Raw genomic sequence first — 57,671 nt, forward strand, 5'->3', positions numbered from 1 at the left:
GATAAGCGCGGCAAGAAGAAGTGACGTAACGGACACAGCGACGTGCGAGAGGGGCGGCCCGAGGCGGGCCGCCCCTCTCGCACGTCGCTCACAGCCCTCTGCGCGGTGCCGGCGGCAGCGCCGGGACGGGATGCATCCCTCCGGCCTGCCGTGCCACCTGCTGCCAGATGGTGGTGGCCGTGGCCGACTGGCCGTGCTGGGACGCCAGATGACCGGTGGCGTGCTGGGGGGTGCCATGGCGGGTGCCGTAGGTCCCCGTGCCGTACGTCCCGGTTCCGTACGAGCCCGTGTCGTGCGAGGAGAGGGCGAAGGCGACGAAGCCCAGCTCCTCCTCGCCGCTGCGGTCGCCCGGGCAGGCCCGGAAGGACCGGACGTACTCGGCGTACAGCTCGTCGTAGATCGGCGTGGTCGATGCGCCGGCCGAAGGGTCCTGGGCCGCTCGCCCGGAGGGGATCGGTTGATAGGACTGGCGGCGGGGGACGTCGTATGCGTGCACGTAGGTGCCAACGACCCCGCTGCCCAAGGGATGCGGTCGATTGGTCCGGTTCGTCAGGGTCTATCTCCCGAGAGAGCGGTGCGGCGCCTTCGGGCGCGGGGCGGTGTCGGGGCACGGGAAACGGCACGACCACCACGGCCCCCTATGCCCCGGTGGACGGGCCCGCGCCTCAGGTTCCCGCCAGGGGCAGGGCGGCGGCGACGAGCTTGCCGTTCGCGGCCGCCTTGTCGAGCGCGTCCCGCAGCAGGTCCTCCCGCGGCTGGCGGCCGATCGAGCCCACCGGCGCCGCGAACATCAGCACCTGCTGGTGCTTGTTGGCGGCCGCCCGCCAGCCCTCGGTGACCTGGAGCGGCTGATGCGCCTGCCACCAGGCGACCGGCTGCCCACCGACCCCGCCGGGCTGGAGCACCGCGTGCAACTGGCCCATGGCGAGCAGCACCGACCAGCCGTGCAGCACGGGCGGCACCGCGGCGATCTCGGTGAGCGGCATGAAGCCCTGCTCGACGAGCAGGGGCAGGAAGTCGTCGCCGACTCCCGTGCCGCCGGGGCGCATGATGGGCGCGGTCGGCTCCACCACGAGCGCCGGGTGCAGCTCCCCGGCGATCAGGACGAGTCCGCTGGTGACGCCCAGCACGGCCTGCTCGGGCGCGTTCCGGACGCCTCCCGTGTCGGCGGTGATGGAGCGGACGGCACCCTGCAGCTGCTCCTCCGTGACCTGGACGACCTGGGAGGGCAGGCAGGTGGCATGGGCGAAGGCGAGGACGGCGGTCTCCTCGCCGATGAACAGGACGGTGCTGGTGCGCTCCTGCTCGGAGTCGCCCGGCGTGCGGCAGGAGGTGCAGTCGTAACTGCCCGGTGCGTTCTCTCCGGCGAGCAGCCGGTCGGCTTCTTCGTCGCCGATCTCGGCGCGTACGGCGTCGCTGACGTCGAGCATGCGCGGCACGGGTGGCTCCCTCGGGATGCGGTGCGTGACGGTGCCGGGTGGCTCCCGGCCCATGAGTCCGGCGGTCCCCGGCTCATGAAGAAGACAACGGGTGATCTGTGGCCGGAGTCACGCCCGGGGGCGAACGGAATCGAACCATCCGACGCGCAGCGTGAAGGGCCGGGCGGAATGGGTTACTCAGTGTCAACTCCCGGGCTGGGCGGATCAGTTGATTGCGTGAGGTGAGTCACAGGCGGCGAGTTCGAGTGGTCGAAAAATCCTGAAATCAGCGAATGAAAGGGTTGGCCGGAAATCGTCGATACCCTCGGTAACGTCGAACTGGCCTGGAATGACAAGGAGTTGGTTGATACCGGGCGGCCACCCTCCTTAGATTCCTCCGCCGTGTGCAACGAGCACCGCCCGGGTACGTCCACCGGCCGCGCCGCACAGCCGGCGCGCAGCACCATCTCCGGCGGGCGGGGCGGTGCGCGACGACCGCGTTCCATGCGCGGGCCGACGCGCTCCGCCTTGGGGGATCCCGGGTATGTGGAGAGGGAATTACATGTCTGAATGTGCCGATAACACCCGTAAGACCCGTATGACCCGTACGACGGCGGTCCTCGCCGGAGCGGCCCTGCTCGCCCCGCTCGGACTGCTCGCCGCGACCGGCGACGCCGCCGCGGCCGACGGCGGCGTGTGGGACCGCATCGCCCAGTGCGAGAGCGGCGGGAACTGGCACATCAACACCGGCAACGGCTACTACGGAGGACTCCAGTTCTCCGCCGGCACCTGGCGGGCGTACGGCGGCACGGCCTACGCCCCGACCGCCGACCAGGCCTCCAGGCAGACACAGATCGCCGTTGCCACCAAGGTCCAGCACTCACAGGGCTGGGGCGCATGGCCGGTCTGCTCCGGGCGGGCCGGAGCGAGCGGGACCGCGCCCGCCGCCTCGGGCGCCACGACGGCCAGGCACTCGTCGCAGTCGTCCTCGTCGGCCTCGGCGTCCGCCACCACCAAGTCCGCGCCCTCGAAACGGCCTTCGAAGGCGCCGGAGCACTCGACGGGACACACCGGTCGCGGGGCGTCCCGCGGCGACTACACCGTCCGCAGCGGCGACACCCTCAGCGGCATCGCCGAGCGGCACGGAACCAGCTGGCAACGGCTCTACGCGCGCAACAGGGCGGTCATCGGCGCTGACCCCGACCTGATCGTGCCCGGGCAGCGGCTCGCCCTCTGACCGGTCCGGCTCCCGGGCCCCGGCGTCCCCGAGACGACGCCGGGGCCCGCGCCGTCCAGGCCACCGCCGGGCGCGGCCCGCGAACCCTGATGCGTTCGACGGCCGGAAGGTTCCCCGCAACGGCTACCGATGGGACAACCGTTGCGGCACAACATGGCCATGCGGCTCCCTCCTCCACCGCATCTCCGGGTCTAATCGAGCGGCAGGGGACGGACGACGAATCCAGGGACGCATGCACATCTCTTTCCTGATACACAACGCCTACGGGATCGGAGGCACCAACCGCACGACGTACAACCTCGCGAGCGCGCTGGCCGAGCACCACGACGTGGAGATCGTCTCGGTCTTCCGGCACCGCGAGGAGCCCGTCTTCGCTCCCGACCCGCGCGTCCGGCTGCGCCACCTCGTCGACCTGCGCCCGGACGGCCCCGACCACGGCCACCCCGAACTGGAGCGGCCCGCGCGGATCCTCCCGCGCGCAGAGGGCCGCTACCGGCAGTACAGCCTTCTGACCGACCGCCGCATCGGTGAGCACCTCGCGTCCACCGAGGCCGACGTGGTCGTCGCCACGCGGCCCGGCCTCAACGTGCACCTCGCCCGCCAGACCCGGCGCGGCCCGCTCCGCGTCGGCCAGGAACACCTCACCCTCGACAGCCACTCCAAGGCCCTGCGTGTGGTCCTGCGCGGCGCCTATCCGAGTCTGGACGTCCTCACCACGACCACCGAGGCCGACGCCGGTGCCTACCGCGCCCGGATGCGGCTGCCGGGCGTGCGGATCGAGGCCCTGCCCAACCCCGTGCCCGCCCCGCCCGTCGCCCCCGCCGACGGCACCGGAAAGTGGGTGGTGGCGGCCGGGCGGCTCGCGCCCGTCAAGCGCTACGACCTCCTCGTCACCGCCTTCGACCGGGTACGCGCCGAGCGGCCCGACTGGCGGCTGCGCATCTACGGCGGCGGCGAGCAGAAGGAGGAGCTGCGCGCCCTCGTCGACCGCCTCGGTCTGTACAACCACGTCTACCTCATGGGGCCCGCCCACCCCATCGAGCCCGAGTGGGCCAAGGGCTCCCTCGCCGCCGTCACCTCCCGCACGGAGTCGTTCGGCATGACCATCGTCGAGGCCATGCGCTGCGGACTGCCCGTCGTCTCCACCGACTGCCCGCACGGACCCCGCGAGATCATCCACGACGGCGTCGACGGACGCCTCGTCGCGCCCGGCAGCGCCGACGCCGTCGCCACCGGCCTGCTGGAACTGATCGACGACGATGCGCTGCGGCAGCGGATGGCCGCCGCGGCCCTGCACAACGCCGCGCGTTTCGACCCGTCCCGCATCGCCGAGCGCTATGAATCCCTGTTCACCGCCACCGCCCCGCACGGCAGCCGGCTGCGGGGCTCGCTGCACCGCACCCGGGCGGCCCTGATCGGCGGTGCCCAGGCCGTCCGCGACGCCGGTCGCGGCGCACTGCGAAGGGGGCGCCCCGCATGATGACCGAGGCCCCACGCGACCGGCACACGGGCTCCGCCGCGCCCCAGCGCGCCGACTGTGTCGCCGACGCCGCCGGCGGGCTGACCTTCGACCTTGCTCCCGGCACCGGGCAGGCGGGCCCCGCCCACCTGGTGCTGCGCCGCCGCGACGGCGAGGAGACCGCGCTGCCGCTGGCACCGGCCGAGGACGGCCGGCTGCGTGCTGCCCTGCCGAGCGGCGTCGACCTGCCCGAGGGCCGCTGGGACGCCTACGCCCGGTTCGCCGACGGCGAGCCGCGCCCCCTGGCACCCGGCATCCACGACCTGCGCTCCCTGGTGGACCGCGCGCCCGGCGGCACGGCGGCCCGGATCGCCGTCCGCATCCCCTACACGGCCAAGAACGGCACCCTCGCCGTCCGCAGCTGGCTGCGCGCCCCGCATGCCGAGGCGGGCGACCTGCGGGTCGACGAGGACGAGCTGCGGGTGACCGGCCGGGTGTACGGCACCGGGCTCGCGCCGGACGCCCACGCCGAGATCCGCGAGCGGGGCGGCGCGCGGTCCGTGCTGCGCGCCGATGTCACCGGGCGTGAGGCGGAGTTCGGCTTCACGGTGCCCTACGCGCCGCTCGGCCCCGGCCTCTGGGACCTGTGGCTGCACCCTGGCGGGGCTGGGGGGCCACAGGTGCGGATCGCGCGGCTGCTCGACGACATCGCGGACAAGAAGCCCGTCTTCCGCTATCCGAGGGCCGCCGTGCGGGCTGAGCACGGCCCGGTCGAGGCCTGGCCGTACTACACGGTCGACAACGACCTGTCGGTGACCGTGAGCGCAAGGGACTGAGCCCCCTCGCGGACAGTAGTTGTCCGCAAGGGCTGGCAGACTCGGGCCATGCTGGAGACTTCGGCACGACTGCTGCGCCTGCTGTCCCTGCTCCAGACCCACCGCGAGTGGTCCGGAGCGGACCTCGCCGAACGCCTCGGCGTCAGCTCCCGCACCGTGCGCCGCGACGTGGACCGGCTGCGCGGGCTGGGCTACCCCGTCGACGCCGGCCCAGGCACCGGCGGCGGCTACCGGCTCGGCGCGGGGGCCCAGCTGCCGCCGCTGCTCCTGGACGACGACGAGGCGGTGGCCGTGGCGGTGGGGCTGCGCACGGCCGCCGGGCAGGGTATCGAGGGCATCGGCGAGACCTCCGTGCGCGCGCTCGCCAAACTCGAACAGGTGCTGCCGGACCGGCTGCGCCGCCGGGTGGCCGCCCTCAACGCGTTCACCGTGCCGATGCTGCGGCCCCCCTGGCCCTCCGCCGTCGACCCGGCCGTCCTCACGGAACTCGCCCACCTGTGCCGGGACGCGGAGCGGCTGCGCTTCGAGTACCGCGATCACAGTGGCGCCCCCACCCGCCGTACGGCCGAACCGCACCGCCTCGTGTGCACCGAGCGGCGCTGGTATCTGGTCGCCTGGGACCTCGACCGGGAGGACTGGCGCACCTTCCGCGTCGACCGCATCACCCCGAAGCCGCCGCACGGCCCCCGCTTCACGCCGCGCACACCACCGGCGGACGACCTGGCCGCCTATGTCTCGCGGGGCGTCTCCACGCGCGCCTACGCCGCACAGGCCGTCGTACGGCTGCTGGTGCCGTTGCACGAGGCCGCCGAGCGGATCTCGCCGTCGGCGGGGGTCCTGGAGGCGGAGACCGGGACCAGCTGTCTGCTGCGCACGGGCGCCGCGAGCCTCGATGTGATGGTCGTTCACATCATGATGACCGGCTTCGCGTTCGAGGTGCTGGAGCCGCAGGGGCTCACGGACGCCATCAGGTCGGCTCGTGACCGGCTTGATGCCGCTTTGGCTCGGGCTGCGGGACCTGAGAGGCGTACCGGGGATGGTGCAGATCGAACGCCGGGGACTCGGAGCGGATCCGGGGCAGCGTGACGAAGTTGTGCCTCGGTGGCGGACAGGAGGTCGCCCACTCCAGGGAGCGGCCGAAGCCCCAGGGGTCGTCGACCTCGACCCTGGTGCCGTACCGGGCGGTCCGCCAGACGTTGTAGAGGAACGGCAGCGTCGACATCCCGAGCAGGAACGCCCCGATCGTGGAGACCGTGTTGAGCGCGGTGAACCCGTCGGCGGCCAGATAGTCCGCATACCGGCGCGGCATGCCCTCGGCGCCCAGCCAGTGCTGCACCAGGAAGGTGATGTGGAAGCCGAGGAACAGCGTCCAGAAGTGGATCTTGCCCAGCCGTTCGTCGAGCATCTTCCCGGTGAACTTGGGCCACCAGAAGTAGAAGCCGCCGAAGGTCGCGAAGACGACGGTGCCGAAGACGACGTAGTGGAAGTGGGCGACCACGAAGTAGGAGTCGGTGACATGGAAGTCCAGCGGCGGAGAGGCCAGGATCACCCCGGTCAGCCCGCCGAACAGGAACGACACCAGGAAGCCGGTCGCCCACAGCATCGGCGTCTCGAAGGACAGCGAGCCCCGCAGCATCGTGCCGCTCCAGTTGAAGAATTTCACGCCCGTGGGCACCGCGATCAGGAACGACAGGAAGGAGAAGAACGGCAGCAGCACGGCGCCCGTCGCGAACATGTGGTGCGCCCACACGACCACCGACAGACCCGTGATCGCCATCGTCGCGCCGACCAGCGTCAGATAGCCGAAGATCGGCTTGCGGCTGAACACCGGGATGATCTCCGTGATGATCCCGAAGAACGGCAGGGCGATGATGTAGACCTCGGGGTGGCCGAAGAACCAGAACAGATGCTGCCACAGCAGCGCCCCGCCGTTCGCCGCCTCGAACACCTGGGCCCCGAACCGCCGGTCCGCCTCCAGCACCAGCAGCGCCGCGGCCAGCACGGGGAACGCCATCAGGATGAGGATCGACGTGAACAGGGTGTTCCAGGTGAAGATCGGCATCCGGAACATCGTCATGCCCGGCGCGCGCATCCCGACGATCGTCGTCAGGAAGTTCACCGCGCCGAGGATCGTCCCGAAGCCCGCGAGCGCCAGACCCAGGATCCACATGTCGGCGCCGATGCCCGGAGTGTGGTTCAGGCTGTTCAGCGGCGCGTAGGCGAACCAGCCGAAGTCGGCGGCGCCGTCCGGCGTCAGCAGGGAGCCCAGCACGATCAGCCCGCCGAACAGGAACAGCCAGTAGGACAGCATGTTCAGCCGGGGGAACGCCACATCGGGGGAGCCGATCTGAAGCGGCATGATCTCATTCGCGAAGCCCGCGAAGGTGGGGGTGGCGAACAGCAGCAGCATGATCGTGCCGTGCATCGTGAACAGCTGGTTGTACTGGCTGGCGCTCATGATCTGGAGACCCGGCCGGGCCAGCTCGGCGCGCATCAGCAGCGCCATGACCCCGCCGGCCAGGAAGAACCCGAAAGACGTGACCAGATAGAGGTGGCCGATCCTCTTGTGGTCGGTGGTGGTCAGCCAGTCGACGACCCGTCGCCCCGGCCGCCTCGCCCGCAGGGCAGCCCCGGCCGCCTGTGCTGTGTCCGTCCCCATCGCCTGCCCCCTCGCTCGTCGCGTACCGGGCCTGCCACGGCCCGCGGCTCGGTACGCGCGCGGACTCACGCCGTGATGCGCGTCCCCATGCACGCTCCGACAGGGGGCGTGCATGGGGATTCTGTGCCGAAGCCGTGCATTTCCTATGCGGTGTCAGGTGGTGCGCGCGCTCCCCGACTCGGAATGGAAAGAGCCGGGAGCGAACTGCGGGCCACGCTTTCCGCGGGGTTATTGCGAACCCCTTCCGAGCGTCCTCCGACCGGCTCCGAATTGCGTTCGAAGAGCGGCGTGGCACATACGGAATCCCTCGCACGTGTGACGCTGCCGGGGCGAAACGGGTGTCGTGATTCTGTGACAGAAGCGTGACCGGAGAGGTACGAGTGGCACGTGGGGCGGCCAACCGGGCTTCCGCGGCGGGAGCCCGCGGCCTAACGTGGCGGCATGGCACCCATTCCCTCACCGGACGCCGAACCCGAGGACTCCCCTCAGGCGTACGTCGGCCTGGAGGCGCACCGGGCGGAGCGGCTCGCCCGCGAGCGCGGCTGGGACCCGGTCCGCTCCCTGCCGCCGGGCACGATCATCACCATGGAGTACCGCGTGGGACGGCTGAACTTCGAGGTCGTCGACGGCAGGGTCAGACGCTGCTGGAAGGGCTGACGACGACCGAAGGCCCCGGCTCGGGGGTGCGAGCCGGGGCCTTCGTCGTGCGGGGAGGCTGTGCGTACCGGTCCCCGCGGGGTGCGCTCAGCCGCCTGCCAGCGGCCGGGCCTGGGCGGTGCCGCGCGGCAGCCGCTCCGCGTGCGGCGGACGGCGGCTGCCCGCCGAGGTGACCGGGGTGCGCTCCGCACGGGTGGTGTGCGGCCCGGGGGCCAGATAGACCGGCGGCCGGGCCGCGCGGGCGGCCACCGGCTCCCTGACCGGCGCCTCTTCGTCCACCTTCGTACGCGGGGTGACGACCCGCGAGGGCGCGGCCACGGGGGCCGGTGCGGGCACCGGGAGGGCACGACCGCTGCGCCGACGGTGCCGCAGGTCGAGGATGGCCGTCTCGGCGCGGGCGATCAGCGGCTCGCACCAGGGCAGGGCCAGCAGGATCAACAACCCCGCGGCCCAGCCGAGGAGTACATCGCTCAGCCAGTGCGTCCCCAGGTAGACCGTGGTCAGGCCGACGCCGAGGGAGGTCACCGCGGAGAGCGCGGACAGCCAGCGCCGGGCCCGCGGCGTCGAGGCCAGATAGGCCAGGATGCCCCAGGTCACCACCGCGTTCGCGGTGTGGCCGGAGGGGAATATATCGCCGCCGCGCCACATCTCGTTCGATCCGATGACGGTCGCGTAGTGCGGCCCGAGGCGGCCCATTCCGTACTTCGCGGAGCCCACCGTGATGTTCAGCAGCAGCAGCGCGGCGCCCAGCGTGAGCAGCGGTCGCAGGGTGTGCTGCCGCCACGAGCGCCACCCCAGCCAGGCCGCCACCATCACGGCGGTGGGGCCGCGCTGGCCCAGTACCACGTAGTAGTCGAGAAACGCGTGGATCTGCGGCCACTGCTGGTACGGCCGGAAGAACATGACCTGCCAGTCGAGCCGGACCAGCCAGGAGGAGACGACGATGGCCCACACGATCGCCGCGTAGAAGGCCAGGGTTGCCGAGAAGAGAACCACTCGGTGCCGGCTCATCCGGGGCACGTCAATGTGGGCCGGTCGTTCAGGCTCACGGTCCAACCGGGCGAAGACCCGGTCCAGACGGCTCAGCTTTCGTTCGGTACGCACTCAATCGACGTTACAGCGAGTGAGCTGCGGGCCCGGCCGAATCACCGGGTTTGTGATGACGATGTGATGTGGGATTCCTCTCAACAGGGGGTCTATTTATAAGGATTCTGTTATCAGCCCGCCGCTGCTCCTTCAATTCCATTGAAGGGCAAGGAGCTTGGTTATATGGCTCTTATCTATTCGTTCATCGAATGCTGGGTTGGAATTATCCGGCCGCTCACCGCGTCCCGGCGGGGTGGATCACGGCGGACCGGAGCCGTTCAGCCAGAACGCCCCGTACACGGCCGACGCCACGGCGACACCGCCTAGCACCGCCGCGGACCTGGACGGACGCACCCGGGCCAGCGCCCGGGCGAGGGGCAGCAGCAGGGGGAAAGCGGGCAGCAGCAAGCGCGGTTTGGAGCCGAAGTAGCTCGACGCGCACAGGGCGAGCGCCGTGACGACACCCGTGTACACCAGCAACGGCAGCGGCTGGCCCTGCCGGACGCACACCACGAACAGCCAGACGACCAAGGCCACGCCGATGATCAGTCCCACGCCGGCCAGGGCCGAGGGGAAGGAGGCGAACTTGCCCGCGACGAAACGGGCGAAGGCGTAGCCGCCGTCGAATCCGTTGTGCCAGCCCGCCTGGACGTCGAGATAGCCGAAAGGGCCCCGGCCCGTGCGACGGCCGACCCACAGTACGTAACCGGCGGCGCCGAGCGGGGCGATCAGCATGCCGAGCGCACGGCGCACCCACGGGATGCCGCCCGCAGGAGGAGTGCGCCGGTCGTGCAGGAAGGAGGTGACCGCCGCCGCCCACACGGCCGCCACGACGGCCGCGCCCACCGGCCGGGTCAGACCCGCCAGGGAGGCGAGCACACCCGCCGTCACCCAGCGGCCGGTGAGGACCGCGTACAGGGACCCGGCGGCGAGCGCCGTGAAGAGGGACTCGCTGTACGCCATCGACTGCACGATCCCGACCGGCAGCACCGCCCACAGCAGGACCAGGCAGACGCCCGTCCGGCGGCCGTACACATGATCCGCGACGGCGAAGATCCCCCAGGCCGCGGCGAGCGAGGCGAGCGTGGCGACGGCGAGCCCCGCGTCGGCGTACGACAGCGGGGTCACCGCGGCGCCGAGCCGTTCCAGCCACGGCAGCAGCGGGAAGAACGCCAGGCTCGAGTGGACATCGCCGTTCGGGAGGCGGACCTCGTAGCCGTAGCCGAGCGCGGCGACCCGGGTGTACCAGAGCGAGTCCCAGCGGGCGGCCAGCAGGGCGTGCGGGCTCGTGCCGCGTGCCGCGCACCACAGGGCGAGCGTGACGAGGACCAGGGCGCGGACGGCCACGTACCCCACGAGGGCGGGGGCGGCCCGGCGCACGGCGCCGGCGGGGGACGGCGTCGTGCGCCGGACAAGGTCGTTCACGCGCCCGATTATCGACGGCGCGGGGAACCGGAACGGCTCGTGTCACGTGGGGCGCCGTGAGGGAGGTGGCGCACGCCACACCCTCTCCGAAGGGAACGTGAGAGGTCCACCACGCGACGTCTCCGGGAACTCGCGTACGCTAGCGGCTCACTCGCTTCGTTGCGTCCCCCGGGATACCGCTCCTCCCGGCACCGGTCGCGGGGGCGTCCCCAACCCCGTGGATCCGCCGGAGCGAGGGACCATCTGGGAGGTGCCTACATGTCCGGGACGACCACGGCCGCCGCTGCGCCGCGCCGTCGGGCGGCCGGGGCGGGTACGAGCCGCTGGGTCGTCCTCGTCGTCCTCTGTGTGAGCCTGCTGCTCGTCGCCGTCGACGCCACCGTGCTGCACGTCGCGATGCCCGCCGTCACCGAGGACCTCAGGCCCGGTGCGATGGAACTGCTCTGGATCGTCGACACCTACCCGCTCGTCTGCGCCTCGCTGCTGATCCTCTTCGGCACGCTGGGCGACCGCGTCGGCCGCAGGCGCGTCCTGCTGTTCGGTTACGGCCTGTTCGGCATCGCCTCCGGTGTGGCGGCTTTCGCCCAGGACGCTCAGGTGCTGATCGCGGCCCGGGCGCTGCTCGGCGTGGGCGGCGCGATGATCATGCCGGCCACCCTGTCGATCCTGCGCCAGGTCTTCCCAGACCGGCGGGAACGGGCGCTGGCGATCGGCATCTGGAGCGCGGTGGCCGCGGTGGGCGCGGCGATCGGGCCGCTGCTGGGCGGATTCCTCCTCGAGCACTTCTGGTGGGGCTCGGTCTTCCTGATCAACATCCCGCTGATGCTGGTCAGTCTGCCGGTCGGGCGGCTGCTGCTGCCGGAGTCGAAGGGCGACCACGACGGTCCCTGGGACGTGCTCGGTGCGCTCATGGCGGCGGGCGGCCTCTTCGGGCTGGTGCTCGCAGTGAAGCGGCTCGGCGCCGGACAGTCGCCGCTGGGCCTGTACACCCTGCTGCCGCTGCTGGCGGGCGCGGGCCTGCTGGTCGCCTTCGTACGGCGGCAGCGGCGCCGCACACACCCGCTGGTGGACCTGCGGATGTTCGCCCGCCCGGCCTTCGGCACCTCGGTGGGATGCATCGTGCTGGCGATGCTGGCGCTGGTCGGCCTCGAACTGATCGCGGCGCAGTATCTGCAACTGGTGCTGCGACTGTCGCCGCTCCAGACGGGACTGCGGCTGCTGCCGCTGACGTTCGCGGCGATGGCGGCCGGCCTGGTCGGCTCGCACATGCTGCAACGCTTCGGCCCCCGCCTGATGGTGTCGTCCGGCTTCTGCCTGACGGCCGTCGCCGTGCTCACCCTCACGATGATGGGCGGTCACGACAACCCCGGACTGCTCCTGACCGGTTTCGTCCTGCTCGGCTTCGGGCTGGAGACGACCCTGTTCGGCGCGTACGAGTCGATGCTGAGCGAGGCGCCGCAGGAGCAGTCCGGCGGGGCCGCGGCGATCGGCGAGACGTCGTACCAGCTGGGCGCCGGCATCGGGATCGCCCTGCTGGGCAGCGTGATGAACGCCGCGTACACGCCCGGCCTGTCGTCGGTGCCCGGGGTGCCGGCGTCGGCGTCCAGGGCCGCCGGCCATTCGCTGGGCGAGGCGTACCAGGTAGCGGACCGCCTCGGCGGAGCACGGGGCGCGGCGCTGCGCCTTGCGGCGCGCGACTCCTTCGTCCACGGCCTGCATGTGACGCTCCTGGTCAGTGCCGGCCTGCTGGTGCTGGGCGCGGTGATGGCGGTACGGCTGCCGCGGGTCATGCACTGCGAGCCGCCCTCCACATCGGGCGAAGCCCTGGTACCGGCACCGCGCAGGACCGAGGACTCCCGCGTCTCGGCGTGACCGGGGCGTGCGCAAGGTGTGGCGCGGGGTGGTACCCCGGTACTGGACGCGCGGCCCGGCACGTCGTACCGTCGGCCCGACCAGTCCTGGCTAGCGCTGCTAGTTTTTCAGTGTCACGGAGGCTGCCCCATGACCGCGTCCCCGACGTTGCCGCCCTTCGATCCCGCCGACCCGCTGGGGATCGACGATCTGCTGGACGCCGAGGACCTCGCCATCCGCGACACGGTGCGGACCTGGGCGGCGGAGCGCGTGCTGCCGTACGTCGCCGAGTGGTACGAGAAGGGCGAACTGCCGGGGATCCGCGAGCTCGCCAGGGAGCTCGGCTCCCTGGGCGCCCTCGGCATGTCGCTCAGCGGCTACGGCTGCGCCGGGGCCAGCGCCGTGCAGTACGGCCTCGCCTGCCTGGAGCTGGAGGCCGCCGACTCCGGGATCCGGTCCCTCGTGTCCGTCCAGGGCTCCCTCGCCATGTACGCCGTGCACCGGTTCGGCAGCGAGGAGCAGAAGCAGCAGTGGCTGCCCGGCATGGCCGCCGGCGAGGTCATCGGATGCTTCGGGCTCACCGAGCCCGACCACGGTTCCGACCCCGCCTCGATGCGCACCCACGCCAAGCGCGACGGCTCCGACTGGGTCCTGAACGGCCGCAAGATGTGGATCACCAACGGCTCCGTCGCCGGTGTCGCCGTCGTGTGGGCGCGCACCGACGAGGGGATCCGCGGGTTCCTCGTCCCCAGCGGAACCCCCGGCTTCACCGCTCCCGAGATCAGGCACAAGTGGTCCTTGCGGGCCTCCGTCACCAGTGAGCTCGTCCTCGACGACGTGCGTCTGCCCGCCGACGCCGTACTGCCCGGTGTCGTCGGCCTCAAGGGGCCGCTCGGCTGTCTCTCCCACGCCCGGTACGGCATCGTGTGGGGGGCGATGGGGGCGGCCCGCTCGTGCTTCGAGACCGCCGTCGAGTACGCGAGGAGCAGGGAACAGTTCGGCCGGCCCATCGGCGGGTTCCAGCTCACCCAGGCCAAGCTCGCCGACATGGCGGTCGAACTGCACAAGGGCATCCTGCTCGCCCACCATCTGGGGCGGCGTATGGACGCGGGACGGCTCCGTCCCGAACAGATCAGCTTCGGCAAGCTCAACAACGTACGCGAGGCCATCGACATCTGCCGTACGGCGCGTACGATCCTCGGTGCCAACGGGATCTCCCTGGAGTACCCCGTGATGCGGCACGCCACCAACCTGGAGTCGGTGCTGACCTATGAGGGCACCGTCGAGATGCACCAGCTCGTGCTGGGCAAGGCGCTCACCGGGCTCGACGCCTTCCGGTGACCCGGGCCCGAAGCGGGCAGGGCCGGTGAACGGCCCTGCCTCAGCTCTGGTTGAAGAAACCGTCGCCGTGACGGTTCGCGGCCTCGCCACTGACGATCTCCGTGTCCGCCGGGGTCAGCAGGAAGACACGGCTGGAGACACGGTCGATCGAGCCACGCAGGCCGAAGATCAGACCGGCCGCGAAGTCCACCACGCGCTTGGCGTCGGAGGGCTCCATGTTCGTGAGGTTCATGATGACCGGGACGCCGTCCCGGAAGAGTTCGCCGATGGCCCGGGCATCCCGGAAGCTGTCCGGGGTGATCGTGCCGATCCGGCGGCCCTTCTCCTCCGCCGTGTCCGACGCGACCTTCACGCGCGGGTCCGTCACCCACGCATCGACCTGGTCCTGGCCCTCGGCGTAGTCGTCGTCGTAGTAACGCTCGTCATCGTTGTCGTCGACGAGGCCCAGCCAGGCACTCGCCTTGCGTACCGATCCCATGGACGCCTCCTCTCACAGCGGTCTTTCCGGCTTTTCGCAACTCCATGGTCGTCCATGATGCGGATGTGGCGCCAAGGGGATAGACGCCGCGCGGGGGTTTCGTGACGGTACTGGTGCACAGCCAATACGTCGAGAGCCCGCGTGTCCCAAGGGCCGTCCGGTAAACCACTGCTGACTGTGAGTGAAATATTATTTGCGGTGGCGTATGGGTGACGAGCGGTGCGTACGGGTGAACGAGGGGGCAGATAAGCTGCCGCAATTCAACGTCGTACCAGACACGGGGGAGTGTCGTGTTCGGAATCGTCCGGCCCTGCCGGCACCGGCTCGGTGAGAGTCTCGGGATCCAGTGGATGGCGCACCTGTGCGGTCTGTGTCTCGCCCTGCGCGGGGACCACGGACAGCTCGCCCGGCTCGTCACCAACTACGACGGGCTGCTCGTCTCTGTCCTGACGGAGGCTCAGGCCGGGCGGACCGACGACCGGCGGCGCACCGCCGGGCCCTGCCCGCTGCGCGGGATGCGCACCGCCTCCGTCGCCCAGGGCGAGGGCGCACGCCTCGCGGCCGCCGTCTCGCTGGTGCTCGCCTCCGCCAAGATGCGCGACCACCTGGCCGACGGGGACGGCCTGTTGGCGCGCCGGCCCGTCGCGTTCGCCGCGCGCCGGGTCGCGCAGGGCTGGGACAGGGCCGGTGCCCGTACCGGCTCCGACATCGGGTTCGACACCGCCGTGCTCGTGGATGCCGTGGACCGGCAGGCCGGCATCGAGGCGCTCGCCGGGCCCGGCACCCCGGTCCTGACCGTCACCGAGCCGACCGAGACCGCCACCGCCGCCGCCTTCGCACACACGGCGGTGCTGGCCGGGCGCCCCGGCAACGCCGGACCACTGGCCGAGGCGGGACGGCTCTTCGGGCGGCTCGCCCATCTGCTGGACGCCGTGGAGGACCGGGAGGCCGACGCGGCCTCAGGCGCCTGGAATCCGCTGACCGCCACCGGCACCTCCCGGGAGGAGGCCCGCCGCCTCGCCGACGACGCGCTGCACGGGATACGGCTGGCGCTGCGCGACGTCGAGTTCACGGACGGCCGGCTCGCGCACGCCCTGCTCGCCCACGAGCTCCGCACCTCTGTCGACCGAGCGTTCGGCACCACCTCCTGCTCGCACACGCCCGGACTGTACGGCCCGCCGCCCTCCGGCCCGTACACACCGAGCGGGCCGGGCCCGTACACGCCCGGCGGCCCGGCCGGCCCGCCGCCCCCGCGGCCGCCCCGGCGACGCGGACCGATAGCGGGCTGCGCCGTGTGGCTGGGGCTCGCCTGCACCTGCCAGTTGTGCTGTGGCAGCTACGAGGATCCGTGGACCCGGGAGCGCAAGAACGCGGCGTGCCAGGACTGCGGTGACTGCTGCGACGGATGCGAGTGCTGCGGCGACTGCTGTAGTGGCTGTGACGGATGCGATTGCTGTTGCGACGGATGCGACTGCGGCTGTAACTGAGGAAATAGTGTTTCCGCCACGTAAAACAAGCACATGATGTGGTGACCGGAGCGCCGCGGGGTCGTTGAACTGTCCGTGCACGTCACCATCCGTGCCAGGCTGCTGAGGATTCTCGTCCTCGCCCTGGCCGTGCTGCTCGCCCTGCTCGGTGCGGCCGCCGCGGAGCAGTTGTCGGCGTACCGCAACGCGGCCGTCACCGCCGCGAACGCCCGGCTCTCCGTCGCGCTCCAGGGGCTTGTCCACGCACTGCAGAAGGAGCGCGGGCTGACCACCGGATACCTGGGCGGCGTACGGCAGTTCCGCGCCGGGCTGCCCGCGCGGCGCAGGGCCACCGACACCGCCCGTGCCCGGCTCGAGGAGGCGCTCAGGGGCCGCGACGACTCCGTCGCCGCCGCCGTGCGCGCGTCCCTCCGGCCGCTCGACGCCCTCGTCGCGATCCGCCGGCACGCCGACGACGGGACCGGCACGGTCCAGGAGGCCTTCGACGGCTTCACCGCCGCCATCACGGTGCTCGACCGGCTCGGGCTCGGCCTCGACGACGTGCACGACGGCCGGCTGCGCGCCGCCTACCAGGCGCTCCGCATCCTCGGCAGCGCCAAGGAGTTCACCGCCGAGGAGCACGCCATCGTCCTCGGCTCGGTGACCGCCGGACGGTTCCGCGCCGACGACTACATCCGCTTTCTCCAGATCCGGGCGGGCAGGCTGGCCGCCCTGGAGAGCTTCCCGCGCTCGGCCACCGGGGCCCAGCGGTGGCGGCTCGACGCGGCGCTCGGCACCCCGGACGCCCGCCGCGCGCTCGCCTACGAGAGCGCCGCGGTGCGGGGCGGCGGACGCCTCGGCGCGCGCACCGTACCGCCCGTGTCCTGCTGGCAGTCCATGACCTCCACCCTCAACGGCCTGCGCACGGTGCAGGTCTCGCTCGGCCGGGATGTCGAGAACCGTGCCGCCGGGCTGAAGGGCGCGGCCCGGCGCGACCTGCTGATGTTCGTCATGTTCGCGCTCGGGGCGGTCGCCGCGCTCGGCCGCCTCGCCCTCGACTGCGTACGCTCCGTCTCCACTCCGCTCGACGTTCTCGCCGAGCAGGCGCGGGAGGTGGCCGGCATACGGCTGGCGCGGACGCTCGACGCCGTGCAGCACGGCACCCCGGGCCGGACGCCACCGCCCGCGCCGCTCGCCGTGCCCGACCGGGCCGCACCCGAAGTGCTCGAGGTCGCCGAGGCGTTCGACCGGGTACAGCGCGTCGCCTACGAACTGGCCGTCGAGCAGGCGGTGCTGCGCCGCGACGCCGAGGGGTCGCCGGCCGGCATCGACCCGTGTGAGGCGGGCTTCGGCGGGGCCGCGTGACGTCACGGCCGTGTCGTCGACGGCTGACACCCGCGCTACGAGGCGGCTCTTTCCCGGCCCGCGGAGTCCGTACGGGCGGCTCGAGACGGACTTGTTCGTCCGGACGGACGCGGCCGATGGGTTCATCCGCGGCCCCTCACGGAATACACGGGAACCACGCTGCGCTCGCATCTCCGGCCGGCGGATCCGCTGTGGAAGGCTTGATCACATGACGACGGACGCATCCGACGAGTGGAAGCAGTGGCACGAGCACCGTACCGAGCAGGTGTCGGCGCCCTACGGGCCGCTCGCGCTGACCGGCACCTACTGGCTGGAGGACTATCCGGACGGTCGAATTCCGGCCATCCCCGGGTACTGGGCGGCCGATGAGGAAGGAGTGGTGCTGACGGCCACCGAGACCGACGGTCTGACCGTCGACGGCCGGCCCTTCAGCGGCGAGATCCGTCTCGGCGCCGATCCCGGCCCCGTCACCGGGGCTCGCGTCGCGGCGGGAGAGCGCCGCCTGGTGGTCCTCGTCCGCGAAGACGTCTGGGGTCTGCGCGACTACGACCCCGACGCCCCCGGGCGCCGGGCCTTCCGGGGCATCGACGCCACTCCCCACGATCCGCGCTGGTCCGTCGAGGGGCACTTCACCCCGTACGGAGAGCACCGCACCGTACGTGTGGAGAACGCCGACGGGCGCCACCGCGGCCTCGGGCTCGGCGGTGTCCTGGCCTTCACGCTCGACGGGCAGGACCTCACCCTTCAGGTCTCGGTCGAGGACGACGGCTCGCTGTGGGCCGTCTTCGCCGACGCCACCAGCGGGGACAGCAGCTACCGCTTCCGGTTCCTGCGGCCGCCGGCGCCCGATGCCGAGGGGCGTACAACGGTGGACTTCAACCGCTCCCTGCTTCCTCCGTGCGCCTTCGCGGACCACTTCATCTGCCCGTTCCCTCCGCCGGGCAACACGCTGGGCATCGCGATCGAGGCGGGGGAGCGCAGCCTGTCGTAGGGAAATTCCGCGGAAATTCCCGCACCCTCCGGTACCGTCGGTAAGTTGAAGGCTGTACGGCCGAAAGGCACCCTTGCGCCGATCGGCCACGCGGCCGAATACTCCCCCCAGCGCTTGTCAGGGGCACGGCATGTCTGGAATCCGGGCAGGTCTTACCCCCGGCTGCGCCTCACGAGCCCCATCCCCACGTGGGCCCCCGACTTCCCTTGGAGGGAACGACAAGTGAGGATCAAGCGCACCAACCCCACAAGCGGTATCGCGAGACGGACCCGGCTGATCGCCGTGGCCACCGGACTCCTGGCCGCTGCCGCGTTCGCCGTCCCCAGCGCGAACGCGAGCGACGCACACACCTTCAGTGCGAATCAGCTCGGCAAGGCGAGCGACTCGGTACTCAGGTCCGACATCGCCGGTACCGCCTGGGCCGTCGACCCCGCGACGAACCGCGTCGTCGTCACCGTCGACAGCACGGTCTCCAAGGCCGAGATCGCGAAGATCAAGAAGGAGGCCGGCGGCAACGCGGGCGCCCTCACCATCAAGCACACCCCGGGCAAGTTCAACAAGCTGATCTCCGGCGGCGACGCCATCTATGCGAGTAGCTGGCGCTGCTCGCTCGGCTTCAACGTCCAGGACTCCAGCGGTAACTACTACTTCCTGACCGCCGGCCACTGCACCGACGGCGCGGGCACCTGGTGGTCGAACTCCTCCCACACCACCACGCTCGGCACCACGGCCGGCTCCAGCTTCCCCGGCAACGACTACGGCATCGTGCGCTACACCAACAGCTCGGTGACCAAGTCGGGCACCGTGGGCAGCCAGGACATCACCCGCGCGGCCACGCCCTCCGTCGGCACGACCGTCTACCGCCGCGGCTCCACGACCGGTACGCACAGCGGCAGTGTCACCGCGCTCAACGCGACGGTCAACTACGGCGGCGGTGACATCGTCTACGGCCTCATCCAGACGACGGTCTGCGCCGAGCCCGGTGACTCCGGCGGCCCGCTGTACGGCGGCTCCACCGCCTACGGTCTGACCTCCGGCGGCAGCGGCGACTGCACCTCCGGCGGTACGACCTTCTTCCAGCCGGTGACCGAGGCCCTCGGCGCCTACGGGGTTCACGTCTACTGATCCCGCCCCAGCGGCACCTCCGCGCGACCCGCAGCCGGCGGCAGGGGAGCCCCCGCACACGAGAAATCTCGTGTGCGGGGGCTCCCTTTTGCATCGGTGCGGGCGCAACCCCCTTCCCCTTCTGTCTCCTGGAGCCCGCGTCCACAGGGGAGGAATCCAGACAGGACTAGACCTCGTGGGCGGCACAGGGATAACCCTCTCTCGGCATTTGCAGTGGGAATCAGGGCGGGAGGCACAAGGGGCGGGTCACGGGCCTGGGGGCGCACGTCCGTTGGCGTGTGCGCGTCCTGAAGTCGACCTTGTGTGCTCCCCGGGGGCCTCGGAATAGTGGGCGCCGCACGGTGGGTGCGGACGTGGCCCGTGTGGTGCGCCGCCTCCGTGCCCGTACGCCTTCCGGTCGCGGCGATCCCCACACTCCCCGCGGCCGACCCCCCACAGGAGGACGTGAGTTGAAGCACCGACGCATACCCGGGCGCCGGGCCGTCCTGGCCGGCGCGGCCGTTGCCGCGCTGATCGCCGCGGGCGTGACCTTCCAGAATGCGAACGCGAGCGAGACCTCGCAGACCGGAGCGCCCCGCACTCTCTCTGCCGTCGCGGCCGGAAAGCTCGCCTCGACGCTCGGCGAGAACCTGGGTTCCGACGCGGCCGGAACGTATTACGACGTGAAGACGCAACAGCTCGTCGTCAATGTGCTCGACGAGTCGGCCGCGAAGTCCGTCCAGGCGGCCGGCGCCCGGGCGAGAGTCGTCCGGAACTCCCTGGCCGAGCTCGCCGGCGCCCGCACCACGCTCCAGAAGGACGCGGCGCTCCCCGGGACGTCCTGGGCGACCGACCCCAGGACCGACAAGGTCGTCGTCACGGCCGACCGGACCGTGTCCGAGGAGGAGTGGGCGCGGCTCACCCACGTCGTCGACGGGCTCGGTGAGAAGGCCGAACTCAGGCGCTCACAAGGTACGTTCGAGCCCTTCGTCGCGGGCGGCGACGCCATCACCGGCTCCGGCGGGCGCTGCTCGCTCGGCTTCAACGTGGTCAAGGACGGCCGGCCGTACTTCCTGACCGCCGGACACTGCACCCACTCGATCTCCAGTTGGTCGGACTCCAGCGGCAAGGCGATCGGCGAGAACGCGCAGTCCAGCTTCCCGGGCAACGACTTCGGCCTGGTCAAGTACACCGCGGACGTCGACCACCCGAGCGCGGTCGACCTCTACGACGGTTCCACGCAGTCGATCACCAAGGCGGCCGACGCGACCGTCGGCGAGAAGGTGACCCGCAGCGGCTCGACGACCCAGGTCCACTCCGGCACGGTCACCGGTCTGGACGCCACCGTGAACTACTCGGAGGGCACGGTCAGCGGTCTGATCCAGACCGATGTCTGCGCCGAGCCCGGTGACAGCGGCGGCGCGCTCTTCGACGGCGACGCCGCGATCGGCCTCACCTCCGGCGGCAGCGGCGACTGCACCTCGGGAGGCCAGACCTTCTTCCAGCCGGTCACCGAGGCGCTCTCGGCGACGGGTGCCAGGATCGGCTGACCGGCTGACCGGCTGACCGGCTGACCGGCCGGCTCCCCGTGACAGTCCCGTCCCGCGTGTGATGGGGGCGGGACTGTTCGATGTGCCGGGGTTGATCATCCGGCGTTTACGCAGGTGAGGCGGGGGCGCGCGGATGTCGCACGCTAGTTCGAAAATTGGTCTATGGTGGGGGTGGGGTAGATGGGAACGGACGTTCGAGAGCCGCTTACGGGGCTCACGGCCACGGGAGGTGCGGATGCCGGGCTTCACGCATCTGCACACCGCCTCCGGGTTCTCCCTGCGCTACGGCGCCTCGCACCCGGAGCGGCTGGCCGAGCGCGCCGGTGAGCAGGGCATGGACGCCCTCGCGCTCACCGACCGGGACACCCTCGCGGGCGCGGTCAGGTTCACCAAGGCCTGCGCGAAGGCCGGTGTCCGTCCCCTGTTCGGCGTGGACCTGGCGGTGCAGGCCGCGGAGCCCGTACGACGGGACCGGCGCCGCACCCCGGTGCGCGGCGGTGCCTTCATCGACGAGTCGACACCGCGCGCGGTCTTCCTGGCCCGGGACGGCGCCCGCGGCTGGGCCGACCTGTGCCGACTGGTCAGCGCCGCCCATACCTCCCCCAAGCTCTCGACTTCTCCCCCACTCTCGACTTCGCTCGAGCGGGGGGACCCCCATGGGCAGGGGCGGCCCCCATCGGGAACCCCCCTGCTGTTCTGGACCGACAACCACGCCGACGGTCTGACCGTCCTGCTCGGCCCCGAGTCCGACGTGGGCCGCGCCCTCGCCGTGGGGCGCCCGGACCGCGCGGCCAGGCTTCTCGCGCCCTGGCGGGAGGTCTACGGCGACGCCCTGCGCCTGGAGGCCGTCTGGCACGGCCGCACCGGTCCCGGCACCGGCCCCGGCTCCCTGCGCCTGGCGGCCCGTACCGTGGGCTTCGCCGCCGAGCAGGGGGTGCGCCCCGTGCTCAGCAACGCCGTCCGGTACGCCGACCCCGGGCTCGGGCCGGTCGCCGACGTCCTGGACGCCGCCCGCCGGCTCGTCCCCATCGACCCCACCAAGGAGCTGGACTCCGGGGAAGCCTGGCTCAAGGACGCGCCGGCCATGCTGACGGCCGCCGAGCGGATCGTCGAGGCCGCCGGCTACCGCCGCGACACCGCCCACCGCCTGCTGGAGCAGACCCGGGCGACGGCCGCCGAGTGCCTGGTGGACCCCGAGGACGACCTCGGCATCGGCACGGTCCACTTCCCCGAGCCGCACCTCGTCGGCGCCGGCCACCGCACCGCCCAGCGCGCGCTCGCCTCCCGGGCGGCGGCGGGCATGGTGCTGCGCGGCTACGACACCCGGCGCGCCTACTGGGAGCGGATGCACGACGAACTGGACATCATCGCCCACCACGGCTTCGCGTCCTACTTCCTCACGGTGGCCCAGGTCGTGGACGACGTCCGGAAGATGGGCATCCGGGTCGCCGCGCGCGGCTCCGGCGCGGGCTCCCTCGTCAACCACCTGCTCGGCATCGCGCACGCCGACCCGGTCGAGCACGGGCTGCTGATGGAGCGCTTCCTGTCCAAGCGCCGGCTGGCCCTGCCCGACATCGACGTCGACGTGGAGTCCGCCCGCCGCCTCGAGGTCTACCGCGCGATCATCGACCGTTTCGGCACCGAGCGGGTCGCGACGGTCGCGATGCCGGAGACGTACCGCGTCCGCCATGCGATCCGCGACGTGGGCGCGGCCCTGTCCATGGACCCCGCCGACATCGACCGCATCGCCAAGTCCTTCCCGCACATCCGTGCCCGCGACGCCCGCGCGGCGCTGGAGGAACTGCCCGAGCTCAGGCGGCTGGCGGGGGAGCTGCGGCAGGAGGGGCAGAAGTACGGCCGGCTGTGGGAGCTGGTCGAGGCCCTGGACGCCCTGCCCCGTGGGGTCGCCATGCACCCGTGCGGGGTCCTGCTCTCCGACGCCTCCCTGCTCGCCCGTACGCCGGTCATGCCGACCAGCGGCGAGGGCTTTCCCATGTCCCAGTTCGACAAGGACGACGTCGAGGAGCTGGGGCTGCTCAAGCTCGATGTGCTCGGGGTGCGGATGCAGTCCGCCATGGCGCACGCGGTCGCGGAGGTGGAGCGGGCCTCGGGGGAGCGGATCGACCTGGACGCCCTGGCGCCGGGCGACCCGGCGACGTACCACCTCATCCGCTCCACCGAGACCCTGGGCTGCTTCCAGATCGAGTCGCCGGGCCAGCGGGACCTGGTCGGGCGACTCCAGCCGGCCGGCTTCCACGACCTGGTCGTGGACATCTCGCTGTTCCGGCCCGGTCCGGTCGCGGCCGACATGGTGCGACCGTTCATCGAGGCGCGCCATGGGCGGGCGCCCACCCGCTATCCGCACCCCGACCTGGAGGAGCCGCTGAAGGAGACGTACGGCGTCGTCGTCTTCCACGAGCAGGTCATCCACATCCTGGACATCATGACCGGCTGTGGGCGCGACGAGGCCGACCGGGTGCGGCGCGGGCTGTCCGACGCGGAGTCGCAGGGGCGGATCCGGGTCTGGTTCGCTCAGCAGGCGGCGGCGAACGGGTACGACGCGGAAACGATTCAGCGCACCTGGGAGATCATCGAGGCGTTCGGCTCCTACGGCTTCTGCAAGGCGCACGCGGTCGCCTTCGCCGTACCGACGTACCAGTCGGCGTGGCTGAAGGCCCATCACCCGGCCGCCTTCTACGCGGGCCTGCTCACGCACGACCCCGGGATGTACCCGAAGCGGCTGCTGCTGGCGGACGCACGGCGGCGCGGGGTGCCGATCCTGCCGCTGGACGTGAACAAGTCGGGAGCCACCCACCGTATCGAACTGGTGTCTGAAAAAGGGGGTTCCGCCGAGCGGTGGGGGCTCCGGCTCGCCCTCCGCGATGTGCACGGCATCAGCGAGGCCGAGGCGAAGCGGATCGAGGCCGGGCAGCCGTACTCCTCCCTGCTCGACTTCTGGGAGCGTTCCCGGCCGAGCCGTCCCGTCGCCCAGCGGCTCGCGCAGGTCGGGGCACTGGACCCGTTCGGCGCCAACCGCCGCGATCTGCAACTGCACCTGACCGAACTGCACCGGGGCGCCCGGGGCGGAGGAGGCGGCCAGCTCCCCCTGGAGGGCGGACGGCGGACGGCCTCCGCCGGGCTGCCCGACCTCTCCCCGGCGGAACGGCTCAGCGCCGAGCTGGGCGTGCTCTCCATGGACGCCTCGCGCAATCTGATGGACGACCACCGCGCCTTCCTGGACGAGCTGGGCGTGGTGCCGGCCCACCGGCTGCGCTCGGCACGGCACGGCGAGACGGTGCTGGTCGCGGGGGCCAAGGCGGCCACCCAGACCCCGCCGATCCGCTCGGGCAAGCGGGTCATCTTCAGCACGCTCGACGACGGCACGGGCCTGGTCGACCTCGCCTTCTTCGACGACTCCCACGACGCCTGCGCCCACACCGTCTTCCACTCCTGGCTGCTGCTGGTGCGCGGGGTGGTGCAGCGACGGGGACCGCGCAGCCTCAGCGTGGTGGGCTCCGCCGCCTGGAACCTCGCCGAACTGGCCGAACTGCGCGCCGAAGGCGGTCTCGAGGTGGTGGCGGCCCGGCTGGCGGAGCCCCTTCCGCAGCCGGAGCACGACAGCGGCGATGCGGCGAAGGGCCGCCGCATCCGGATGCCCACGGGGTACGAGATGAACCCCTGGGCCGATCTGCGACCCGCGGGCGAAAGCCCTGGGGGCGGAAAGAAGTTGTGGCATCAGAGTCCGGGGAGTGCGGGATGACCATCCTCTGCGTACGTTTCCAGCTGCCGGTGATGTACGAGGCGGCCCTGCCGGGGCTGCTCGGGCTCATCGAGGAGTTCACCCCCGTCGTCGAGGCGCTGCCGCCCGACGGGGCGCTCGCCGATCTGCGGGGCGCCGAGCGGTACTTCGGGCGGGACGCCGTCGAACTGGCCGCGCTGATCCGCGTACGAGCCCTCGCCCACCACGGAGTGGACTGCGCGATCGGGGCGGGGCCCGGGCCCATGCTGGCCCGTATGGCCCTGCGGGAGGCGGCGCCGGGCACAGTGCGCGTGGTGCCCGAAGCGCCGGGCGCCGTACGGGAGTTCCTCGACGCACTGCCGGTCAGGGCGCTGCCCGGGGTCGGCGGGGTCACCGCCCGCACCCTGTGCGAGTACGGGCTCGACACCGTCGGCAAGGTCGCTGCCGCGCCCCTTTCCACGGTGCAGCGGCTGGTCGGTCTCCGGGTCGGCCGTGAACTGCACGAGAAGGCGAGCGGCATCGACCGCGGCCGGGTCGTGCCCCACGCCGTGTCCTCCTCCCTCGCCGCCGAACGCCCCTTCACCCACGACGAACTGGACTCGGACCGGCACCGGCGCGCCCTGCTGTCGGCCGCCGAGGAACTCGGCACCCGGCTGCGCAATCTGGAGCGGGTGTGCCGCACGCTCACCCTCACCGTGCGCTACGCCGACCGCTCCGCGACGACCCGAAGCCGTACCCTCGCCGAACCGACAGCGCACTCGGCGGCGCTCACCGCGGAGGCGTACCGCATGTACGAGGCGCTCGGGCTGCAACGCGCCCGGGTCCGTGCGATCGCCCTGCGTGCCGAGGGTATGGTCCCCGCCGACCACGCGACCCACCAGCTCACCTTCGACCCCGTGGACGAGAAGGTGCGCCGCCTGGAGGAGGTGGCGGACCGCGCGCGAGCCAGGTTCGGCCCGCGCGCGGTGTTCCCGGGGTCGCTCGCCGCATAGCCCCCTTGCGGTGGACGTCAGCCGGCCCACGGCGGAGTGATGCGCGTGCCATCGGCCAGCTCCGCCTCGAGACCGAGGGAGGTGGTGACCCAGGAGACCGCGGTGTGGCCGGTCGGGTTCTCGATGGTGAGGGTCGCCCCGGGGTTGACGATCACCGTGTCGCCCGCAAGGACGCGGTCGGTGCGGCCGTCGACCGTGATCAGCAGCTCCCCCTGCAGCAGATGGAAGATCTCCTCCCGGTTGACGGTGTGGGTGGGCGCCTTGGTGCCCGCCGGGATCTCCCCCCGCCACGCGCACAGCTCCTTGCTGCCCGTCAGGGGGGTGGCGTACGAGACGAATCGCGCGCCGTGCATCTCGTGCACGACGGCTTGGGACGAGCGGACCACGGGCATGGGTGCCTCCTGGGCAGATGGTCAAGTGGCTTGACTACTTGGACACCCATGATGGTCAAGCCACTTGACCGTCCCGTCAAGGGTGTTTCAATGCCTCCGTGCAGAACTCCGAGGCCCTAGGCCTGTCCGCCGCCCTGCTCGCCGTCGCGGCCCAGCTGACCCACCGCATCCACGACGGTGTCGTCGCCCGTGGTTTCGAGGGGTTGCGGCCCGCGCACGGTTTCGCGTTCGCCCGGCTCTCCCCGGGCGGCGCGACGGTCACCGAGCTCGCTGCCCACCTCGGGGTCACCAAGCAGGCCGCGAGTCAGCTCGTGGACGAGATCGTGCGCAAGGGTTACGCCGAACGGCGGCCGCATCCCGGGGACGCGCGCGCCCGGCTGATCGTGCTGACCGAGCGGGGCCGGGCCTGCACCCGGGCGGCGGAGGAGGCCGCGGTGGAGGCTGTGCGGCCGTGGGCGGAGCTGCTCGGGGAGCCCGGAATTCGTTCGCTCCAGCGTCAGTTGCGGCAGATCGCACCCGCGGGGCCGGTCAAACCCGCATGGTGATGAGTCTTCACACGCGCTCGGCGCATTACCAGAAACCGCAGGAGCGGTCGGCCACCTCCAAAAGTTTTTACTGACGCGTAACTTCACACTTCCACTACTGGTCCGTAACTTGACGGGTGAACAGCATCCCGTGATCCGGATCACAGGGCGTAAGGCCGTCGTACCTCCCTTGAGCCGCAAGGAGATCACCCGATGCTGCCCTGGAAACGAGCACTCAGACCGCTGGCCGCACTGCTGCTGGCCGCCGCGGTCGCCGTCGTTCCCACCGCCACCGCCACCGCCGATGCCGCAACCGCCCCGAGCAGCGGCTGGAACGACTACTCCTGCAAGCCGTCCGCCGCCCACCCCCGCCCCGTCGTCCTCGTCCACGGGACCCTCGGCAACTCCGTGGACAACTGGCTGGCCCTCGCGCCCTATCTGGAGAACCGCGGCTACTGCGTCTTCTCCCTCGACTACGGCCAGCTGCCGGGCGTCCCCCTCTTCTACGGGCTCGGTCCCATCGCCACGTCCGCCGAGCAGCTCCAGACCTTCGTCGACAAGGTGCTCGCCGCGACCGGCGTCGCCAAGGCCGACATCGTCGGGCACTCGCAGGGCGGGATGATGCCCCGCTACTACCTCAAGTTCCTCGGCGGCGCCGCCAAGGTGAACGCACTCGTCGGCATCGCGCCCGACAACCACGGCACCACCCTGGACGGACTCGCCAACCTGCTGCCCTACTTCCCCGGCGCCGCGGACCTGCTCTCCAAGGCCACGCCGGGACTCGCCGACCAGGTGGCCGGCTCCGAGTTCATCACCAAGCTCAACGCCGGAGGCGACACCGTGCCCGGCGTGCACTACACGGTCATCGCCACCAAGTACGACGAGGTGGCCACCCCGTACAGATCCCAGTTCCTGAGCGGATCCGACGTCCACAACGTCCTGTTGCAGGACCTGTGCGGCCTCGACCTCTCCGAGCACATGCTGATCGGGCTGACCGACCGGATCGCCTTCCACGAGGTGGCCAACGCCCTCGACCCGGCGCACGCCACCGCCACCACCTGCGCCTCGGTGTTCAGCTGACCCCGACCACCCTCGCAAGACGTCCGCAGCCGTCCCCAGCCGCTGCGGCCGTCTCCCGGGGCCTGTCCGACCTGAGCCGCCGGACAGGCCCCGGAACCTCAGCGCCCGCGACGGGCCCCGCGCGCCGCACGCCGGCGCACCGACGCGAACAGGGCCGCCGCCCCGAGGGCCAACACGCCCGCGCCGCCGATCGCCTGATACGAGGTGGAGGCGCCGCCACCGGTCTCGGCGAGCTGCTGCGCGGCCCCCTCGTCGCTCGCGCCGTCGACCGCCGTGTCGCTCCTTGCGGCCGCCGCCGAGGCTGACGCCTTCCGCGCGACCTCGGCCGTGGGTTCGGGGTGCGCCGCCGTCGGCGTATCCGCCGCTTCACCGCCGTGACCGTGGTGCCCGACCGTCGACTTGCCCGTCCCGGCCTCGATCTGCCGGTCGGAGGGCGCGGAGGCGGACGGAACCGGAGCCGGCCCCTTCCCCGTGCCGGCGGCGCCCGAGCCGCCGAAGACGACGTCCGAGCAGGAGTAGAACGCCTCCGGGCTGTCCGAGCGCTGCCAGATCGCGTACAGCAACTGTCTGCCGGAGCGCGGCGGGAGGCTGCCGGAGAACCTGTAGAACCCACCTGAGGCGACCGGGTCGGTGGCCGTGGCGACCGGATGCGCGAGATCCAGATCGGCCCAGGCGAGCGGCTTCGACGGATCGTACCCGGGCTTGGTGAGGTACACCGTGAACGTGCCCTTGTGCGGGGCGGTCACCCGGTACCGGAAGGTGTACGGGCCGCTGTGCACCCCGGTCGCCGGCCAGTCGGCGCGGGGCAGGTCGAGCCCGGTGAACTCGGCGTTGCCCGCGCTGCACAGCTTGCCGTCCGCGATCAGCTCCCGGTGCCGCCCGTTCGCGTCGCCGATGCGCACGCCGTTCCAGTCGTAGAGGGCCTGTGTGCCGCCGGTCGCGACCGCCGCCCCGCACGCGGCCGACCTCGGGCTCTCGGGCCCCTCGGCGTAGCACTGCGCCACCCGGCTGACCGGGTTCCCCATCGACCCGTGCGCGGCCGCGGGAACATCGGCCGGTCCCACCGGCACGAGCGGCATGACACCGACGGCGGCGAGAACGGCGATTCTGCGGCGTACGGACATCCTGAACTCCTCCGAGCGCTTCGGGTGCGGGGCCGTATCCCGTGGGGGGCGCTCAGCAAGCTAGCCGCAAGAAATCGTGAAATCGCCTGTCGGAGGCGGGTGGAGGAGATCCTTATGGTCGCGTTAAGGCAGCACTAACCGAGGGCTCAGGAAGGAGAGTTGGGAGGCCCCGTATCACCTGCTCCCGAGCGGCATCGCCGTCCGTGGTGGTCGCGTTCGTCCGCAGCCGGACGCCTCGGTCGGCTCCCGGACTGGCTCCCGGGTGCCGCCCAAGGTTGCCGCAGGACCGGGCTATGCGGAGAACCCTTCAAGGTCACGGCCGCAGCGTCGGATGTGATGGAGGCGTTCCTCGCCTCCTTCGATGAGCCACATGGCTTCGCGGTCGCCCGAGCCGCTGTTAGGCCGATTGGCAGCGTCTACACCATCTGGGCGCGCATGGAGCGCGCCGGTTGGCTCGAAAGCCGAGGGGAGGACGAACATCCGGAGTCAGGTCGTCCGAGGCGTCGCTTCCACCGGCTCCCCATGTGCTTCATGACTGTTGAGGGCGATGTGGCAGCCGTCCGAACCGATCAACAACCGCAATCGGGGGTCTCGTGTCCGCCAGGTGAGCCCAGCCAACAGCACCCTTCGGCCGGCCGGTCGCGCCAACATCGCACACGCTCGCCGCGGCCTGAACCACCACGAAGACGCCTTCACCGCCCACGGCACCTGACCAGCAATCACCAATTCAGACAGGGCGGAACGACGCCGGGGCCGTGGTACCTACCCCGTTGGGAGTGCTCAGCTTGCGGGGTCCGGAACCCCGCTCGAAGATCATGGCAGGAAGCGCAAACGAAAGGAGAACACCATGGCCGTACTTGGCCTCGTGGCACCCGCGCTCCGTACCGAGGAAAGTGGCAGGAAGAAGAGCAGCAAGACCGAGACGCACCACCGGCGTCGTCGCTCGCGCCACTCGCGCCACTCGCGGCACTAGCGCGACTTATTGAATGTGTCGTACTGACCATGGTCGGGTTTCGCACCCGACCATGGTCGTCTTCATTGGGAAAGGTGACCACGATGCCGGGTGTGGGCCCAGTTCTTCTTCGAGCCGAGAGCCGCCGGATCAGGGAATCCGCAAGATGACAGCGATGGCCGCCGTGTGGTCGGCCCTTCGAAGGCTGCTGCCTGCCGCCGAGCACTCCGATGCGATCGTCGCCGCCGCGCCGGCGGTTCCGCTCAGGGGTGTGTTCCGGCGCTTTTGGCCCTACACCCGTGGGGGTCGGCACTGGTTCGTGCTGATCCTCGCCTTTGTCGTGATGGGGCCGGTCATCGACGCGGCCGAGATCTTGCTCTTCAAGATCCTGGTCGACAATGTGCTCGTCCCGCGCAACCTTCACCTCTTCTTTCCGATCGCCCTGGCGTACCTCGGTTTCGCCCTCTTTTCCGGCGTCTTGACGTTCGCTGACGAAGTGATCTCCGCTTGGGTCAGCGAACGTTTCCTGCTGACCCTTCGGTCCGATGTGTTCCGGCACCTGCAGGGCCTCTCGCTCGGCTTCTTCGAACGGCAGCGGCTGGGCGATCTGCTGTCCCGGTTGACCGGCGACGTCGACGCGGTCGAGACATTCATGCTCTCCGGCATGGTGGACGCGATCTCACACGTCATGCGGCTCGGCATCTTCCTCGGCGTGCTCTTCTACCTGCGCTGGGATCTGACCCTCCTGGCCCTCGTCATCACGCCGATGTTCTGGTTCACGGCACGGCGCTTCTCCCGGCGGATCAAGGCCGCCTCACGTGAGCGGCGCCGGCGCAGCGGTTCGATCAGTGCGATCGCCGAGGAGGTGCTCGGCAACATCTCGCTCGTGCAGGCGTACAACCGCCAGAGGTGGGGGTACGGCCGGTTCCAGCGCGAGAATCTCGGCAGGTTCCGCGCGGCCATGATCTCGACACGGATTCGCGCCCTGTTCGGTCCGGTGGTCGACCTCATCGAGCTGGGCGGTGCTCTGGTGGTGATGGGCCTGGGCACATGGGAGCTGACGCGGGGTCGGCTCACCTTGGGCGGGCTGATGGTCTTCCTGGCCCTGCTGAGCAAGCTCTACAGCCCGATCCGCGGCATCTCCCGGCTCAGTAACACCTTCTACTCGGCATCTGCCTCGGCAGAGCGGATCATCGAGCTACTCGACCAACGACCCGAGGTCCGCCAGGCCGCCGCCCCCCGGCGGCTCCGGCGTGCCCGCGGCGGCGTGGAGTTCGACGACGTCAGCTTCCGCTACCCGGGAACCACCCGGCCGGCGCTGTCGGACATCTCGTTCCAGGTAGCACCCGGTGAGACACTCGCGCTGGTCGGGGCGAGCGGCGCCGGAAAGTCGACCGCTGCCAAGCTGCTGCTGCGCTTCTACGACCCGCAGCGCGGGGCCGTCCGGCTCGACGGGCTCGACCTTCGCGACGTACACCTCGCCGACCTGCGCAACAACATCGCCGCGGTGCTTCAGGAGACCCTCGTCTTCCACGGCACGGTCCGGGACAACATCGCCTACGGTCGACCGGGGGCCAGCGAGCGGGAGATCGTTGCGGCCGCCCTCGCCGCGGACGCGCACGAGTTCATCCTCCGACTGCCGGAAGGCTACGACACCGTGGTGGGCCACAGCGGCCGGCTGCTCTCCGGCGGACAGCGGCAGCGCCTGGCGATCGCCCGCGCGATGATCCGGGACGCCCCCGTGCTCCTCCTCGACGAGCCGACCACGGGCCTGGACACCGAGTCGGGATGGCGGATCCTCGAACCGTTGCGCCAGCTGATGACCGGCCGCACGACGATCATCATCTCCCACAACCTCCTCACCGTGCGCGACGCCACCCGGATCGTGGTGCTCGAGCAGGGGCATGCCGCCGAGCACGGCACACACGAGGAACTGCTCGCACGAAGCACCGCCTACGCGCGGCTGTACCGGCTGCACGAGCACAGGCCGGTGAGTGGCGCGCCTGCCCTGGAGGTACTGCCATGACCCGCACCAAGGCGCCGCTCCCGCCGCCGCTGACGGCCGGAGCGACGGTGATCCCCCGTTACGAAGTGCTCGCACACCTGGCGCGCACCGGCTGGCTGGACCTGTACGACGTCTGGAGCAAGGAACGGGAGTGCCGGTGCGTGGTGAAGGTGCTGCGGCCGGACCGGCGGCACGAGCAGCGGCTGCACGACCGGCTCGTGCAGGAGGGCCGCTGGCTCCAGACGTTCACCCATCCGCACCTGGTCCGCGCGTACGAGACGGTCGAGGGCCCGGAGCCGTCCGTGGTCCTGGAGACGCTGACCGGGGAGACGCTGGCGCATCTCATCGGCCGTCGGCGCCGTCGGCTGGCCGCCAACGACCTCGCCATCCTCGGCCTGCACCTGTGCTCGGCTGTGCGTTACCTGCACGGTCAGGGCCTGCTGCACCTGGACATCAAGCCGTCCAACGTCGTGGTCGGCGGCCGGCGTGCGATCCTGCTCGACCTGAGCGTCGCACGTCCACCCGGCCCCGCCTGCCCAGGTCTCGGCACCTTCTGCTACCTGGCCCCCGAACAGGCACGCGGCGGGACGCTCACCGCCGCTGCGGACGTCTGGGGGATCGGCATCACGCTGTACGAGGCCGCCACTGGCGACGTCCCGTTCGACGATGGCGAGACCTACGACGAGAGCGGGGATGACGAGAGCGGGGATGCGGACGAAGGGTCAGTGGCCGGCAGCGACGACCGGCCGTCGGAGGACGGCCCCGCCGAGGACGACTGGTATCCGCAGCTCGAGGAGCGGGCCCCGTCGGTCGGGACCCGTCGGCGCCTGCCACCCGGTCTCGCCGCCGCGATCGATGTCTGCCTCGAGCCCGATCCCGACAACCGGCCGACCATCACCGAACTCGCTTCCGCCTTCGACGCATTGCTGACGCACAGTCAGCGCGGCGTCCCGCCGGCGCGGGTCCACTGACGTCAGGGCGGCTGGCGGGACGACCCGGCGGTCGGTGTGGTTCCTGGGCGAAGACACCCTGGCCCGGCGGCGGGTGCTGGGTGAGGACCACCCCGACACCCTGACCACCGCCAGGCTCTTGGAGCAGTTGGATGAGAGGCGAGAGGATCCCGGCAGCGGGGAGTGATCAGTCAGCACACCAGCGATGCCCGAATTTCCGAGTTTTCCGTTCTTGATCCCGGGGTGTACGCAAAGCTCTGGCGGCGCCCTGCCGCAACAGCTCAGTGGCCGGGTCGGACACCGGCGAACGGCCACGGACCAGCCCGGAGTTCGGGGCGACCGAGACCTTCGCCGTGCGATACGAGCCGGCCGACCAGGTGGTTCAAGCCCTCCGGCGTGCTGTTCTGCCCGCGCCCGCGTTTCGTGACGGGGAACCGGTACCGAGAGACGGTCGGGTGCGGTGGTCTGCGTCGATTCGGGCGCTGAGACGGGACGGCAGCGCGCTCAGGCCGCCCGCCTGAATTCGCGGCCGTGGCTCACCTTTTGGCTCCGAGGACCGGCAGAGCCCCAAAGGCCGAGGCAGCGCTGAGCCTGCGATCAGACAGGCGGCGCCGGGGGGCATCCCTGCCGTCCCGCCCTCGGGCGCCCGTTGGCCGGTTCATGCGCGGGCCGGGCCCCCACGCGGGCGCTCAGGCGTCCGGCCACCAGAGGCGGGCGATGTCCCTGCGGACTTCCGGGCGCTCCGTCGGGCGGTCGTCGGCCTCTTCCCGCACCCGGCGGGAGTCGGTCCTCTTCAGGGGCTTGTGCACGGTTACTCGGCGCATGGGGCCTCCTTGTGTCTACCGTGTTCCGCGTGTGGGCGGAGGCAGACGTTTCCGGCGAGGGTTCCTCATCGATCGCGGTCTGTCTGTGGCGACTGTCACCAATCGGCTGTCAGTGGCGGCTGTCACCCTGGCCGTATGACCAGGGACATGACCAGGAACATGGCCAGTAACCGGGCACCCGAAACCTCGACAGCACCAGGAGCCCCCGTGGACTGGGACCGGGCGGCCGCCGGTTTCGACGACGAGCCGGACCACGGGCTGCGCGATCCCGTGGTGCGCGGTGCCTGGGCAGCCCGGATGGGGGAGTGGCTGCCGTCCCGGCCCGGTCACGTCCTGGACCTCGGGTGCGGTACGGGCAGCCTGTCGCTTCTGGCGGCCGAGCGGGGCCATCGTGTGACGGGAGTGGACCTGTCGCCGCCCATGGTCGCCCTCGCGCGGGAAAAGCCGGCCGGGAGTCATGCCGTGTTCCTCGTCGGCGACGCCGCGGCCCCGCCGGTCCGTGAGCGGTTCTTCGACACCGTCCTGGTCCGCCATGTGCTGTGGACCCTGCCCGACCCCGGCCGTGCCCTGCGGCACTGGCGGGGACTGCTGCGCCCCGGGGGACGGCTGGTGCTGGTCGAGGGGGTGTGGGGGACCGTCAGCCCGGTCGGGATATCCGCCGAGCGGCTGACCGCGCTGCTTGAGCCTCTGGCCCGCGATGTGCGCGTCGAACGGCTGTCGGACGACGCGCGGCTGTGGGGCAAGGAGGTGGACGACGAACGGTACGTGGTGGTGGCGGTGCCCTGACCGGAGTCCCGGCTCATGCCCGCAGCGCCTCGAAGCCGCCCTCGCGCGCGAGGAGTTCGAGGGTGTCCAGGGCTTGTACGGCGGCCGCGGCGGCCGCCGGGTCCGTCCTTGCGAGGCCGCTCGCCGCGAACTCGTCCTCGTCGAGGCGGAGCACGGTCGCGCCGTCCGCGGAGCGCCACAGGTCCAGGTCGAGGTCCTCGACGACCAGTTCTCCGCCGGAGCGGGCGGCCGGGCGGGTGATGTCGCAGTACCACCCCTTCAGGGCGCCCCGCCCGTCACGTACCTCCTTCACCGCGTACCACCGGTCGCGCCAGTAGTACTCGGTGAAGACGTCACCGGGCTCGAACCGAACGAAGCCGAAGTCACGGACGCCGTCGCCGGCCCAGGGGGCCCGTACGACGATCCGGTTGCCGTCGTCGCGGAGCAGCACGGCGGGATAACGGATCTTCGTACGACCCGCCTTGACCAGGACGACCTCCACCTGGGCCGGGGGCTCGGCCGGGTTCTCGTTCACTGTCACAAGGGCGCACGGTATGCGGGCGGGCGCGGGGATGCCCCCCATTTTCCGGCGGGTGCGGAAGAATCGGCCTGTGACTTTGAAGATCCACATCGGCGGAAGCGCACCGCCGTACGAGCAGGTGCGGGCGCAGATCTCCGAGCAGGCCAGGTCGGGGGTGCTGCCGGTGGGCTACCGGCTGCCGACCGTGCGCGGGCTCGCCGAGTCCCTCGGCCTTGCGGCGAACACGGTCGCCAAGGCGTACCGGGCGCTGGAGGCGGACGGGGTGATCGAGACACGCGGGCGCAACGGAACGTTCGTGGCCGCCGCCGGTTCCGCCGCGGAGCGGGAGGCGGCTGCCGCCGCCTCGGCCTATGCCGAACGGGTACGACGGCTGGGCCTGGGCGAGCAGGAAGCGCTGGCGGCGGTCCGGGACGCCCTGAGGGCGGCCTACGGCGACTGAGATCCGGCCGCCGTCGGCAGGCGGTGCGGTGTGCGGGTGACCGGCAGGCCGGCCGCCGACGCCGCGCGGGCGAAGGCCGTCGCGTCCAGGACCGCCGCCGCGTGCGGGTCGTTGTTGAAGTAGATGTAGACGTCCCGGTCGTCGGGCCAGGCCTCCGCGATGCGGTGGACCCAGGACGTCAGCGACCGCCGGCCGTAGCGCGGCCACGGCCGGGCGCGGCCCGCGTGGAAGCGGAGGTAGCCCCAGTCGGCGGTCCGCCACAGCGGGGTGACCGGGCGGGAGAGCACGTCGGCCCAGCACAGCGCCGCGCCCCGGGCCTCGAGCACCCCGCGCACGTGCGGGGTCCACCAAGATGCGTGGCGCGGCTCGACCGCGACCCGGGTGCCGGCCGGAAAGCAGGCGAGGCAGTCGTCCAGGAGAGCCGGGTCGGCGCGCAGGGTGGGCGGGAGCTGGAGCAGGACCGGACCGAGCCGGTCACCGAGCCCCGCCGCGTGGCTCATCAGGCGGTGCACCGGCTCCTCGGGTTCCTTCAGCCGCTTGATGTGGGTCAGATAGCGACTGGCCTTGACCGCCACCACGAAGTCGGGTGGCACCCGCTCCCGCCAGCTCTCGAAGTTCTCCCTGGACGGCAGCCGGTAGAACGCGTTGTTGATCTCGACGGTGGCGAAGCGTGTCGCGTACTCCTCCAGCCACAGCCGCATGGGCACGCCGACGGGGTACAGGACGTCGCGCCAGTCCTTGTACTGCCACCCCGACGTGCCGACGAACAGGGTCATACATCCATCAAAGCACCGGCCGGCGGCTTCCACCGGTACGGCGACAGGTACGGCTACAGGTACAGCCCCGAGTCCGCCCCCGCCCGCTGGTCGGGCACCGACGCCGGCGACGTCCCCCGCCGCAGCGCGTACAGCTCCGCGAGGGTCGCACCGTCGCGGCCCACGCCGTCCTCCCGGCCGAGCCAGCTCACCGCCTCCGTGCGGGTCAGCGCACCGACCTCGATACGGGCCAGACAGCGGCCGGGGCGTACGACGGCCGGGTGCAGCCGCTCCAGGTCCTCGTTGGTCGTGACGCCCACCAGGACGTTCCTGCCCTGCCCCAGCAGTCCGTCCGTCAGGTTCAGCAGACGGGACAGCGCCTGGCCCGCGGTGTGCTTGGCCTCGCCTCGGATCAGTTCGTCGCAGTCCTCCAGCAGGAGCAGCCGCCAGCGGCCCTTGCCCGCCGCGTCCTCCTCGCCGATCGCGATGTCCATCAGATACCCGACGTCGCTGAAGAGCCGCTCCGGGTCCAGGACGCAGTCCACCTGGCACCAGTCCCGCCAGGAGCGGGCCAGCGTCCGCAGCGCCGACGTCTTGCCCGTGCCCGGCGGGCCGTGAAGCAGCAGCAGCCTGCCCGCGATGTCCTCCGGTGTCGTCTTCATCAGCCGGTCCATGGCGTCCGCCACCGGTGCGGTGTAGTTGGCGCGGACCTCCTCCCAGGTGCCCGCCGCGATCTGCCGTGTCGTACGGTGCGGACCGCGCCTCGGCGACACGTACCAGAAGCCCATCGTCACGTTCTCCGGCTGCGGCTCCGGCTCGTCCGCCGCGCCGTCCGTGGCCTGGCCCAGCACCTGTTCGGCCAGCTCGGCGCTGGTGGCCGTCACCGTGACGTCCGCGCCGCGGTTCCAGCGGGAGACCAGCACTGTCCAGCCTTCGCCCTCCGCGAGAGTCGCGCTGCGGTCCTCGTCGCGGGCGATGCGCAGCACCCGGGCGTCCGGCGGCAGGAGCGTGGCCCCGGAGCGTACGCGGTCGATGTTCGCCGCGTGCGAGTACGGCTGCTCGCCCTTCGCGAAGCGGCCGAGGAACAGCGCGTCGACGACGTCGGACGGCGAGTCGCTGTCATCGACGTTGAGCCGGATCGGCAGAGCATCGTGTGGGTTCGCGGGCATGCCGCCATGATCCGTCACGGGACCCTCCCGTGCACCCGGTTTCCGAAGTGCGCCGGGTGTGTCGGGTGTGCGCCATGCTCCCGGTGCATCCGGTACGTCCTGTTACCGGGCTGTTGAAAGACAAAGTCTGCCCCTGGCCCGAGCCGGGCCGTTACTGTGGCCCATGATGGGACGTCATGAGTGGAATTCGGGGGCGGGGCGGTGGCGTCTCACCGCTCTGCTCGGCGTGGGGGCGGCCGCTCTGGCCCTGGTGGTGACCCTGATCAGCATGCTGCCCGGCAACGGCGCGAGCATCAGCGGCACCACACGTGACGGCGACAAGGTGCATGGCACGCCCGCAACTCCGCCCGCGTCCACGAGACCGGACGTCGGCTGGGGCTTCACGCACACCCAGTACAGCGCCGACGTGGGCAGCGGCCCGGCGACCGCGCGCGTCGAGGGGCTGCTCTCCGGGACGGGTCTGCCGCAGAACCAGCACATCATGGGCTGGGGCGCGGGCAATCCCGAGCCCGTGAAGGGCCGTTACGACTTCGAGGAGATGGACCGCCGGATCGACTTCGTCCGCGAGTCCGGCGGCACCCCGGTCGTCACCCTGTGCTGCGCCCCGGACTGGATGAAGGGCGGCAGGGCGGGCGTCGGCGCCACCGACTGGAGCCAGGCCGCTCTGGAGACCGCGCCGACGCCCGCCCACTACAAGGACTTCGCGGCCCTCGCGGCCACCGTCGCCAAGCGCTATCCGGACGTGCGCCACTTCATCGTCTGGAACGAGTTCAAGGGCTTCTGGAACGATTCCGGGGCCCGCTGGGACTACGAGGGCTACACCGAGCTGTACAACCTGGTCTACAAGGCGCTCAAGCAGGTCAACCCCGAGATCATGGTGGGGGGCCCGTACCTCGTCATGGACAGCGTCGACCCACGGCAGAAGCAGGACGCCTCCACCGCCCTGCGCGGTGCCTGGGGCGCCATGGACCAGCGGGTCCTGGACGCCTTCGCCTACTGGAACCAGCACAAGGCGGGCGCCGACTTCGTCGTCGTGGACGGCTCCAGCTACACCAAGGACGACGACCTGCTGCCGAACGAGTTCGCCGCCACCGACAAGCTCACCGCCGTAGGTTCCTGGGTGCGGAAGCAGACCGACGATCTGCCGCTGTGGTGGGCCGAGTACTACGTCGAGCCCGCCGACGGCAACGACGACCGCGACGGCTGGACCGAGGACCACCGCGTCGCCGTCCAGGCCGCCGGCATGATCGCACTGGTCAAGGGCGGTGCGTCCTCGGGCTTCTACTGGAACCCCGAGGAGCGGACGGGCACCGGCTGCGCGGGCTGCCTGTGGACGCCGACCGACACCGCGGCGGGCGGCAGGGAGCTGCCCATGTACGACCTGGTCTCCCGGTTCGGAGAGGCGTTCCCGCCGGGCACGACGTACCGGACGGTGCCGGTCGCCCAGGACGACGTCCCCAACGTCCGTGTCCTCGCCACCGACAAGGTCGTCCTCGTGGTGAACACCCTGGGCCGCGCGATCAGCGCCCAGGTCGACGGCAAGCGGTTCGCCATGAAGGCGTACGAGGTGAAGTGGCTCCAGCGCTGAGCCGCTCCACCTCGTACGCCGGTTGACCCGGTCCGGCCCTCAGCCCTTTCCCAGGGTCAGGAACCGCTGCACCAGCGAGGCCAGCAGCACCGCCAGCAGGGGCAGGGAGAACCAGAAACTGCTCTGCAACAGGCGCAGCCGCCGCACGCTCTGCGGCATCGCGACCCGTACGACCTCGCGCGCCGTCAGCATCAGTACCAGCGCCACGGCCGCGAGCCCGCCGACCACCGACCACGGCGTCCAGGTCACCCGCGGGCCGATCGGCCCGGGATGCGGCTTCGCGACCGGGCCGGCGGGCTGCTGGCGCAGCGCGTACATCGTCACGTCGTCGTTGACGAGGACCTTCCTCAGCTCCCGGCGGTCGTCCAGGTTCCTGATGAGCCGTGACTCCCAGTTCGCCGAGTAGCCCACGTCCATCCGGAGGTACGTCACCTGGCTGACATTGATCATGAGGTACGAGTTCGGTCCGGCGTCCTTGAGTGACTTGACCAGGCCCGACACCAGGGCCGGATCGACGGGCGCCAGGGTTGGCACGTACTGCACCTTCTCCATGTCCCGGGCGCCCCACGGCATCGCCGGCGTCACGTTGTCGACCGTGTCGTTGCTCAGCCACAGCAGCCGCACGGTCGGGTCGTCGTGGGCGTAGACGTAGTCCATCGCCGCGACCTCGCCCGGGCGGGTCCGTTCGAAGGACTCGTTGCCCCAGCGGGCCACCAGGAAGCCGCCCATCAGCAGCAGGCCCGCCAGGAGGGCGGCGAGCGGGGCGAGGCCGGCCCGGTCCTTTTCCCGCTCCTCGGCCGTCGCGCCGGTGCGCGGGAAGAGGGCGAGTCCTGCCAGGAGGGCCGCGCCCGGCACCGCGAACATGAAGACGCGCAGCGCCATCTCGCCGCCGTAGGACTGCATGCCGAAACCCAGGAACGGCACGAAGGTCAGCACCAGCAGCGACCGCTCGCGGTACTTGTGCCCGCGCCGCCGCCACCAGCCCCAGCACGCGAAGGCCAGCACGGCCCCGGCCAGCAGGACGCGCGTGTACAGCACGAGCTTGTGGGTCGAGTCGCCGCCCTGGATGCGCCCGGAGACGGACGTCGACACATTGCTGCCGACGCCGCCGACCCCGCCGAACAGCTCGTCGAAGTGCCCGGACCAGTACGGCTCGGCCATGAAGCCGACCCAGAACGCCACCAGCACCGCGAACAGGAGCGGCAGCCCGCGCAGCTCGGAGCGGCCGGCCAGGACGAGCGCCGCGAGCACGCCCAGCATCACGAACGGGGTGAGCTGATGGGCCGGGACGCTCGCCGCGTACAGGCCGATCAGCACCATGAGCAGCACCGCCCGTTGCCCACGGCCGGCCGGCTCCACCTCGGCCTCGCCGGGGCGGGCCTTGGCCCAGATCACCCGCGGCGCGCGGAACCACACCAGCAGGATCGCCACGAAGACCAGGTAGAACAGATAGGTGAAGCCCTGCGGCGAGAAGTAGTCCTGGCCGACCCAGCCGCTGAGCACGAAGATCCAGATACCGGTCCACTTGGCGCGCCAGCTCGCCCTCAGTGACCGCACCAGCAGCAGCATCGGCGCCAGATAGAGCAGCTGGATGGCCGTCGGCCACCAGCGGATGACCTCGGTGAGGTCGGTGACCCCGCAGGCCTTGGCGACGAACGCGGCCACCGCGAAGAAGCCCGGCCAGCTCCAGCGCGCGTCCAGGTCCGGTACGGCGGACCCCGTGCGGTCGATGTAGTCGAGGAACCCCAGGTGCTGCCAGGCCGTCGCGAAGCGCGGCTCGGTCTCGATCACGGCGGGCAGCGCGTGCAGGGAGACGACCGTCGCGAGCAGGGTGGCCAGCAGCAGGCCCCGGTGCTCACGGCCGCGCCACAGCAGCCCGGCGAAGACCACGACCAGCAGCGCGGCTCCGGCCAGGGTCGGCAGCGGCAGGACCGAGATCAGTCCCAGGCCGCCCATGCGTGCGAGGGAGCCGTCGTTCAGTGACAGCGCGGGCACCCAGTACAGCAGCAGTGCCGCGACCAGCAGGGAGCCGAGCAGCAGCCCGGACCGGGTCGGCCGCGACCGGACCGCCCCGCCGCCAGAGCCGGGAGAGCGCGGATCGTCCGGGAGCTGCGGGTCCTCCTGGGCCTTTCGGACCCGTGCGGTGGAGCCGTGCGGTCCCGCCGGACGGTCCGGCGGCGGCAGCCTCAGCGACCATGTCGTGCGGTCGTGGTCCCCGGGCACGGCGAGCGTCCCGGTGGGCGGCGTGCCCGGACCGGGGCGCACGTCAGGCCGGCGCTCCTGGTGGTCGAAGTCCACATGGATGCCGAGCGCGAGCGTGTCGGCGTCGAGCTTCTTCGCCCAGGACGGGCCGGTCCTCGGCACGGGGACCTCGCGCGCCCCCAGGTCGGCGAGGTCCCCGTCCGGTGCCGCGTCCTCGGGCACGGCGTCGGCGGGCGCGGTGCGCAGGATCCGGTAGAGCTTCGGCGCGGCGATCGCCACGATCACCATGAGGCTGGAGATCTCCGCGACGCCGGCGCCGGTGAGCCCCATACGGGGCAGCAGCAGCACGGTCAGGCCGAGCACCAGCGCGCAGAGCAGCCCCTGGAGACAGGCCAGCCCGAGCGTGCGGCTCTGGGCGCGCAGGACCGCGAAGTACGTCTCCATGACGACCCGCAGCAGCGCCCCGACCGCGAACCAGCGCAGCAGAGGGGTCGCCGCGTGGGCGTAACCGTCGCCGAAGACGTGCAGGATGACGGGCGCGCCGAGGAACAGCAGCCCGCACACGGGCAGCATGATCCGGGCCATGCGCTTGAGCGCCGCCCGGGTGTTGGCGGCGAGCCGCGCCGGGTCGTGCGAGCCCTCGACGGTGAGTGAGGCGCCCATGTTGATGGCGAGCAGGTTGGTCGTGCCGCCGATGGTGGTGGTGATGTAGAAGTACGCGTTGTCCGCGGGGTTGACCTGCGAGGCCACGATCACCGGGACCAGGTAGACCACCGCGAGCGAGAACAGCGAGCCGGTGTAGTCGCCCGCCAGGAACCGGCCGACCTCCTTCAGCGTAGGCGGGCTGGCGTGGTCCTCGGTCGCCTCGATGTGCCGGGGCACCAGACGTCGGAACACCAGCCAGCCGAGCGGCAGTACGGAGGTGACGATGGCGGCGACCCAGGAGACGAAGACGCCCATCGCGGGGATGGCGGCCGCGAGCCCGACGAGCAGCACCAGTTTCACCGCGGAGAACACGGTGTTGCCCACTGGCACCCACAGCGCGCTGCGCAGCCCGGTCAGCACGCCGTCCTGGAGGGTGAGCAGGTTCCAGGTCACGACCGCCACGACGAACACGAGCGCGCGGCCCGGCCCGTGCAGGAAAGCGTACGACCGCCCCCACACGTTCAACGTGAGCAGGAAGACCCCCGCGGCCAGGGCCACGACGATCGAACTGCCCGCGTAGGTACGGAGGATGAGACGCCCGGTGGTGCGTCCCGAGATCGGGATGAAGCGGGCCAGGGCACCGGTCAGTGTCACCGCGGTGAGCCCGGCCAGGAGCTTCATCGCGGCGATCGCGGCCGATCCCTCGCCGACCGCGGTATCGGAGTAGTAGCGGGCCGCGACCAGCCAGTAGCCGAGGCCGAGCACCGCCGAGATACCGGTGTTCAGCATCAGCGCGTAGGCGTTGCGGAACAGCTGGCTGCCGCCGCCCCCGCCGCTTCCGGGCAGGCGCAGGCGGCGGCCGGACCGTTCCGGTGGCGCGGCCTGGGTCTCGGGGTCCTGGGCTGTGGTCGTCGTGTCAGACACGGGAACGGATGGCCTTCCGGCAAGCCTGTCGTGCTCTTCGGACCACGGCGTACCCCTTGGTCAGGGCGCGGTCCCTGGCGAAGTTGCGGGCGATCGCACGGCCTTGGACGAGCCGTTCGAACTCCTCGGCGTCCGTGTTGCGGCGCACGGTGACCCGTTGCAGCGCATACGGTCCCTGGCTGCGGCGTGCGAGACCGTTGCCGACGGCGAGCGACTGGCGGTAGCCCGTCTCGCGCACCGTACGGCGCACCCGCCGGCTGGAGTAGCCGTACGGGTACGCGAACGAGACCGGGCGGGTGCCCAGCTCGTCGGTGATGATCTCCGCGCAGTGCACCAGCTCGAACCGGAGCGCGTCGTCGGGGAGCTGGTCGAGCTGCGGGTGCGTGTGGCTGTGGCCGCCGATCTCGACCCCGGCGCCCGCGAGCTCGCGGACCTGGTCCCAGCCGAGCATGGTGTCGAGGCCGCCGCCGGTGTCGTGGGCGCCCCTGATCCACCCGGTCGAGACGAACAGGGTGGATGCGAAGCCGTGCCCGGCGAGCGCGGGCAGGGCGTGCCGGTGCACGCCCTCGTAGCCGTCGTCGAAGGTGACGAGGACGGGCCGCTCCGGCAGGGGCGCGCCCTCCCGCCAGCTCCGGGCCAGCTCGGCCGTGGTCACGGGCGTGAACTTCAGGTCCGCGAGCATCGCCATCTGCTCCGCGAACGCCTCCGGCGCCACCGACAGGGCGCGTGTCGCCTCGTTGGGCGCCGTCGCGACCGAGTGGTACATGAGGATGGGCACGGTCCGGACGCTCATGCGGCCTCCCTCGAACCGCCGGGGAGTTCCACGACGGAGAATGCGACGCCGCCCCGGCGCGCCCGGACGCTCCCCAGCACATATCCGCCCGCCGCCGAGACGACCCCGGCGACGATCGCGCCGGCCCGGCCCGCGCCGCCGGGACGGGCCAGCAGGGCGTCGCGCAGTCCGCGGACCACCCCGGCGGGCAGTACCCGGGTGGTGTAGCGGCGCTCCGACTCCAGGCCCTTGCCGGAGCCGACGCTGCGGGCCACGAGTGCCTTGGAGAGCCCCTCGGCATAGGTGCGGGTGCGGAAGTAGGCGAAGTGCTCGCGTGGCGCGGGCACCCGGTGGTGGATGACCGCCCGGTCGTCGATCAGCAGGATCGCGTCGGGCCGGGCCCGGGTGAGGCGGATGCACAGCTCCGTCTCCTCGCAGCCCAGCGGACGCTTGTCGCCGTCGCGCCCGATGCCGGTGGCGAAGCCGCCCGCCGCCTCGAAGGCCGTGCGGCGGAAGGAGGCGTTGCCGCCGAGGACGTTGCGTACCCGGACCCGTCCGGGCGGCAGTCCCTTGTAGGTGCATCCCACCACCCAGTCGAACTCCTCCGGGAACCACGCCGGGCGGCGGCCCGACGCCCAGAGGGGCATCGTGCGGCCGCCGACGGCCATCACCCGAGGGTCCTCGTACCCCGACGCGAAGTGCCTCAGCCAGTCGCGTTCGGCCACGGCGTCGTCGTCGAGAAAGGCGATGATCTCCCCGTGCGAGGCGGTGATCCCCGTGTTGCGGCCGGCGGACAGGCCGCGAGGGCCCGCGTTGGCGAGCACGCGGACCTCCTCGACCTCCTTGTACTCCCTGGTCAGCCGGTCCAGCAGGGTCTCGTTGTGGTCCACGACCAGCAGCGTCTCGCGCGCCGGCAGGGACTGCGCCCGCACCGAGGCGACCGCCGCGAGGATGTCCTCCCAGCGGTCCTCGGTGTAGACGCAGATCACCACGGAGATGTCCCGGTCCTTCAAGACATCTCTCCCTGACCCGAGTTGAGTGCCACCGCGTGCGGGCGGCGGCGCAGCGCGCGCCGGTTGGAGCGCTCCTTCAGGATGACCTTCAGCACCCGGAACCCGTCGCGCACCGCACGCAGATTGCTGGCGCCGTGGATGCGGAGGTACTCGTGGCTGGGTATCTCCTGCACCTTCAGGCCGGCCTTGACCACCCGGATGTTCATCAGGGTCTCGACCTCGAAGCCCGTGCAGTCGAGGTCGATCTTGTCGAGGCAGTGCCGCCAGAACGCGTTGTATCCGTAGCAGAGGTCGGTGTACCGGGCGCCGAACTTCGCGTTGACGATGGCGCACAGCACCCGGTTGCCCAGCTTGCGGATCGGCGTCATGTCCGAGGTGCCGCCGCCGTTCGCGAACCGCGAGCCCTTCGCGAAGTCGGCGCCTGAGACCAGGGCGGAGACATAGCTGACGATCTCCTGGCCGTCGGCCGAGCCGTCCGCGTCGACCATCACGATGATGTCGCCGGTGCAGGCCCCGAACCCGGTGATCAGGGCGTCGCCCTTGCCCTTGCCCCGCTGCCCGACGACCTTCACCCCCGGCCACAGATCGCGCGCGACCTCCACGGTGTTGTCGGTGGAATTGCCGTCCACGAGAACCACTTCGTGGATCCAGTCGGGAAGGGTCTTGAAGACGTAGGGGAGATTCTCCGCCTCATTCATGGCGGGAATCACCACACTCACCGGCGGCGCAATGGCCAGGTGAGTGGAGATGGGCCGGTACTTCCCCGGCGTTAACGGATCTTGGCCCGAAACTGCCGGGCGCAGTACAGAACTCATGAGTCTGGTCCCTCTCGTCCGGTGGACCGTCCGCCCCTGGACGGTCCGGCTCTTTTTCCGGTTCGAAAGGGGGGTTCTCACTCACGGCATGCCGAAATGGATCTCCGTGCATGCCGGGTGAGCTGGCAAAGCTGGCCGTCTGCCGGGAAAACGGCAGCCGGTCGCGCGGCACGACTCGTGCGACTGTGGTCGCCGAGCACGGCACCCCCCTACCGCGCCCCGCGCCGGAACCATCGCGGTACCTGAGCCCTCCCCTGGACCGCTGGGTGATGGACCGATGCGGGTTGATGTATGACGGTATTGACGATTGCGACTTTATGGCAAGACCTGGGACGTGTCCCTCGTATTCGCTGATAAGGTCGTCAATTCAACCCCTCGAACGGATTTTCCCCATCCGTTTCAGGATCCGGTCGGCCGGCTCGAAGAGTTCCGGCCGCGACAGCACCGCATTGCGCAGTGCCCGGACCGGGGCGCGGCGCGCCCTGTGTCCGAACGCGACGGGGTGACGGCGCGTCACCCACCCCTCGGACACGAAAAGTTCCCGTGTCTTGAGGGAGTCCTTGTATTCCTTCTGGCCCCGCCCGAGATCCAGATAGGCGATGCCGTCGGCCGCGGCCGCCTCGGCCATCCTCAGATGCAGGATCAGTCCGGGCGAGTACTTCGCGAAGTCCGGGTCGTACGCCGGGAACCAGCAGGCCAGCACCCGCTCGGTGCGCAGTCCGAAGTGGGCCGCGACCGGCCGTTCGTCCGCGTAGAGCACCGAGAGGATCCCGGCGAACGGCTCGGAACGGGTGTGGAAGAGCTGGTGCACCAGCTGATTGATCCAGGGGTGCGCGAAGCGGTCGCTGCGCCCGGTCCTGCGGTACTGCGCGGACTTCCAGGCCATCAGGGTGCGCAGGGCCGCCGGGTCGCGCTCGTCGTGGACGTAGCGCATCCGGCCGGCGTCCCGCCCCAGCTTGCGCTCCTTGGCCAGCGTGGTACGGGTGAACTTCGGCGACCGGGCGCGCAGTCGGCTCAGATAGGCTTCGTAGCCCTGGTCGACGTCCATGACCGGGGACGGGAAGGTGCCGGAGGCCTCCGCCGCGAACGGCTCCTGACCTTCCACCAGATGGTCGAACTCCCAGACGGCGAGTCCGCAGGCACGCAGCAGTTCGTGCGCGTCCCAGGCGAAGCCGGGCCGGTGCACCAGGCCCTGGCAGTCCGAGACGCCGAGTCCCACGGCCCGTCCGACCCCGGCGGTGGTTCTCTGGAACGGGAAGAAGGCGGCGGGCTCGCCCTCCTCGTACACCACCGCGATCCGTACGCCGCGTCTCGTGCGCCCGACGGCGAGCGCGAACTCCGGTGACAGGAACGGGTTCGCCAGCTCCGGCGAGCCGTTCAGATGGGCCTTCGACTGCAAAGCCGTCCATGCCGCCCGGTCGGCGGCGCTCAGTTCGCCGGGGCGGTACACCCTGATGTCCACGTCGTCAGGCCCGTCTTCTCGCGGTACGGCGGCGCTGCCGCCGTACCGTTACCAGCAGGAGAACGAGGGAGCTGATCGCGGTCACCGCGAGGATCCCGCCGGTGACCGACCACCGGTGGACCGCCAACATGCCTTGGGCAACCAGAAGGTCGATCGCGATCGCTCCCGCCACGGACACCAGCGCGCGGGGCCAGGGATCCAGCCCCCGCAGAGCGGCGCCGACGGCCGATGCCGGCGCCGCGAGCAGGAAGAACAGCGTGAACGGGCCGCGCAGCGGCGAGCCCGAGTCGCTCAGCGCGAGGATCGCCCCGACCCCCGCCACGGCGACGCCCACGCCGACGAGCAGTGGGAACAGGCCCCTCCCCGGATCCTGTCCCGGCCCTCCGTCCTCGCCGGACGGAGGTGGCTTGATGCCTAAGGTCTGCATTGGCGACTTTGCCCCCCGAAGCGCCGGATGCCGGGCTTCAATGTCGCGCAGCGGGGAGGGGGTCGTCAAGATGCGGAAGCGGGGCGCACGGGTTCTTCCTCGCTTTAAACATGTGTTCCCCGGAGGCGGGACGGCCTCCGGGGAACCGTCGTTCGAGAGGTCGAACGGACGTGTCATGCCTATGCGCTTGCCGTAAGCGCACAACGGGGCGGGGGTGAACGCCTGGGCCAATTTGTATGAATGCCGAAAACAGTCTTGGCATGGACACTTCCAGTCAACTCGCGTAGCTGCTACGACCGTTGTGGCAGATCCTGCTAAAGGAGGTTCCATGAGACGTTCCCGATTTGCGGCGTACGTGACTTCGCTCCTCCTCGCCGTCGGCCTGGCCCTCACCGGGGCCGCCGCGGCGCAGGCCTCACCGCTCGCCGCGACCGGTGGCTATGTGGCCCTCGGTGACTCCTACTCCTCCGGCGTCGGCGCCGGCAGCTACATCGGCTCCAGCGGCAGTTGCAACCGCAGCACGAACGCCTACCCGTACCTGTGGCAGGCCGCGCACGCCCCCGCTTCGTTCAGCTTCCTGGCCTGCTCGGGCGCCAAGACGACCGATGTCCTGAGCAACCAGCTCGGCACCCTCAACTCGTCCACCAGCCTTGTGTCCCTCACCATCGGCGGCAACGACGCGGGCTTCTCAGACGTCATGACGACATGTGTGCTCCAGTCCGACAGCGCCTGTCTCTCGCGGATAGCGACCGCAAAGGCATATGTCGACACGACCCTGCCCGGCCAACTGGACGCCGTCTACTCGGCGATCCGTACCAAGGCCCCCTCGGCCCATGTGGTCGTGCTGGGCTACCCCCGCTTCTACAAGCTCGGCAGCAGCTGCGTCGGACTGTCCGAGACCAAGCGTTCCGCGATCAACGGCGCCGCCGACCACATCGACGCCGCGATCGCCAAGCGCGCCGCCGACCACGGCTTCACCTACGGCGACGTGCGCACCACCTTCAGCGGCCACGAGATCTGCTCGGGCAACTCCTGGCTGCACAGCCTCGACTGGCTGAACATCGGCCAGTCCTACCACCCCACCGCGGCCGGCCAGTCCGGCGGCTATCTGCCGGTGATGAACGGCGCGGCCTGAACGGTCACGAACTCGAGGGGGAGGCCCCGTACGACGGGGTCTCCGTCTCACACGTCACCGAGAACGGCACGGTGTTGGACCTGACCTCCACCGGAGAGCGCACCTCCACACCGATCGCGTTGCGCACCGAACCGCCCGGGTCGTACGTCGTGACGACGACCTGCCGCTGCTTGGTCCTTCCGCCGCCCCCGGGGAAGGACAGCGTCTTCCAGCCCGGGTCCGACACCTGCCCCCTCGCGGTGACCCAGCGGTAGGACACGTCGACCGGGACGCTGCCGACCGTGAACGTCGCCGTGAACGTGGGCGCCGCGGAGTCCGCCGGCGGACAGGCGCCGGAGTAGTCGGTGTGCGTCCCGGCGACCGTCACCCGCACATACGGCACGGGCGGGCTCGCGGTACGGCCGCCGCCTCCACCGCCGGCCGAGGACCGTCCGGTGGGTGCCGTGCCCGCTCCCGTGCTCCTCCCGGGACCGCTCGAAGCCCCGTCGCCCACGGTGTCGCCGCGGGAAGCACCGCTGCTCGTATGGCTGCCGGCGCTGCTGTTGTCGTTCCGGTGCACCAGCGCGTACGTCAGTCCCGCCAGGGCGAGCGCGAGCGCGGCCAGACCCGCGACCAGGACCACCGCGGCACCGCGGCGCCGCGGCGGGGGCCCGGACTCGGCCGGGTACGCGGGCCGGGTCACGCCACCGGGGGCGGGCGTGGGCAGCGGGGGAGTCGGGGAACCGGCCGGGAACGCCGAGACCGTCGGCGTGTAGGAGGGGGCGGGAGCGCCCGCGCGCGGGGTGCCGCCCGCGCCGATGACCCGCAGGTCCTGTTCGGCCCGCTCGGCCGGGATGCGCTCGGCCGGGTCCTTGCGCAGCAGCCCCTCGATCACCGGGGCCAGCGGACCGGCCCGGCGCGGTGGCGGCAACTGCTCGTCGACGACCGCCCGCAGCGTGCTCAGCGGAGTGTTCTGACGGAACGGGGAGTTGCCCTCGACGGCCGCGTACAGCAGCACGCCCAGCGACCACAGATCGGACTCCGGTCCCGGGGTGCGCCCCAGCGCCCGCTCCGGGGCGAGGAACTCGGGTGAGCCGATGACCTCCCCGGTCATGGTCAGTGCCGAGCTGCCCTCGACCGTGGCGATGCCGAAGTCGGTGAGGACCACCCGGTCGTCGTTGGCCAGCAGCACATTGCCCGGTTTGACGTCGCGGTGCAGCACCCCGGCCGCGTGCGCGGCGCGCAGGGCGGCGAGGACCTCGGCACCGATGTGCGCGGCCCGCTGCGGGGAGAGCGGGCCCTCCGCGTCCAGCAGGTCGGACAGCGCGATGCCACGGATCAACTCCATCACGATCCACGGGCGGCCGTCCTGGTGGGCCACGTCGTAGACCGTCACCACGTTGCGGTTCGCCACCCGGGCCGCAGCCCAGGCCTCGCGCTCCAGCCTGGTGTACATGCGCTCCACCTCGGCCGACGGAAGCCCGGCGGGGGCGCGTACCTCCTTGACGGCGACCTCGCGGTGCAGGACCTCGTCATGGGCCCGCCACACCGTCCCCATGCCGCCCTCGCCGAGGGGGGACAGCAGACGGTATCGCCCCGCGATCACACGTTCACGGCCCGGTTCTTCGGACACGGGCGTCCCCCATTCGCATCCGCGCGACGTATGCACTCCGCGTGATTTCTCCCCAAAAGTAGCTCAACCGAGTGCGGATGCGGCCCCCTTGAACACCAGTCCGGCCCCGAGGACCACGACGACGAACGCCGACCCCAGGGGCGCGGTCCTGCGCACCAGTGCCGCGGCCGGGCCGTGGGTCCAGCGAGGACGCCGGTCCAGCAGGCGGTTCATCCCGCTGCCCAGCTTGACCACCGCGACCCCGGCAGCGGTCAGCGTCAGGGCCAGTCCGACGCCGTACGCGACGACGAGCAGCAGCCCGAACCAGGCCTGTCCGAGCGCGGCGGCTCCGACGAGGACCACCACGGCGGAGGGACTGGGAACCAGTCCGCCGGCGAAGCCGAGGAGGATCGTGCCGCGCAGGGTGGGCGCGGTGGGGTGAGTGTGGGTGAAGCCGCCGTGGGTGTGGGGGACACCGTGGGAGTGGGCGTGTGGATGGGCATGCGGGTGCTCATGTTCGTGATCGTGGTCGTGGTCGTGCAGGTGATCGGGGTCGTGCGGGTGCTCGTGCCCGTGCTCGTGCGCGTGGTCCGAGCGGGCGTGATCCCCGTGTGCGTGGTCCCCGTGTGCGTGGTCGTGCGTGCGGTCGCCGTGTGCGTGCCCATGCGACTGGCCCCCGTGCGCGTGTGCATGTGCAGGGCCGTGCGCAGGAACCCGGTTGCGCCAGGCCCTTCGGACGAGCGACGCGCCCGCCAGGGTGACCAGAATCCCGCTGGCCAGGCCCAGCCAGGCGATCACCGACGGCGCCGCCGCCGAGCCCGCCGTCACCAGCAGGCCCAGGGCGACCACCCCGAGGGTGTGGGTGACCGTCACGGAGGCGGCCAGGGGCAGCACGTCCCTGAGCTTCGCCCGGCCGCCGCGGGCCGCCGCGGTGGCGGCCATCAGCGTCTTGCCGTGGCCGGGGGCCAGCGCGTGCATCGCCCCGAGGCCGACCGCGATGACCAGCGCGAGCGTGGCGAAACCGACGGTGAGGTGGTGCCCGGCGACGAGGTTGTCCAGCGCCCGGGTCCACCGGTCGGCACCGCGCGGCAGGACGGCGGCTGCGGGAGCGTCCCGCCGGTCGTCGGCGAGGGCGGCACCGCCCGGGCGCACCCGCAAAGAGGCCCTGACGGTGTCGGACGGCGAGGAGAGCAGATCCTTGGGGTATTCGGTCAGCACCCGGGACACGGACGTCTTCGGCACATCGGACGCGGTGAGCGTCATACGGTCGCCGCGCGCGGTGATCTCCCGCCAGCCGGGGCCGGTGGCCGCGCCCTCGCTGTGGAAGCCGACGGCCACGGTGTCCCCCTCGGGCAGGGGCGCCCGCAGACCGCACTCCACGCGCAGGGTGTGCAGTCCCGCCTGGCCGGGCCGCAGTTGCGCCCGGCTCGTGCCGACGGTCAGTGGGACCCTGTGTCCGTCCACGGTGACGCTTCCGTCCTCCGCTGCCTTCGCGCACCGTCGCCGGGCCCACTCGGTGAGGCCGAGCTTCTCGAGGTCCGGCCCGGCCTGGGTGGCCGGGATCTCCGCGAGGTCCTCCACATGGTCGATCCGCAGCCGTCCGGGGGCGGCGACCAGGCCGTCGTACCGGTTGACGGTGAAGTTGCCGAGCGGATGGGCGCTCGCGGAGCCGGCGGGCACCAGTACGAGCGCGCAGGCGGCCGTGAGGGCGGCGGCGCCCGAGGCGGCGACGCGACGCAGGTTCACTTCCCCGCCTCCAGGGCCTTGCGGGCCTCGCGAGCGCCCAGCGGGGAGAAACCGGGGTTGAGGCGCAGGGCCGAAGCGAGCGAGGCGCGGGCCTGGTCCGTCCGGCCGACGGCCCGCTCGATCATTCCGCGGTGGTAGAGGAAGACCGCGTTGCGGTAGCCGGTGGCCGTGGCCTGCCGGGCGTAGGGGAGGGCCTCGCGGTCGCGGCCGCTCCTGTGCAGGGCCCAGGCGAGGGCGTCCGCGGTGTGCACGGTGTGGCGGCGCGCCCACTCGGCGCGGGCGGCCTTGAGCGCGGCCTCGCGGTCGCCGTGGTCGGCGGCGGCCAGGGCGGTGTCGAGGTCGGCGTCGACACCGTTGGCGCGGGCCAGCGAGACCCACGCGTCGACCAGGGCGTACTGGTCGCGGGCCCTGGCCCGGTCGCCCTCCTTGCCGCGTGCCTCGTACAGTTCGCCGAGTTCGACGAGCGGCTGGGGGAGCGGACAGCGGTCCACGAGCTGCTCCATGCCCCGGATCGCCTCGGCGGTGTCGCCCTGGGCCGCCTGGGCACGGGCGCGGCCCTCCAGCGCGGGGAGGTAGTTCTCGTCGGCGGCCAGGGCGCGCGCGTAGTGGCCGAGTGCGGTCTTGTACTGGCCCTGGCTCCAGGCGAGCTGGCCGAGCGCGGTGGCCACGTAGGCGATGTCGCCGCGGCTCGTGGCCGTGCCCAGTGCCTGCTGAAGGACCCGGCGGGCGGTCCGCACGTCACCGCGCAGTTCGTGGACGTAGGCGTAGCGGGTGAAGACGGGGACGCCCGGACGGCGCGCGTCGGCCAGGTCGGCGGCCTTGGAGGCGTCGGTGTAGCGACCGAGTTCGACGAGCGCGTCGATACGGGAGGACAGCGCGCGCTCGCTGTACGGGTTCTGCTTCAGGGCGCGGTCCGCGTACGTCAGGGCGCCGGTGAAGTCATGGCGGGCCGCCGCCAGCGCGGCGCGGCCGGCGAGCGCGGCGTCGTTGTCCGGGCGCAGTGCCAGGGAACGGTCCAGCGCGCGCTGTGCCTGCGGATAGCGGGAGGGATCGCCCTTGGTGCGCGCCTGTTCGACGTCGGCCAGGCCCAGAGTCGCCCAGCCGCCGAAGTCACGCGGCTGGGCACGGAGATGGGCTTGCAGGGAACGGATGCTCGCGTCGAGGTCACCGCCGGCGAGGAGTGCGGGAGAGATCGCGCCGGACGTGGACGCCACCGGGGTGGTACCTCCGGTGTCCCGCACGGCGCCGACGACGACGGCGCCCGCGGTCAGCGCGACGGCCAACGAGGCGGCACAGAGCCCGAGCTGCACGGCCCGCCACCGCCGCCCGGCCGCGGAGAACCTCCGCAGGGCGGCCGACCGGTCACCACGGCCGACGGGCTCGGCGGAGCCGGCCCCCGGGCCACCCGACGCGCCGTCCGCTCCGCCGGTGGCGCCCTCCTCGGGCGTGGTCTCCGCCGCGCGGAGCGTCGGTGGCGTCGGCTCGGCCTCCGGCCGACCCTCGTGCCCGCTCTCCGGCGCGCTCTGGTTCGTACGCGGGGACATGCCCTCTCCTCAATCTCCCGGTCGGAAACGGTCGTTGTCGAATGCGGAGCGGCGCGGCCCGCGCCGTGGGGGATGGGTGGGTACGGGCCGCGCCGGTCGAGGGGGACGGGACCGAAGGGCCGGTCCCGTCCGGCGGGCGGGTCAGTACGCCCGGCCGCGCGAGCGCCGGCGCCACCACATCAGCGCCGTGCCCACCAGCAGGACGCCGGCCGCACCCGCCGCCGCGGAGGAGGCGACCAGCGTGGTGTCCGGGCCGCTCGCACCGGTCGGCATCAGCCCGTCACCCAGCTGGTTGCGCACGTTGTTGCCGGTGCCCTTCGCCACTGGACCGCGCGAGCCCGAGGTCGGCTGGGCCAGGTACGGGAAGGAGTGCTCGAACTTCTGGTCGTTCGCGTCGACCGCGTCGCCCAGATCGTTCTTCGAGCCCACCAGTTCGCCCTCCACCACCTGGAGCGCCTCGTCGATCACGTCGTCGGTGAGCCGGCGCCCGTTCGGGAAGCCCGCGTTGTCGCCGTCGAGCACACCGAGCCGCTTCGGGGAGGCGGCGGGCTTGATCGAGGTGTTGAGCCGCAGTTCCTCCGACGGCCGCACGTTCGGCGGCTGGTTGAGGCCCTTGACGCCCTTCAGGAAGACGTCCACCAGGTCGTTGCGCGGCTCCGCCGGCGCCTTGATCTTGTAGATCGCCTCGATGAGCTTCGGCAGCTCCGGGTTGGTCACGTTCTTCAGGAACTGCGCGTCGTCCCACGGCGAGGACGCGTTGAACTTGTCCTTGTCCTTCTGCGGGTTGACGACCTCGTTGACCAGCGGGTTGCCCAGACGGGAGACCTGCGACCAGTCACCCTTGGCGTCCTTGCGCTGCACCGTCGACCAGATGCCGACGACCGGCTGGTGCGCCGACTCGCGGATGTAGTCGTTGGGCACCTGAAGCGCGAGGGAGTTGACGTTGTAACCCTTGAGGGTGTCGTTGCCGACCTCCGAGAGGTTCCCCCCGTACAGCAGATCGAAGACGCGCAGGTCCGCGAAGAAGGGGTCGTCCGCCTGGCCGGCGAACGTCGTGGCGCCGCCGGTGAGCTTGTAGACGGCCTGGTTGCGCAGCTTGCCGTAGTCCGGCATCGACGCCTTGCCCACGTTCGACGGGGCGACCGGCACATTGTCCGCGATCTTGGTCTTCGACACCAGCTTCTGCTTGTGCAGCTTGACGAGGTCGATGTCGTACGTCTGCGTGACGTTGAGGTCGGGGTCGTCGATGCTGTCGACCGGACCCGTGTTGTAGAGGAACGTGTTCTTGTTCTTGACGTGTGTCTTGAACGTGTAGCGGAAGATCAGCTCGCTCTGCGCGTCACCGTTGTTGTCGACGTGGATGTCGTACTGCGCGTCGTCCGCGAACGTGTAGAAGTTCGGGCCGCCCGCCGGTTCCTCGAACGGCACGAAGTTCGCGATGACCGTCGTCGTGTCCGGCTTGTCCGGGCTCACGAACGCGTACAGGTCGGTGTTGTCGTACTGCGGCTGCCCCGAGATGAGCGGAGCCTCCCGGTGGGAGGAGGCGGAGGCCGCCCCCGGTACCAGCGCGGTCACGCCGGCGGCTGCGAGCCCGCCGGCGGCCAGCGCACCACAGATGAGGGTCGCGATGCTCCTGCGCCCCGCGCCGCTCCTGGAGATAGGTGTCATGCCGTCCGTCCTCCGTGCCAACTTGCCTGACGCACTGGGATTCGGAGCGGCCGCCGAGGCGGATTGGTGGAACCCGGAAAATCTTTTCGTGCCTGCTCGACCCGCGTTTTCACCTCGCTGATCCGTATCCCTCCCGAAGGGGTGGGCGCAGCGCGTGCCACAGTGACGCAAGCAAGCCGTGCACGGCGGCGGAGAGGGGGTTACGGGTGGAGGCGGACGAACTTCTGGTCCTTGTGGCCGGAGGTGACCAGAAGGCCTTCGAGGAGCTGTACGGACTGGTGTCCGGGCCGGTGTTCGGCCTGGTGCGCAGGGTCGTACGGGACCCGGCGCAGTCGGAGGAGGTGGCGCAGGAGGTGCTGCTCGAACTGTGGCGTTCCGCCCCGCGGTTCGACCCCGGCCGCGGCAGCGCCCTGTCGTGGATCCTCACCCTCGCCCACCGCCGTGCCGTCGACCGGGTGCGCAGCGCCCGTGCCGCGGGCGAGCGCGAGCAGCGCGAGGCCCGGCGCGCCCACCACCCCGCCTTCGACCACGTCGCCGAGGAGGTGGAGGCCGGCCTGGAGCGGGAGTGGGTGCGCCGCTGCCTGGACCGTCTCACCGCCCTTCAGCGCCAGTCCGTCACGCTCGCCTACTACGACGGCTACACGTACCGTGAGGTGGCCGAACGGCTCTCACTGCCGCTCGGCACGGTCAAGACGCGGATGCGCGACGGACTCACCCGGCTGCGCGAATGCCTGGGAGGAGTCGCATGAGCATCCTCGACCGCCTGCTGCGCCGCGAGGACCTGCACTCCCTGGCCGCGCCCTACGCCCTCGACGCCCTGGAGCCCGCCGAGCGCGTGCGCTTCGAGAGGCATCTGGCCGGCTGCGAGCGCTGCGCCGCCGAGGTGCGGGCCCTGTCCGAGGACGCCGTGCGCCTCGCCTGGTCCACGACCGCCCTGGCCCCGCCCGGCCTGCGCGACCGTGTTCTGACCGCCGTGCGCAACACTCCCCAGGACCCCGCGCCCGCATCCGCGCACGACGTGCCCCGCGCCCACGCCCGCGCACCGCATCTGCCGCCGCATGTCTGGGGCACCGCCCCGCCGCCCGCACGCGTCCGTGCGCCGCGGATGCGCCCCCTGTTCGCCCCGTTCGCCACCGCGACGGCCGCGGCGGCCCTCGTCGTCGCCGCGCTCTTCGCGGTGCAGGCGACGCAGACGCGGGACAGACTGGACGCCGAGCGCGCACAGGCACGTGAGATCGCCCACGTTCTCGCTGCTCCCGACGCCCGCGCGTCCAGCGACCGGGACGCCAGGGGCCGGGGAATCGGAGTAATCGCCTCCGCTTCTGAGGGGCGCGCCGTCGTCACCCTCAGCGGACTTGATGCGCCGCCGAGCGGGCGTGTGCATCAGCTCTGGCAGATGCGCCCCAACGCACAACCGCGCTCCCTCGGGCTGTTCCACGACGACACGCCCCTGGTCGCGAGCGGCCTGAGCAAGGCGGCGACGTCACTCGCCGTAACCGTGGAACCCGACGGGGGCTCAGCGCAGCCCACCAGCCAGCCCGTTGTTCAACTCGCCCTGCAATCCGTCGGATTCGGAGGGTAGCCGTCAACCCCCTTACGGAGAAGGTGAATCCTGTGGGCGTGATACCCGCGTGCCCCGAGGGAACGATAGGGTTAGCCTGCCCGGGCCGGGTGGACTCGTACGGGTGGGGAGTGACATGGAACAGATAACAGTGCGCAGCAGGGCGAGGGTCCCTGCGATCACCTGCGGGAGCAGCGCGACCAGTTCGCGCCTCGACCGCCATCTCTCGGTGCTGGGCGGCCCTGCCGTGCCGCAGTGCGAGACGGCCGAGGCGACGTCCCTGATGCGTGAGCTGACCGCACGTGGCACCGCGCACGAGCGCAGCGGAAGGGGTGCGCGGGTGAGGAAGGTTTCACTCTTCGCGCCGCTGCGCCGCCTGCGCCGTTCGCTGTTCGGCGGTCGCTGAGCGGCCACCGGCGTTCCTCACGGCGCCCGCGACGCGGGCGCCCAGGGCCCGCGCTCAGGCCGCCACACCGTCCCGGCGCAGCGCTGCGATCTCTTCGTCCGTCATCCCCACGGCACGCAGCAGCGTCTCGGTGTGCTCCCCGAGCGCGGGCACGTCCCCCATCCGTGCCTCGTTCCCGCCCGGCAGCGTGATCGGCGGGAGCAGTGCCCTGAGTGTCCCCACCGGCGTCCCCACCTCCCGCCACCGCTCCCGGGCCGCCAGCTGCGGATGCCCGGCCAGCTCCCGCAGGTCTCTCAGGCGCGCACACGCGATGCCCGCCCGCTCCAGCCGGTTCATGGCCTCGTCGGTGTCCAGCGCGCCCAGCGCCTTGCCGACGAGCGCGTCCGTGCGGTCCCGGTGGGCGACCCGCGCCGCGTTCGTGGCATACGCCGGGTCGTCCCCCAGCTCCGGCTGCCCGAGCACCTGCCCGGCCAGCCGCCGCCACTCCCGGTCGTTCTGCACGGACAGCAGCACCCGGCCGCCGTCCGCCGTCGGATAGGCGTCATAGGGGGCGATGACGGCGTGCGCCAGACCCGTGCGCGCCGGTGGAGTGCCGTCGTGCATCGTGTGATGCAGCGGATGGCCCATCCATTCCGCCAGCGCCTCCAGCATGGAGATCTCCACCGGGCCGCCGCGCCCGGTCGTGCCCCGCCGGACGAGCGCCGCGAGCACGCCCGAGAACGCGTACATGGCCGCCGCGATGTCGGCCGCCGGAATACCCGCCTTGACGGGCTGCTCGGGCGTCCCCGTGACCGACACCAGCCCCGCCTCGCACTGTACGAGCATGTCGTACGCCCGCTTGTCCGCGTACGGACCGGACGCCCCGTAGCCCGAGATGTCCACGGCCACCAGCCGAGGGTGCGCCGCGCACAGGGTGGCCGCGTCCAGGCCGAGCCGGGCCGCGGCCCCCTGGGCCAGGTTCTGCACGAACACGTCGGCGTCCGCGACCAGCCGCCGGA

General features: G+C 71.6%; 49 protein-coding genes (1 of these 49 running past the window's edge). 26 read left to right on the plus strand and 23 right to left on the minus strand.

Features of this window, described 5'->3' with window-relative positions; translation table 11 throughout:
* Positions 1-88: 88 nt before the first annotated feature.
* Both ABZ876_RS29035 and ABZ876_RS29040 read right to left on the minus strand, forming a co-directional pair.
* Complete coding sequence (locus ABZ876_RS29035) at positions 89-496, minus strand: hypothetical protein (protein WP_361787449.1); 408 nt, start codon at positions 494-496, stop codon at positions 89-91.
* A gap of 169 nt (positions 497-665) precedes the next feature.
* The gene (locus ABZ876_RS29040; RefSeq protein ID WP_361787451.1) at positions 666-1,439 is read right to left on the minus strand and encodes a hypothetical protein; all 774 of its coding nucleotides are present in this window, start codon (positions 1,437-1,439) and stop codon (positions 666-668) included.
* A gap of 541 nt (positions 1,440-1,980) precedes the next feature.
* On the opposite strand from ABZ876_RS29040, the gene ABZ876_RS29045 reads away from it, so the two are divergent.
* From ABZ876_RS29045 to ABZ876_RS29060, 4 genes are all read left to right on the plus strand, one after another.
* Positions 1,981-2,655 (plus strand): transglycosylase family protein, encoded by a 675-nt coding sequence (locus ABZ876_RS29045; RefSeq protein ID WP_361787453.1) that lies wholly within the window; start codon positions 1,981-1,983, stop codon positions 2,653-2,655.
* A gap of 232 nt (positions 2,656-2,887) precedes the next feature.
* Entirely contained in the window at positions 2,888-4,135 is a 1,248-nt protein-coding gene (locus tag ABZ876_RS29050) for a glycosyltransferase family 4 protein (protein ID WP_361787455.1), read from the plus strand.
* A complete protein-coding gene (locus ABZ876_RS29055; protein WP_361787457.1) occupies positions 4,132-4,950 on the plus strand; it encodes a hypothetical protein in 819 nt (272 codons plus the stop codon). The genes ABZ876_RS29050 and ABZ876_RS29055 overlap by 4 nt, the downstream gene beginning before the upstream one ends.
* Positions 4,951-4,998: 48 nt before the next feature.
* On the plus strand, positions 4,999-6,036 hold the full coding sequence (locus ABZ876_RS29060) for a YafY family protein (RefSeq protein WP_361787459.1): 1,038 nt from the start codon (positions 4,999-5,001) through the stop codon (positions 6,034-6,036).
* On the opposite strand, the gene ctaD is transcribed toward ABZ876_RS29060, so the two are convergent.
* A complete protein-coding gene (ctaD, locus tag ABZ876_RS29065; RefSeq protein ID WP_361787461.1) occupies positions 5,918-7,609 on the minus strand; it encodes a cytochrome c oxidase subunit I in 1,692 nt (563 codons plus the stop codon). The genes ABZ876_RS29060 and ctaD overlap by 119 nt on opposite strands.
* Positions 7,610-8,050: 441 nt before the next feature.
* Here ctaD and ABZ876_RS29070 point away from each other — a divergent pair, with 441 nt between their 5' ends.
* On the plus strand, positions 8,051-8,266 hold the full coding sequence (locus tag ABZ876_RS29070; RefSeq protein WP_361787463.1) for an I78 family peptidase inhibitor: 216 nt from the start codon (positions 8,051-8,053) through the stop codon (positions 8,264-8,266).
* Between the two features lie 87 nt (positions 8,267-8,353).
* Here the strand turns inward: ABZ876_RS29070 and ABZ876_RS29075 are convergent, their stop codons facing one another.
* Both ABZ876_RS29075 and ABZ876_RS29080 read right to left on the minus strand, forming a co-directional pair.
* A complete protein-coding gene (locus ABZ876_RS29075) occupies positions 8,354-9,370 on the minus strand; it encodes a phosphatase PAP2 family protein (protein WP_361787465.1) in 1,017 nt (338 codons plus the stop codon).
* 240 nt (positions 9,371-9,610) lie between these two features.
* Positions 9,611-10,777 carry a hypothetical protein gene (locus tag ABZ876_RS29080; RefSeq protein WP_361787467.1) on the minus strand — a complete coding sequence of 389 codons (1,167 nt, stop codon included), beginning with the start codon at positions 10,775-10,777 and terminating at the stop codon, positions 9,611-9,613.
* Between the two features lie 258 nt (positions 10,778-11,035).
* Between ABZ876_RS29080 and ABZ876_RS29085 the strand changes: the two genes are divergently transcribed.
* Together ABZ876_RS29085 and ABZ876_RS29090 are read left to right on the plus strand one after the other, a co-directional pair.
* Positions 11,036-12,649 carry an MFS transporter gene (locus ABZ876_RS29085; protein ID WP_361787469.1) on the plus strand — a complete coding sequence of 538 codons (1,614 nt, stop codon included), beginning with the start codon at positions 11,036-11,038 and terminating at the stop codon, positions 12,647-12,649.
* Between the two features lie 129 nt (positions 12,650-12,778).
* On the plus strand, positions 12,779-13,969 hold the full coding sequence (locus ABZ876_RS29090; protein ID WP_361787471.1) for an acyl-CoA dehydrogenase family protein: 1,191 nt from the start codon (positions 12,779-12,781) through the stop codon (positions 13,967-13,969).
* A gap of 40 nt (positions 13,970-14,009) precedes the next feature.
* Here ABZ876_RS29090 and ABZ876_RS29095 read toward each other — a convergent pair whose 3' ends face one another.
* The gene (locus tag ABZ876_RS29095; protein ID WP_361787473.1) at positions 14,010-14,447 is read right to left on the minus strand and encodes a cell division protein SepF; all 438 of its coding nucleotides are present in this window, start codon (positions 14,445-14,447) and stop codon (positions 14,010-14,012) included.
* A gap of 290 nt (positions 14,448-14,737) precedes the next feature.
* Here ABZ876_RS29095 and ABZ876_RS29100 point away from each other — a divergent pair, with 290 nt between their 5' ends.
* The 7 genes from ABZ876_RS29100 (at position 14,738) to ABZ876_RS29130 (ending at position 25,654) form a co-directional block, all read left to right on the plus strand.
* A complete protein-coding gene (locus ABZ876_RS29100; protein WP_361787475.1) occupies positions 14,738-15,934 on the plus strand; it encodes a DUF5685 family protein in 1,197 nt (398 codons plus the stop codon).
* A gap of 75 nt (positions 15,935-16,009) precedes the next feature.
* Positions 16,010-17,278, plus strand: a complete 1,269-nt coding sequence (locus tag ABZ876_RS29105; protein WP_361787477.1) for a nitrate- and nitrite sensing domain-containing protein — start codon at positions 16,010-16,012, stop codon at positions 17,276-17,278.
* Between the two features lie 208 nt (positions 17,279-17,486).
* A complete protein-coding gene (locus ABZ876_RS29110; protein ID WP_361787479.1) occupies positions 17,487-18,269 on the plus strand; it encodes a DUF1684 domain-containing protein in 783 nt (260 codons plus the stop codon).
* Positions 18,270-18,491: 222 nt separating this feature from the next.
* Complete coding sequence (locus tag ABZ876_RS29115; RefSeq protein ID WP_361787481.1) at positions 18,492-19,394, plus strand: S1 family peptidase; 903 nt, start codon at positions 18,492-18,494, stop codon at positions 19,392-19,394.
* A gap of 449 nt (positions 19,395-19,843) precedes the next feature.
* Positions 19,844-20,923, plus strand: coding sequence for a S1 family peptidase (locus ABZ876_RS29120; protein WP_361787483.1), 1,080 nt, complete (start codon positions 19,844-19,846; stop codon positions 20,921-20,923).
* 235 nt (positions 20,924-21,158) lie between these two features.
* A complete protein-coding gene (gene dnaE / locus ABZ876_RS29125; protein WP_361787485.1) occupies positions 21,159-24,683 on the plus strand; it encodes a DNA polymerase III subunit alpha in 3,525 nt (1,174 codons plus the stop codon).
* A complete protein-coding gene (locus ABZ876_RS29130; protein ID WP_361787486.1) occupies positions 24,680-25,654 on the plus strand; it encodes a hypothetical protein in 975 nt (324 codons plus the stop codon). The genes dnaE and ABZ876_RS29130 overlap by 4 nt, the downstream gene beginning before the upstream one ends.
* Before the next feature lie 17 nt (positions 25,655-25,671).
* Here the strand turns inward: ABZ876_RS29130 and ABZ876_RS29135 are convergent, their stop codons facing one another.
* On the minus strand, positions 25,672-26,046 hold the full coding sequence (locus ABZ876_RS29135) for a cupin domain-containing protein (protein ID WP_361787487.1): 375 nt from the start codon (positions 26,044-26,046) through the stop codon (positions 25,672-25,674).
* A gap of 98 nt (positions 26,047-26,144) precedes the next feature.
* On the opposite strand from ABZ876_RS29135, the gene ABZ876_RS29140 reads away from it, so the two are divergent.
* Both ABZ876_RS29140 and ABZ876_RS29145 read left to right on the plus strand, forming a co-directional pair.
* Positions 26,145-26,591 carry a MarR family transcriptional regulator gene (locus tag ABZ876_RS29140; RefSeq protein WP_361787489.1) on the plus strand — a complete coding sequence of 149 codons (447 nt, stop codon included), beginning with the start codon at positions 26,145-26,147 and terminating at the stop codon, positions 26,589-26,591.
* A 192-nt stretch (positions 26,592-26,783) separates the two neighbouring features.
* Positions 26,784-27,650: an alpha/beta fold hydrolase gene (locus ABZ876_RS29145; RefSeq protein WP_361787491.1), complete on the plus strand. Its 867-nt coding sequence runs from the start codon at positions 26,784-26,786 to the stop codon at positions 27,648-27,650.
* Positions 27,651-27,748: 98 nt separating this feature from the next.
* Here the strand turns inward: ABZ876_RS29145 and ABZ876_RS29150 are convergent, their stop codons facing one another.
* On the minus strand, positions 27,749-28,774 hold the full coding sequence (locus tag ABZ876_RS29150) for a lytic polysaccharide monooxygenase (RefSeq protein ID WP_361787493.1): 1,026 nt from the start codon (positions 28,772-28,774) through the stop codon (positions 27,749-27,751).
* 847 nt (positions 28,775-29,621) lie between these two features.
* Here ABZ876_RS29150 and ABZ876_RS29155 point away from each other — a divergent pair.
* The 3 genes from ABZ876_RS29155 (at position 29,622) to ABZ876_RS29165 (ending at position 32,702) form a co-directional block, all read left to right on the plus strand.
* Entirely contained in the window at positions 29,622-29,747 is a 126-nt protein-coding gene (locus ABZ876_RS29155; RefSeq protein ID WP_361787495.1) for a hypothetical protein, read from the plus strand.
* Positions 29,748-29,892: 145 nt separating this feature from the next.
* A complete protein-coding gene (locus tag ABZ876_RS29160; protein WP_361787497.1) occupies positions 29,893-31,752 on the plus strand; it encodes an ABC transporter ATP-binding protein in 1,860 nt (619 codons plus the stop codon).
* Positions 31,749-32,702: a serine/threonine-protein kinase gene (locus ABZ876_RS29165; RefSeq protein WP_361787499.1), complete on the plus strand. Its 954-nt coding sequence runs from the start codon at positions 31,749-31,751 to the stop codon at positions 32,700-32,702. The genes ABZ876_RS29160 and ABZ876_RS29165 overlap by 4 nt, the downstream gene beginning before the upstream one ends.
* A gap of 668 nt (positions 32,703-33,370) precedes the next feature.
* On the opposite strand, the gene ABZ876_RS29170 is transcribed toward ABZ876_RS29165, so the two are convergent.
* The gene (locus ABZ876_RS29170; protein ID WP_361787501.1) at positions 33,371-33,505 is read right to left on the minus strand and encodes a hypothetical protein; all 135 of its coding nucleotides are present in this window, start codon (positions 33,503-33,505) and stop codon (positions 33,371-33,373) included.
* 159 nt (positions 33,506-33,664) lie between these two features.
* Between ABZ876_RS29170 and ABZ876_RS29175 the strand changes: the two genes are divergently transcribed.
* Positions 33,665-34,291 (plus strand): class I SAM-dependent methyltransferase, encoded by a 627-nt coding sequence (locus tag ABZ876_RS29175; protein ID WP_361787672.1) that lies wholly within the window; start codon positions 33,665-33,667, stop codon positions 34,289-34,291.
* Positions 34,292-34,304: 13 nt separating this feature from the next.
* Here ABZ876_RS29175 and ABZ876_RS29180 read toward each other — a convergent pair whose 3' ends face one another.
* Positions 34,305-34,805: a DUF402 domain-containing protein gene (locus ABZ876_RS29180; RefSeq protein ID WP_361787674.1), complete on the minus strand. Its 501-nt coding sequence runs from the start codon at positions 34,803-34,805 to the stop codon at positions 34,305-34,307.
* Between the two features lie 76 nt (positions 34,806-34,881).
* On the opposite strand from ABZ876_RS29180, the gene ABZ876_RS29185 reads away from it, so the two are divergent.
* Positions 34,882-35,250 carry a GntR family transcriptional regulator gene (locus tag ABZ876_RS29185; protein ID WP_361787503.1) on the plus strand — a complete coding sequence of 123 codons (369 nt, stop codon included), beginning with the start codon at positions 34,882-34,884 and terminating at the stop codon, positions 35,248-35,250.
* Here the strand turns inward: ABZ876_RS29185 and ABZ876_RS29190 are convergent.
* Positions 35,238-36,026 (minus strand): DUF72 domain-containing protein, encoded by a 789-nt coding sequence (locus ABZ876_RS29190; protein WP_361787505.1) that lies wholly within the window; start codon positions 36,024-36,026, stop codon positions 35,238-35,240. The genes ABZ876_RS29185 and ABZ876_RS29190 overlap by 13 nt on opposite strands.
* Before the next feature lie 53 nt (positions 36,027-36,079).
* A complete protein-coding gene (locus tag ABZ876_RS29195) occupies positions 36,080-37,174 on the minus strand; it encodes a DUF5925 domain-containing protein (protein WP_361787507.1) in 1,095 nt (364 codons plus the stop codon).
* A gap of 166 nt (positions 37,175-37,340) precedes the next feature.
* On the opposite strand from ABZ876_RS29195, the gene ABZ876_RS29200 reads away from it, so the two are divergent.
* A complete protein-coding gene (locus ABZ876_RS29200) occupies positions 37,341-38,762 on the plus strand; it encodes a xylan 1,4-beta-xylosidase (RefSeq protein WP_361787676.1) in 1,422 nt (473 codons plus the stop codon).
* A gap of 39 nt (positions 38,763-38,801) precedes the next feature.
* On the opposite strand, the gene ABZ876_RS29205 is transcribed toward ABZ876_RS29200, so the two are convergent.
* From ABZ876_RS29205 to ABZ876_RS29230, 6 genes are all read right to left on the minus strand, one after another.
* The gene (locus ABZ876_RS29205; protein WP_361787509.1) at positions 38,802-42,533 is read right to left on the minus strand and encodes a lipopolysaccharide biosynthesis protein; all 3,732 of its coding nucleotides are present in this window, start codon (positions 42,531-42,533) and stop codon (positions 38,802-38,804) included.
* Positions 42,526-43,326: a polysaccharide deacetylase family protein gene (locus tag ABZ876_RS29210; RefSeq protein WP_361787511.1), complete on the minus strand. Its 801-nt coding sequence runs from the start codon at positions 43,324-43,326 to the stop codon at positions 42,526-42,528. The genes ABZ876_RS29205 and ABZ876_RS29210 overlap by 8 nt, the downstream gene beginning before the upstream one ends.
* A complete protein-coding gene (locus tag ABZ876_RS29215) occupies positions 43,323-44,318 on the minus strand; it encodes a glycosyltransferase family 2 protein (RefSeq protein ID WP_361787513.1) in 996 nt (331 codons plus the stop codon). Before ABZ876_RS29215 ends, ABZ876_RS29210 begins: the two co-directional genes overlap by 4 nt.
* Positions 44,315-45,133, minus strand: a complete 819-nt coding sequence (locus ABZ876_RS29220) for a glycosyltransferase family 2 protein (RefSeq protein ID WP_361787515.1) — start codon at positions 45,131-45,133, stop codon at positions 44,315-44,317. Before ABZ876_RS29220 ends, ABZ876_RS29215 begins: the two co-directional genes overlap by 4 nt.
* Positions 45,134-45,500: 367 nt before the next feature.
* The gene (locus ABZ876_RS29225; protein ID WP_361787517.1) at positions 45,501-46,595 is read right to left on the minus strand and encodes a GNAT family N-acetyltransferase; all 1,095 of its coding nucleotides are present in this window, start codon (positions 46,593-46,595) and stop codon (positions 45,501-45,503) included.
* A 4-nt stretch (positions 46,596-46,599) separates the two neighbouring features.
* On the minus strand, positions 46,600-47,022 hold the full coding sequence (locus tag ABZ876_RS29230; protein ID WP_361787519.1) for a hypothetical protein: 423 nt from the start codon (positions 47,020-47,022) through the stop codon (positions 46,600-46,602).
* Positions 47,023-47,350: 328 nt separating this feature from the next.
* Between ABZ876_RS29230 and ABZ876_RS29235 the strand changes: the two genes are divergently transcribed.
* A complete protein-coding gene (locus ABZ876_RS29235) occupies positions 47,351-48,157 on the plus strand; it encodes an SGNH/GDSL hydrolase family protein (RefSeq protein ID WP_361787521.1) in 807 nt (268 codons plus the stop codon).
* A 4-nt stretch (positions 48,158-48,161) separates the two neighbouring features.
* Here the strand turns inward: ABZ876_RS29235 and ABZ876_RS29240 are convergent, their stop codons facing one another.
* From ABZ876_RS29240 to ABZ876_RS29255, 4 genes are all read right to left on the minus strand, one after another.
* Positions 48,162-49,769 (minus strand): serine/threonine-protein kinase, encoded by a 1,608-nt coding sequence (locus ABZ876_RS29240; protein WP_361787523.1) that lies wholly within the window; start codon positions 49,767-49,769, stop codon positions 48,162-48,164.
* Positions 49,770-49,832: 63 nt separating this feature from the next.
* The gene (locus tag ABZ876_RS29245) at positions 49,833-51,494 is read right to left on the minus strand and encodes a sulfite exporter TauE/SafE family protein (protein ID WP_361787525.1); all 1,662 of its coding nucleotides are present in this window, start codon (positions 51,492-51,494) and stop codon (positions 49,833-49,835) included.
* On the minus strand, positions 51,491-53,038 hold the full coding sequence (locus tag ABZ876_RS29250) for a tetratricopeptide repeat protein (RefSeq protein WP_361787527.1): 1,548 nt from the start codon (positions 53,036-53,038) through the stop codon (positions 51,491-51,493). The genes ABZ876_RS29245 and ABZ876_RS29250 overlap by 4 nt, the downstream gene beginning before the upstream one ends.
* Positions 53,039-53,179: 141 nt before the next feature.
* Complete coding sequence (locus tag ABZ876_RS29255) at positions 53,180-54,706, minus strand: DUF4331 domain-containing protein (RefSeq protein ID WP_361787529.1); 1,527 nt, start codon at positions 54,704-54,706, stop codon at positions 53,180-53,182.
* A gap of 206 nt (positions 54,707-54,912) precedes the next feature.
* On the opposite strand from ABZ876_RS29255, the gene ABZ876_RS29260 reads away from it, so the two are divergent.
* The 3 genes from ABZ876_RS29260 to ABZ876_RS29270 all read left to right on the plus strand — a co-directional run bounded on the left by ABZ876_RS29260 (position 54,913) and on the right by ABZ876_RS29270 (position 56,673).
* The gene (locus tag ABZ876_RS29260) at positions 54,913-55,455 is read left to right on the plus strand and encodes a sigma-70 family RNA polymerase sigma factor (RefSeq protein ID WP_234517510.1); all 543 of its coding nucleotides are present in this window, start codon (positions 54,913-54,915) and stop codon (positions 55,453-55,455) included.
* Entirely contained in the window at positions 55,452-56,288 is an 837-nt protein-coding gene (locus ABZ876_RS29265) for an anti-sigma factor (protein ID WP_361787531.1), read from the plus strand. Before ABZ876_RS29260 ends, ABZ876_RS29265 begins: the two co-directional genes overlap by 4 nt.
* A 115-nt stretch (positions 56,289-56,403) precedes the next feature.
* Complete coding sequence (locus tag ABZ876_RS29270) at positions 56,404-56,673, plus strand: hypothetical protein (protein ID WP_361787533.1); 270 nt, start codon at positions 56,404-56,406, stop codon at positions 56,671-56,673.
* Between the two features lie 54 nt (positions 56,674-56,727).
* On the opposite strand, the gene ABZ876_RS29275 is transcribed toward ABZ876_RS29270, so the two are convergent.
* Positions 56,728-57,671, minus strand: the 3' portion of a protein-coding gene (locus tag ABZ876_RS29275; RefSeq protein ID WP_361787535.1) for a CaiB/BaiF CoA-transferase family protein. 274 nt of this gene lie beyond the right edge of the window; 944 of the gene's 1,218 nt are visible here — the last part of the coding sequence; the start codon falls outside the window, past its right edge — the gene reads right to left on this strand; it ends in the stop codon at positions 56,728-56,730.

The organism is Streptomyces sp. NPDC046931 (assembly GCF_040644655.1).
In the GTDB taxonomy this organism is placed as follows: domain Bacteria; phylum Actinomycetota; class Actinomycetes; order Streptomycetales; family Streptomycetaceae; genus Streptomyces.

Bases quoted from the DNA above. Each gene is read 5' to 3' on its own strand.
- ABZ876_RS29045 (WP_361787453.1), top strand. From the start codon at position 1,981: ATGTCTGAATGTGCCGATAACACCCGTAAGACCCGTATGACCCGTACG.
- ABZ876_RS29050 (WP_361787455.1), top strand. From the start codon at position 2,888: ATGCACATCTCTTTCCTGATACACAACGCCTACGGGATCGGAGGCACC.
- ABZ876_RS29055 (WP_361787457.1), top strand. From the start codon at position 4,132: ATGATGACCGAGGCCCCACGCGACCGGCACACGGGCTCCGCCGCGCCC.
- ABZ876_RS29060 (WP_361787459.1), top strand. From the start codon at position 4,999: ATGCTGGAGACTTCGGCACGACTGCTGCGCCTGCTGTCCCTGCTCCAG.
- ctaD (WP_361787461.1), bottom strand. From the start codon at position 7,609: ATGGGGACGGACACAGCACAGGCGGCCGGGGCTGCCCTGCGGGCGAGG.
- ABZ876_RS29070 (WP_361787463.1), top strand. From the start codon at position 8,051: ATGGCACCCATTCCCTCACCGGACGCCGAACCCGAGGACTCCCCTCAG.
- ABZ876_RS29085 (WP_361787469.1), top strand. From the start codon at position 11,036: ATGTCCGGGACGACCACGGCCGCCGCTGCGCCGCGCCGTCGGGCGGCC.
- ABZ876_RS29090 (WP_361787471.1), top strand. From the start codon at position 12,779: ATGACCGCGTCCCCGACGTTGCCGCCCTTCGATCCCGCCGACCCGCTG.
- ABZ876_RS29095 (WP_361787473.1), bottom strand. From the start codon at position 14,447: ATGGGATCGGTACGCAAGGCGAGTGCCTGGCTGGGCCTCGTCGACGAC.
- ABZ876_RS29110 (WP_361787479.1), top strand. From the start codon at position 17,487: ATGACGACGGACGCATCCGACGAGTGGAAGCAGTGGCACGAGCACCGT.
- dnaE (WP_361787485.1), top strand. From the start codon at position 21,159: ATGCCGGGCTTCACGCATCTGCACACCGCCTCCGGGTTCTCCCTGCGC.
- ABZ876_RS29130 (WP_361787486.1), top strand. From the start codon at position 24,680: ATGACCATCCTCTGCGTACGTTTCCAGCTGCCGGTGATGTACGAGGCG.
- ABZ876_RS29135 (WP_361787487.1), bottom strand. From the start codon at position 26,046: ATGCCCGTGGTCCGCTCGTCCCAAGCCGTCGTGCACGAGATGCACGGC.
- ABZ876_RS29145 (WP_361787491.1), top strand. From the start codon at position 26,784: ATGCTGCCCTGGAAACGAGCACTCAGACCGCTGGCCGCACTGCTGCTG.
- ABZ876_RS29150 (WP_361787493.1), bottom strand. From the start codon at position 28,774: ATGTCCGTACGCCGCAGAATCGCCGTTCTCGCCGCCGTCGGTGTCATG.
- ABZ876_RS29155 (WP_361787495.1), top strand. From the start codon at position 29,622: ATGGCCGTACTTGGCCTCGTGGCACCCGCGCTCCGTACCGAGGAAAGT.
- ABZ876_RS29160 (WP_361787497.1), top strand. From the start codon at position 29,893: ATGACAGCGATGGCCGCCGTGTGGTCGGCCCTTCGAAGGCTGCTGCCT.
- ABZ876_RS29165 (WP_361787499.1), top strand. From the start codon at position 31,749: ATGACCCGCACCAAGGCGCCGCTCCCGCCGCCGCTGACGGCCGGAGCG.
- ABZ876_RS29170 (WP_361787501.1), bottom strand. From the start codon at position 33,505: ATGCGCCGAGTAACCGTGCACAAGCCCCTGAAGAGGACCGACTCCCGC.
- ABZ876_RS29175 (WP_361787672.1), top strand. From the start codon at position 33,665: ATGGCCAGTAACCGGGCACCCGAAACCTCGACAGCACCAGGAGCCCCC.
- ABZ876_RS29190 (WP_361787505.1), bottom strand. From the start codon at position 36,026: ATGACCCTGTTCGTCGGCACGTCGGGGTGGCAGTACAAGGACTGGCGC.
- ABZ876_RS29195 (WP_361787507.1), bottom strand. From the start codon at position 37,174: ATGCCCGCGAACCCACACGATGCTCTGCCGATCCGGCTCAACGTCGAT.
- ABZ876_RS29200 (WP_361787676.1), top strand. From the start codon at position 37,341: ATGGGACGTCATGAGTGGAATTCGGGGGCGGGGCGGTGGCGTCTCACC.
- ABZ876_RS29210 (WP_361787511.1), bottom strand. From the start codon at position 43,326: ATGAGCGTCCGGACCGTGCCCATCCTCATGTACCACTCGGTCGCGACG.
- ABZ876_RS29220 (WP_361787515.1), bottom strand. From the start codon at position 45,133: ATGAGTTCTGTACTGCGCCCGGCAGTTTCGGGCCAAGATCCGTTAACG.
- ABZ876_RS29230 (WP_361787519.1), bottom strand. From the start codon at position 47,022: ATGCAGACCTTAGGCATCAAGCCACCTCCGTCCGGCGAGGACGGAGGG.
- ABZ876_RS29235 (WP_361787521.1), top strand. From the start codon at position 47,351: ATGAGACGTTCCCGATTTGCGGCGTACGTGACTTCGCTCCTCCTCGCC.
- ABZ876_RS29250 (WP_361787527.1), bottom strand. From the start codon at position 53,038: ATGTCCCCGCGTACGAACCAGAGCGCGCCGGAGAGCGGGCACGAGGGT.
- ABZ876_RS29255 (WP_361787529.1), bottom strand. From the start codon at position 54,706: ATGACACCTATCTCCAGGAGCGGCGCGGGGCGCAGGAGCATCGCGACC.
- ABZ876_RS29265 (WP_361787531.1), top strand. From the start codon at position 55,452: ATGAGCATCCTCGACCGCCTGCTGCGCCGCGAGGACCTGCACTCCCTG.
- ABZ876_RS29270 (WP_361787533.1), top strand. From the start codon at position 56,404: ATGGAACAGATAACAGTGCGCAGCAGGGCGAGGGTCCCTGCGATCACC.